Annotated in this window: 59 protein-coding genes and 1 pseudogene; 29 read left to right on the forward strand and 31 right to left on the reverse strand. The window is 57.3% G+C overall.

Features of this window, described 5'->3' with window-relative positions; all coding sequences use genetic code 11:
- Window positions 1–30: 30 nt before the first annotated feature.
- Both sucD and sucC read right to left on the reverse strand, forming a co-directional pair.
- The gene (gene sucD, locus DHN10_RS03115; protein WP_108813769.1) at window positions 31–912 is read right to left on the reverse strand and encodes a succinate--CoA ligase subunit alpha; all 882 of its coding nucleotides are present in this window, start codon (window positions 910–912) and stop codon (window positions 31–33) included.
- A 52-nt stretch (window positions 913–964) separates the two neighbouring features.
- A complete protein-coding gene (gene sucC / locus DHN10_RS03120) occupies window positions 965–2,158 on the reverse strand; it encodes an ADP-forming succinate--CoA ligase subunit beta (RefSeq protein WP_108813770.1) in 1,194 nt (397 codons plus the stop codon).
- A gap of 204 nt (window positions 2,159–2,362) precedes the next feature.
- Between sucC and DHN10_RS03125 the strand changes: the two genes are divergently transcribed.
- The gene (locus DHN10_RS03125; RefSeq protein ID WP_108813771.1) at window positions 2,363–3,370 is read left to right on the forward strand and encodes a glycosyltransferase family 2 protein; all 1,008 of its coding nucleotides are present in this window, start codon (window positions 2,363–2,365) and stop codon (window positions 3,368–3,370) included.
- Between the two features lie 57 nt (window positions 3,371–3,427).
- Here the strand turns inward: DHN10_RS03125 and mdh are convergent, their stop codons facing one another.
- Window positions 3,428–4,396: a malate dehydrogenase gene (mdh, locus tag DHN10_RS03130; RefSeq protein ID WP_108813772.1), complete on the reverse strand. Its 969-nt coding sequence runs from the start codon at window positions 4,394–4,396 to the stop codon at window positions 3,428–3,430.
- 159 nt (window positions 4,397–4,555) lie between these two features.
- Between mdh and DHN10_RS03135 the strand changes: the two genes are divergently transcribed.
- Window positions 4,556–5,311: a sulfite exporter TauE/SafE family protein gene (locus DHN10_RS03135; protein ID WP_108813773.1), complete on the forward strand. Its 756-nt coding sequence runs from the start codon at window positions 4,556–4,558 to the stop codon at window positions 5,309–5,311.
- A 2-nt stretch (window positions 5,312–5,313) separates the two neighbouring features.
- Here the strand turns inward: DHN10_RS03135 and DHN10_RS03140 are convergent, their stop codons facing one another.
- Window positions 5,314–5,628, reverse strand: a complete 315-nt coding sequence (locus DHN10_RS03140; protein WP_108813915.1) for a hypothetical protein — start codon at window positions 5,626–5,628, stop codon at window positions 5,314–5,316.
- A gap of 188 nt (window positions 5,629–5,816) precedes the next feature.
- On the opposite strand from DHN10_RS03140, the gene DHN10_RS03145 reads away from it, so the two are divergent.
- The 12 genes from DHN10_RS03145 (at window position 5,817) to DHN10_RS03200 (ending at window position 15,018) form a co-directional block, all read left to right on the forward strand.
- The gene (locus DHN10_RS03145; protein WP_108813916.1) at window positions 5,817–6,659 is read left to right on the forward strand and encodes an HpcH/HpaI aldolase/citrate lyase family protein; all 843 of its coding nucleotides are present in this window, start codon (window positions 5,817–5,819) and stop codon (window positions 6,657–6,659) included.
- Window positions 6,656–7,210 (forward strand): NnrU family protein, encoded by a 555-nt coding sequence (locus DHN10_RS03150; protein WP_108813774.1) that lies wholly within the window; start codon window positions 6,656–6,658, stop codon window positions 7,208–7,210. The genes DHN10_RS03145 and DHN10_RS03150 overlap by 4 nt, the downstream gene beginning before the upstream one ends.
- A 4-nt stretch (window positions 7,211–7,214) precedes the next feature.
- Entirely contained in the window at window positions 7,215–7,418 is a 204-nt protein-coding gene (locus DHN10_RS03155) for a DUF1737 domain-containing protein (protein WP_108813775.1), read from the forward strand.
- Window positions 7,415–8,440, forward strand: a complete 1,026-nt coding sequence (locus DHN10_RS03160; protein WP_108813776.1) for a MaoC family dehydratase — start codon at window positions 7,415–7,417, stop codon at window positions 8,438–8,440. The genes DHN10_RS03155 and DHN10_RS03160 overlap by 4 nt, the downstream gene beginning before the upstream one ends.
- 49 nt (window positions 8,441–8,489) lie before the next feature.
- A complete protein-coding gene (locus DHN10_RS03165) occupies window positions 8,490–9,155 on the forward strand; it encodes a DUF1194 domain-containing protein (RefSeq protein WP_108813777.1) in 666 nt (221 codons plus the stop codon).
- Window positions 9,156–9,333: 178 nt separating this feature from the next.
- A complete protein-coding gene (sdhC, locus tag DHN10_RS03170; RefSeq protein ID WP_108813778.1) occupies window positions 9,334–9,717 on the forward strand; it encodes a succinate dehydrogenase, cytochrome b556 subunit in 384 nt (127 codons plus the stop codon).
- A 12-nt stretch (window positions 9,718–9,729) separates the two neighbouring features.
- Complete coding sequence (gene sdhD, locus DHN10_RS03175) at window positions 9,730–10,101, forward strand: succinate dehydrogenase, hydrophobic membrane anchor protein (RefSeq protein ID WP_108813779.1); 372 nt, start codon at window positions 9,730–9,732, stop codon at window positions 10,099–10,101.
- 20 nt (window positions 10,102–10,121) lie between these two features.
- Window positions 10,122–11,927 (forward strand): succinate dehydrogenase flavoprotein subunit, encoded by a 1,806-nt coding sequence (gene sdhA / locus DHN10_RS03180; RefSeq protein WP_108813780.1) that lies wholly within the window; start codon window positions 10,122–10,124, stop codon window positions 11,925–11,927.
- 47 nt (window positions 11,928–11,974) lie between these two features.
- On the forward strand, window positions 11,975–12,256 hold the full coding sequence (locus DHN10_RS03185; RefSeq protein ID WP_234416965.1) for a succinate dehydrogenase: 282 nt from the start codon (window positions 11,975–11,977) through the stop codon (window positions 12,254–12,256).
- Window positions 12,253–12,546: a hypothetical protein gene (locus DHN10_RS03190; RefSeq protein ID WP_108813782.1), complete on the forward strand. Its 294-nt coding sequence runs from the start codon at window positions 12,253–12,255 to the stop codon at window positions 12,544–12,546. The genes DHN10_RS03185 and DHN10_RS03190 overlap by 4 nt, the downstream gene beginning before the upstream one ends.
- Window positions 12,547–12,602: 56 nt before the next feature.
- Window positions 12,603–14,225, forward strand: a complete 1,623-nt coding sequence (locus tag DHN10_RS03195) for a glycosyltransferase family protein (protein ID WP_159086898.1) — start codon at window positions 12,603–12,605, stop codon at window positions 14,223–14,225.
- Between the two features lie 13 nt (window positions 14,226–14,238).
- Entirely contained in the window at window positions 14,239–15,018 is a 780-nt protein-coding gene (locus DHN10_RS03200) for a succinate dehydrogenase iron-sulfur subunit (RefSeq protein WP_108813917.1), read from the forward strand.
- Window positions 15,019–15,067: 49 nt separating this feature from the next.
- Here DHN10_RS03200 and deoD read toward each other — a convergent pair whose 3' ends face one another.
- From deoD to DHN10_RS03215, 3 genes are all read right to left on the reverse strand, one after another.
- Window positions 15,068–15,781 carry a purine-nucleoside phosphorylase gene (gene deoD, locus DHN10_RS03205; protein WP_108813784.1) on the reverse strand — a complete coding sequence of 238 codons (714 nt, stop codon included), beginning with the start codon at window positions 15,779–15,781 and terminating at the stop codon, window positions 15,068–15,070.
- Window positions 15,782–15,839: 58 nt separating this feature from the next.
- On the reverse strand, window positions 15,840–16,178 hold the full coding sequence (locus DHN10_RS03210) for an H-NS histone family protein (RefSeq protein ID WP_108813785.1): 339 nt from the start codon (window positions 16,176–16,178) through the stop codon (window positions 15,840–15,842).
- A gap of 98 nt (window positions 16,179–16,276) precedes the next feature.
- Window positions 16,277–18,244, reverse strand: a complete 1,968-nt coding sequence (locus DHN10_RS03215) for a protein meaA (RefSeq protein ID WP_108813786.1) — start codon at window positions 18,242–18,244, stop codon at window positions 16,277–16,279.
- A gap of 137 nt (window positions 18,245–18,381) precedes the next feature.
- Here DHN10_RS03215 and DHN10_RS03220 point away from each other — a divergent pair, with 137 nt between their 5' ends.
- The 5 genes from DHN10_RS03220 (at window position 18,382) to DHN10_RS03240 (ending at window position 23,856) form a co-directional block, all read left to right on the forward strand.
- The gene (locus tag DHN10_RS03220; RefSeq protein ID WP_108813787.1) at window positions 18,382–19,779 is read left to right on the forward strand and encodes a 1-acyl-sn-glycerol-3-phosphate acyltransferase; all 1,398 of its coding nucleotides are present in this window, start codon (window positions 18,382–18,384) and stop codon (window positions 19,777–19,779) included.
- A gap of 118 nt (window positions 19,780–19,897) precedes the next feature.
- Window positions 19,898–21,190 (forward strand): crotonyl-CoA carboxylase/reductase, encoded by a 1,293-nt coding sequence (gene ccrA / locus DHN10_RS03225; RefSeq protein ID WP_108813918.1) that lies wholly within the window; start codon window positions 19,898–19,900, stop codon window positions 21,188–21,190.
- A 164-nt stretch (window positions 21,191–21,354) separates the two neighbouring features.
- Entirely contained in the window at window positions 21,355–21,561 is a 207-nt protein-coding gene (locus DHN10_RS03230; RefSeq protein WP_108813788.1) for a hypothetical protein, read from the forward strand.
- 61 nt (window positions 21,562–21,622) lie between these two features.
- Window positions 21,623–23,149 carry an ATP-dependent DNA helicase gene (locus DHN10_RS03235; RefSeq protein WP_108813789.1) on the forward strand — a complete coding sequence of 509 codons (1,527 nt, stop codon included), beginning with the start codon at window positions 21,623–21,625 and terminating at the stop codon, window positions 23,147–23,149.
- Window positions 23,146–23,856, forward strand: a complete 711-nt coding sequence (locus DHN10_RS03240) for an SDR family oxidoreductase (RefSeq protein WP_108813790.1) — start codon at window positions 23,146–23,148, stop codon at window positions 23,854–23,856. Before DHN10_RS03235 ends, DHN10_RS03240 begins: the two co-directional genes overlap by 4 nt.
- On the opposite strand, the gene DHN10_RS03245 is transcribed toward DHN10_RS03240, so the two are convergent.
- The 16 genes from DHN10_RS03245 to DHN10_RS03320 form a co-directional block, all read right to left on the reverse strand.
- Entirely contained in the window at window positions 23,853–24,602 is a 750-nt protein-coding gene (locus DHN10_RS03245) for a TIGR02186 family protein (RefSeq protein ID WP_108813791.1), read from the reverse strand. The genes DHN10_RS03240 and DHN10_RS03245 overlap by 4 nt on opposite strands.
- Window positions 24,599–25,522, reverse strand: a complete 924-nt coding sequence (locus DHN10_RS03250) for a sulfite exporter TauE/SafE family protein (protein ID WP_108813919.1) — start codon at window positions 25,520–25,522, stop codon at window positions 24,599–24,601. Before DHN10_RS03250 ends, DHN10_RS03245 begins: the two co-directional genes overlap by 4 nt.
- 139 nt (window positions 25,523–25,661) lie before the next feature.
- Window positions 25,662–26,465, reverse strand: coding sequence for a purine-nucleoside phosphorylase (locus tag DHN10_RS03255; protein ID WP_108813792.1), 804 nt, complete (start codon window positions 26,463–26,465; stop codon window positions 25,662–25,664).
- Window positions 26,449–27,417, reverse strand: coding sequence for an ABC transporter permease (locus DHN10_RS03260; protein WP_108813793.1), 969 nt, complete (start codon window positions 27,415–27,417; stop codon window positions 26,449–26,451). The genes DHN10_RS03255 and DHN10_RS03260 overlap by 17 nt, the downstream gene beginning before the upstream one ends.
- Window positions 27,418–27,837, reverse strand: coding sequence for a hypothetical protein (locus tag DHN10_RS03265; RefSeq protein ID WP_108813920.1), 420 nt, complete (start codon window positions 27,835–27,837; stop codon window positions 27,418–27,420).
- A complete protein-coding gene (locus tag DHN10_RS03270) occupies window positions 27,837–28,928 on the reverse strand; it encodes an ABC transporter permease (RefSeq protein ID WP_108813794.1) in 1,092 nt (363 codons plus the stop codon). The genes DHN10_RS03265 and DHN10_RS03270 overlap by 1 nt, the downstream gene beginning before the upstream one ends.
- Window positions 28,928–30,466 carry an ABC transporter ATP-binding protein gene (locus tag DHN10_RS03275; RefSeq protein WP_108813795.1) on the reverse strand — a complete coding sequence of 513 codons (1,539 nt, stop codon included), beginning with the start codon at window positions 30,464–30,466 and terminating at the stop codon, window positions 28,928–28,930. Before DHN10_RS03275 ends, DHN10_RS03270 begins: the two co-directional genes overlap by 1 nt.
- Entirely contained in the window at window positions 30,463–30,819 is a 357-nt protein-coding gene (locus DHN10_RS03280; RefSeq protein ID WP_108813921.1) for a molecular chaperone GroEL, read from the reverse strand. Before DHN10_RS03280 ends, DHN10_RS03275 begins: the two co-directional genes overlap by 4 nt.
- 75 nt (window positions 30,820–30,894) lie before the next feature.
- Window positions 30,895–31,890, reverse strand: a complete 996-nt coding sequence (locus DHN10_RS03285) for a BMP family lipoprotein (protein ID WP_108813796.1) — start codon at window positions 31,888–31,890, stop codon at window positions 30,895–30,897.
- A gap of 181 nt (window positions 31,891–32,071) precedes the next feature.
- A complete protein-coding gene (locus DHN10_RS03290) occupies window positions 32,072–32,491 on the reverse strand; it encodes a GNAT family N-acetyltransferase (protein WP_108813797.1) in 420 nt (139 codons plus the stop codon).
- The gene (gene tsaB, locus DHN10_RS03295; RefSeq protein ID WP_108813798.1) at window positions 32,488–33,066 is read right to left on the reverse strand and encodes a tRNA (adenosine(37)-N6)-threonylcarbamoyltransferase complex dimerization subunit type 1 TsaB; all 579 of its coding nucleotides are present in this window, start codon (window positions 33,064–33,066) and stop codon (window positions 32,488–32,490) included. Before tsaB ends, DHN10_RS03290 begins: the two co-directional genes overlap by 4 nt.
- Window positions 33,056–33,619, reverse strand: a complete 564-nt coding sequence (locus DHN10_RS03300) for a NifU family protein (protein WP_108813799.1) — start codon at window positions 33,617–33,619, stop codon at window positions 33,056–33,058. The genes tsaB and DHN10_RS03300 overlap by 11 nt, the downstream gene beginning before the upstream one ends.
- Before the next feature lie 91 nt (window positions 33,620–33,710).
- Complete coding sequence (locus DHN10_RS03305) at window positions 33,711–34,325, reverse strand: CPBP family glutamic-type intramembrane protease (RefSeq protein ID WP_108813800.1); 615 nt, start codon at window positions 34,323–34,325, stop codon at window positions 33,711–33,713.
- Entirely contained in the window at window positions 34,325–34,780 is a 456-nt protein-coding gene (locus tag DHN10_RS03310) for a universal stress protein (protein WP_108813801.1), read from the reverse strand. Before DHN10_RS03310 ends, DHN10_RS03305 begins: the two co-directional genes overlap by 1 nt.
- Before the next feature lie 60 nt (window positions 34,781–34,840).
- Complete coding sequence (locus DHN10_RS03315; protein WP_108813802.1) at window positions 34,841–35,704, reverse strand: branched-chain amino acid aminotransferase; 864 nt, start codon at window positions 35,702–35,704, stop codon at window positions 34,841–34,843.
- Window positions 35,705–35,890: 186 nt separating this feature from the next.
- Window positions 35,891–36,352 carry a VOC family protein gene (locus DHN10_RS03320; protein ID WP_373456660.1) on the reverse strand — a complete coding sequence of 154 codons (462 nt, stop codon included), beginning with the start codon at window positions 36,350–36,352 and terminating at the stop codon, window positions 35,891–35,893.
- Here DHN10_RS03320 and DHN10_RS20165 point away from each other — a divergent pair.
- Window positions 36,318–36,407 carry a preprotein translocase subunit SecE gene (locus DHN10_RS20165; protein ID WP_373456661.1) on the forward strand — a complete coding sequence of 30 codons (90 nt, stop codon included), beginning with the start codon at window positions 36,318–36,320 and terminating at the stop codon, window positions 36,405–36,407. The genes DHN10_RS03320 and DHN10_RS20165 overlap by 35 nt on opposite strands.
- Before the next feature lie 78 nt (window positions 36,408–36,485).
- On the opposite strand, the gene trpS is transcribed toward DHN10_RS20165, so the two are convergent.
- Window positions 36,486–37,502 carry a tryptophan--tRNA ligase gene (gene trpS / locus DHN10_RS03325; protein ID WP_108813804.1) on the reverse strand — a complete coding sequence of 339 codons (1,017 nt, stop codon included), beginning with the start codon at window positions 37,500–37,502 and terminating at the stop codon, window positions 36,486–36,488.
- A 90-nt stretch (window positions 37,503–37,592) separates the two neighbouring features.
- Between trpS and DHN10_RS03330 the strand changes: the two genes are divergently transcribed.
- Window positions 37,593–38,309, forward strand: coding sequence for a rhomboid family intramembrane serine protease (locus tag DHN10_RS03330; RefSeq protein WP_108813922.1), 717 nt, complete (start codon window positions 37,593–37,595; stop codon window positions 38,307–38,309).
- On the opposite strand, the gene murJ is transcribed toward DHN10_RS03330, so the two are convergent.
- The 3 genes from murJ to DHN10_RS03345 all read right to left on the reverse strand — a co-directional run bounded on the left by murJ (window position 38,306) and on the right by DHN10_RS03345 (window position 43,896).
- Window positions 38,306–39,868, reverse strand: coding sequence for a murein biosynthesis integral membrane protein MurJ (gene murJ / locus DHN10_RS03335; RefSeq protein WP_108813805.1), 1,563 nt, complete (start codon window positions 39,866–39,868; stop codon window positions 38,306–38,308). The two genes, DHN10_RS03330 and murJ, sit on opposite strands and share 4 nt — an antisense overlap.
- Before the next feature lie 67 nt (window positions 39,869–39,935).
- Complete coding sequence (locus DHN10_RS03340; protein WP_234416980.1) at window positions 39,936–42,728, reverse strand: [protein-PII] uridylyltransferase; 2,793 nt, start codon at window positions 42,726–42,728, stop codon at window positions 39,936–39,938.
- The gene (locus tag DHN10_RS03345; RefSeq protein ID WP_108813807.1) at window positions 42,712–43,896 is read right to left on the reverse strand and encodes a penicillin-binding protein activator; all 1,185 of its coding nucleotides are present in this window, start codon (window positions 43,894–43,896) and stop codon (window positions 42,712–42,714) included. The genes DHN10_RS03340 and DHN10_RS03345 overlap by 17 nt, the downstream gene beginning before the upstream one ends.
- Before the next feature lie 92 nt (window positions 43,897–43,988).
- Here DHN10_RS03345 and rsmI point away from each other — a divergent pair, with 92 nt between their 5' ends.
- From rsmI to gshB, 3 genes are all read left to right on the forward strand, one after another.
- Window positions 43,989–44,849, forward strand: a complete 861-nt coding sequence (gene rsmI / locus DHN10_RS03350; protein WP_108813808.1) for a 16S rRNA (cytidine(1402)-2'-O)-methyltransferase — start codon at window positions 43,989–43,991, stop codon at window positions 44,847–44,849.
- Window positions 44,846–45,202 carry a YraN family protein gene (locus tag DHN10_RS03355; protein ID WP_108813809.1) on the forward strand — a complete coding sequence of 119 codons (357 nt, stop codon included), beginning with the start codon at window positions 44,846–44,848 and terminating at the stop codon, window positions 45,200–45,202. The genes rsmI and DHN10_RS03355 overlap by 4 nt, the downstream gene beginning before the upstream one ends.
- Window positions 45,203–45,269: 67 nt before the next feature.
- Complete coding sequence (gene gshB, locus DHN10_RS03360) at window positions 45,270–46,208, forward strand: glutathione synthase (protein WP_108813810.1); 939 nt, start codon at window positions 45,270–45,272, stop codon at window positions 46,206–46,208.
- Here gshB and DHN10_RS03365 read toward each other — a convergent pair.
- The 4 genes and pseudogenes from DHN10_RS03365 to cobU all read right to left on the reverse strand — a co-directional run bounded on the left by DHN10_RS03365 (window position 46,205) and on the right by cobU (window position 49,605).
- Window positions 46,205–47,718: pseudogene (locus tag DHN10_RS03365) on the reverse strand (YifB family Mg chelatase-like AAA ATPase). The gene gshB and the pseudogene DHN10_RS03365 overlap by 4 nt on opposite strands.
- Window positions 47,719–47,768: 50 nt before the next feature.
- A complete protein-coding gene (locus DHN10_RS03370) occupies window positions 47,769–48,458 on the reverse strand; it encodes a glutathione S-transferase (protein WP_108813811.1) in 690 nt (229 codons plus the stop codon).
- Window positions 48,459–48,517: 59 nt separating this feature from the next.
- Window positions 48,518–49,084, reverse strand: coding sequence for a histidine phosphatase family protein (locus DHN10_RS03375; RefSeq protein WP_234416966.1), 567 nt, complete (start codon window positions 49,082–49,084; stop codon window positions 48,518–48,520).
- Window positions 49,081–49,605 carry a bifunctional adenosylcobinamide kinase/adenosylcobinamide-phosphate guanylyltransferase gene (gene cobU, locus DHN10_RS03380; protein WP_108813813.1) on the reverse strand — a complete coding sequence of 175 codons (525 nt, stop codon included), beginning with the start codon at window positions 49,603–49,605 and terminating at the stop codon, window positions 49,081–49,083. The genes DHN10_RS03375 and cobU overlap by 4 nt, the downstream gene beginning before the upstream one ends.
- A 94-nt stretch (window positions 49,606–49,699) precedes the next feature.
- Here cobU and DHN10_RS03385 point away from each other — a divergent pair, with 94 nt between their 5' ends.
- The 5 genes from DHN10_RS03385 to DHN10_RS03405 all read left to right on the forward strand — a co-directional run bounded on the left by DHN10_RS03385 (window position 49,700) and on the right by DHN10_RS03405 (window position 55,454).
- Entirely contained in the window at window positions 49,700–50,578 is an 879-nt protein-coding gene (locus tag DHN10_RS03385; RefSeq protein ID WP_108813814.1) for an RNA polymerase factor sigma-32, read from the forward strand.
- A gap of 78 nt (window positions 50,579–50,656) precedes the next feature.
- Window positions 50,657–51,850 (forward strand): bifunctional phosphopantothenoylcysteine decarboxylase/phosphopantothenate--cysteine ligase CoaBC, encoded by a 1,194-nt coding sequence (gene coaBC / locus DHN10_RS03390; protein WP_108813815.1) that lies wholly within the window; start codon window positions 50,657–50,659, stop codon window positions 51,848–51,850.
- Window positions 51,847–52,302 carry a dUTP diphosphatase gene (gene dut, locus DHN10_RS03395; protein WP_108813816.1) on the forward strand — a complete coding sequence of 152 codons (456 nt, stop codon included), beginning with the start codon at window positions 51,847–51,849 and terminating at the stop codon, window positions 52,300–52,302. Before coaBC ends, dut begins: the two co-directional genes overlap by 4 nt.
- Window positions 52,299–53,348 carry a HesA/MoeB/ThiF family protein gene (locus DHN10_RS03400; RefSeq protein WP_108813817.1) on the forward strand — a complete coding sequence of 350 codons (1,050 nt, stop codon included), beginning with the start codon at window positions 52,299–52,301 and terminating at the stop codon, window positions 53,346–53,348. Before dut ends, DHN10_RS03400 begins: the two co-directional genes overlap by 4 nt.
- A 78-nt stretch (window positions 53,349–53,426) precedes the next feature.
- Window positions 53,427–55,454 carry a M3 family metallopeptidase gene (locus tag DHN10_RS03405; RefSeq protein WP_108813818.1) on the forward strand — a complete coding sequence of 676 codons (2,028 nt, stop codon included), beginning with the start codon at window positions 53,427–53,429 and terminating at the stop codon, window positions 55,452–55,454.

Raw genomic sequence — 55,454 nt, forward strand, 5'->3', positions numbered from 1 at the left:
TGTTTGCGGCGTGTCGGGGTGAACCCCGATCTAACCAATCGCTTTCAGCACAGCCTCGCCAAGTGTCGCGGGGCTGTCGGCCACCACGATACCTGCGGATTTCATCGCTTCGATCTTGCTTTCCGCGTCGCCTTTGCCACCGGCCACAATCGCGCCTGCGTGGCCCATGCGGCGGCCCGGAGGCGCTGTACGTCCGGCGATGAAACCGGCTGTTGGCTTCCAACGGCCCTTCTTTTTCTGAGCGGTCAGGAATTCGGCGGCTTCTTCTTCGGCTGATCCGCCGATTTCGCCGATCATGATCATCGAATGGGTTTCGTCGTCATCAAGGAACATATCAAGCACGTCGATATGTTCAGTCCCTTTGATGGGGTCGCCGCCGATGCCCACGGCGGTGGATTGGCCCAAACCGCTGTCAGATGTCTGCTTGACCGCCTCGTACGTCAGCGTGCCAGATCGGGACACAACGCCGACCGACCCGCGTTTGTGGATGTGGCCGGGCATGATGCCGATTTTGCACGCATCCGGCGTGATAACACCGGGGCAGTTGGGACCGATCAGGCGAGAGGCGGACCCTTCCAGCGCCTTTTTCACGCGCATCATGTCGAGGACTGGAATGCCCTCGGTGATGCAGATGATCAGTTCCATTTCGGCGTCGATGGCCTCTAGGATACTGTCCGCCGCGAAGGGTGGGGGCACGTAGATGACAGAGGCGTTGGCCTCGGTCACGTGTTTCGCCTCGTGGACCGAGTTGAAGATCGGCAGGTCGAGATGGGTCTGCCCACCTTTGCCGGGGGTCACGCCGCCGACCATTTTGGTGCCATATGCAATCGCTTGTTCAGAGTGGAATGTGCCCTGCGACCCGGTAAGGCCTTGGCAGATGACACGTGTGTTTTCGTTTACGAGAATGGCCATTGGGGCCTCCTTAAAATCTTGTCTTCGCGTGGGTTGCACCCACCCTACGGGATCAACCTTTGACGGCCTTCACAATCTTCTGCGCGCCATCTTTGAGGTCGTCTGCAGCGATCACGTCGAGGCCGGAGTTGTTGATGATCTCTTTGCCTTTTTCCACATTCGTCCCCTCAAGGCGCACGACCAGTGGCACTTTCAGGCCGACTTCTTTCACCGCTGACACAACGCCCTCGGCGATGACGTCGCAGCGCATGATGCCGCCGAAGATATTCACGAGGATGCCTTTGACGTTTGGATCGGAGGTGATGATCTTGAACGCCTCGGTCACTTTTTCCTTGGTCGCGCCACCGCCTACGTCAAGGAAGTTGGCAGGTTCGGCACCATAGAGTTTGATGATATCCATCGTCGCCATGGCAAGGCCCGCGCCGTTGACCATGCAGCCGATTTCACCGTCGAGCGCGATATAGTTGAGGTCGAATTTGGACGCGGCGAGTTCTTTTGGGTCTTCTTCTGTCTCGTCCCGCAGGGCGGCGACATCGGCGTGGCGGTAGACCGCGTTGCCGTCGAATGCGACTTTGGCGTCGAGCACTTTGAGGTCGCCGCCGTCAGTGACGATCAGCGGGTTAATCTCAAGCATCTCCATGTCTTTTTCGACGAAGGCTTGGTAAAGTTGGCCCATCAGCTTCACGCATTGTTTGACTTGATTGCCGGTCAGGCCAAGTGCGAATGCGACGCGACGCCCGTGGAACGGTTGATAGCCGGTTGCCGGATCAACGGTGAAGTTGAGGATTTTTTCTGGCGTGTTGGCGGCGACTTCTTCAATGTCCATGCCACCTTCGGTCGAGACGACAAAGCCGATGCGGCTGGTTTGACGATCAACCAACAGGGCGAGGTACATTTCAGTTTCAATGCCGGAACCATCTTCAATGTAGATGCGATTGACGACTTTGCCCGCAGGGCCAGTCTGGTGCGTGACCAATGTGCGGCCCAGCATTTTTCTGGCTTCTTGGGCTGCTTCTTCTACCGATTTCGCCAAACGCACGCCGCCTGCTTCGCCGGCGTCTGCCTCTTTGAATTTGCCTTTGCCGCGGCCACCCGCGTGAATCTGTGCTTTGACAACCCAAAGAGGGCCGTCCATTTCGCCAGCGGCAGTTTTGGCATCTTCGGCGCGTGTGACAGGACGACCATCCGACACGGGGGCGCCGTAGCTGCGCAACAACGCTTTGGCCTGGTATTCGTGAATGTTCATAAGACAATTCCAATTTGGCTTCGGTTGTCCCACGTTAGAACACAACAAAAACCGGGTTTCTAAGTGAAAATTGCTAAATCGGGCGAGATTCGCACATTTGTGATCACAGTCGAAAAAAGTGTGATCACAAAATGGACCTACATCATGCATCCGGCGCATTTTATTCAGTTTTAAAGGATTCGCCGCAATGGTAGCCATGCTGCAATGAGTGAAGCTGAACCGACATGGGCCATTGTGGCCACGGTGGATGAGCCGCCAGCGGTGGTGCAGGCATTTGTGGCCTGGCATCTGCGGCTGGGGGCAGATGCGATCTATCTGTATTTTGATCGGCCAGATGATCCTGCTGCAGATTTGTTTGGGCATTTGGATCAGGTGCATGTGACCCGTTGCGATGCAGTCTATTGGGGGGCTACCGGGCATGATCGCCCGCGCCGCCATGAGATCCGGCAGGTCAGCAATGCGCGCGATGCCTATGCACGGGCAGCGGCAAAGTGGCTGCTGCACATCGATGCGGACGAGTTTGTCTGGTGTGACGGTGGGGTGGCGTTTTGCCTTGCCGAAATCTCGGATGGTATCGAAGCTGTGACTTTTCCTGCGGCCGAGCGGGTCCATACAGGGCCAGCCGCCTCAATCTTTGCAGGCAAGTTCCGCTTACCATTTGCCAAGCCCGCCGACGAGGGGCGCGCAATATTTGGGCCGCCTTACGATCTGACCTACCGTGGTTTGACGGGCCATGCGCAGGGCAAGGCCTTCAGCCGGGTGGGACGTGGCTTGCGCCTGTCGATCCACCGGCCGCGTCCGCAAGACCGAGGGGCCAAGCTGGCCATTCACCGCTGCCCGGCGGATCAGATGGTCTTGCTGCATTTCGAAGGGCTGACCCGCCAACAGTGGATTTTCAAACTGTTGCGGATGGCCCAAGCGTTAGAGCATGACGACGGCATGCCGCCGTCGGCACATCGGGCCGGGCAGGCAGCGGCTGTGCTGGAAGGCCCAGATGGGGCGGGGGCGTTGCATGATTTGCTCAAGACTGCGGATGCGGCCCAGCTGGGTGTATTGGCCAAGTATGGGCTGCTGTTGCCGCTGTCTTTCGATCCGCAGGATGCGATCACTCAGTTCTTTCCGGATGCAGATGTCGATCTGAGTCCGGACGCCATTGACCGCTGGCTGGCAACGCACAAAGCAAACACGCTGTCGTTTCTGAAGTGGCGGTAGGGCTGAACGAAAAAGGGCCGCCGATTGGCGGCCCTTTCCCAAAAAACATTTGGTTGTTTATGCGAGGCTGTCGTCAATGCCTTTGCAGGCCGCGACCAGACCTTTGACTGCGTCGACGGATTTGTCGAACATTGCCTGTTCGGTTTTGTTCATCTTGATCTCGACCACACGTTCGATCCCGCCCGCTCCAATCACGGTTGGCACACCAACATAGAACCCGTCGAGGCCATAAGCCCCGTCAACATGAGCCGCACATGGCAGCAGGCGCTTTTGGTCCTTGAGGTACGCTTCGGCCATCTCGATACCCGACGTTGCTGGCGCATAGAAGGCAGAGCCGGTTTTCAGCAGGCCAACGATTTCAGCGCCGCCATCGCGGGTGCGCTGCACAATCGCGTCGAGCTTGTCTTGCGTCGTCCAGCCCATTTCGACCAGATCAGGCAACGGGATACCTGCAACTGTGGAATAACGCGTCAGTGGGACCATCGTGTCGCCGTGGCCGCCCAGCACAAACGCTGTGACGTCGCGCATGGAAACTTCGAATTCTTCGGCAAGGAAGTGACGGAAGCGCGCAGAGTCCAGCACACCGGCCATGCCGCAAACCATGTTGTGGGGCAGGCCAGAGAATTCGCGCAACGCCCAGACCATCGCATCCAGCGGATTGGTGATGCAGATTACAAAGGCATTTGGCGCATGAGCGGCGATGCCTTCGCCGACTGACTTCATGACTTTGAGGTTGATGCCAAGCAGGTCATCGCGGGACATGCCAGGCTTGCGGGCGACACCGGCGGTGACAATGCAAACGTCTGCGCCGGCGATTTCGGCGTAATCATTCGTGCCCTTCAGAGCAACATCGATGCCTGAAACGGGGCCGCTTTCGGCGATGTCCAGTGCTTTGCCGCGCGCAATGTCGCCTTCTTCTGCGATATCAAACAATGTGATGTCGCCAAGTTCTTTGACAGCTGCGAGGTGGGCAAGCGTGCCGCCGATTTGTCCGGCGCCGATGAGGGCAATCTTGGGTCTGGCCATTGAAACAGGTCCTTTGGTGGTTTGGCTACGCCCGCGTGGGTAAGGGTTTGGCGCGCGGCGTGCAAGTGTGCTGCATCGCGGCATCACGCACCGTGTGGTGGTCAAGGTGCCGCGAACCCGCTAACGAAAGGTGAATGCAGCGGAAATTGGGATACACAAGTGATTGAATTCGGGTGGCAATTTTTTTTGGTCGGCATCCCGGCGATCATCTTTGGAGGCATCTCTAAGGGTGGATTCGGCTCTGGTGCTGCCTTTGTGGCTGGCGCGATTCTGGCCTTGGTCGTGCCACCCGGCGCTGCTTTGGGGATCGTCTTGCCGCTTTTCATGCTGGTCGATGCCGCCACGTTGAAACCTTATTGGGGCAAGTGGCATTGGCCCTCGGCCAAGGGGTTGATGATAGGGGCTGTGCCCGGCTGCATCGTCGCGGCGTTTCTTTATGCGATTGTGGATGCCGATGTCTTTCGGTTGCTGATTGGGTTGATTTGTCTGGCTTTTGTTGCGTTTCAGGTGAGCCGCGCGCTGGGCTGGTTGCAGGTCCGGCAGATGCCGTTTTCCGCGCCCGTCGCTTGGTTCGCAGGCACGGTCAGCGGGTTCACTAGTTTCGTTAGCCATGCCGGCGGCCCGCCATCTGCGGTGTTTCTTCTGTCCCAAGGGCTAAGCAAGACCGCCTATCAGGCGACTACCGTTGTGGTGTTTTGGGCGATCAACTGGATGAAGGCGGTGCCTTACGTTTTTCTGGGCATTTTCACTTGGGACACGATCATGGGCAGTTTGATGCTCGCCCCCTTTGCGTTGCTCGGTGCGTGGATCGGGGTCCGGGCGCATCATCTGGTCCCTGAGCGGCCGTTTTTTGCGCTCACCTACATTCTTCTTGTTCTCACAGGTATCCGGTTGATCTGGGTCGCGCTGACCTAAGTTCAGGTGTCGTTATCGAGATTGGCCAGCGGCTCGTTGAGGTATTGATAGGCTTGGCCTGCTGCCGCGAGGCAGGTTTGTCCGCCCGGCCGTGTGACTGTGATCGTCCAGGATCCTGTGTCCATTGAGGCAAACACCTCAACCACGGAATTGTCGCGGGCCAGATCAATGGTCTGCCTGATTTCGCCATAGCGTTCGGCCAATCGTTCAACCACCGTGGAGTGTTCAGCGCAACTGCTGCCTTGCGCATGAGATTGTTGCGCGGCCAGCATCATGGCCCCGATCCCGAAAGACATCAGAAAGAGTGTACGTCGCATGTTGGTCCCCTTAACAAAGCCGGCCACGCATTAGCGGCCCGGCACGTGGAGCAATTCTGAAGACCAAGATGCGCGAAAATGGTTAACACACCGTAACGGGGCGTTGTTGCTGCGCTGCGGCATTTATATCTTGATTGATCTGTCAAAATCTGGCGTTGTTCGCGCAACTTTGTTGCGAGGAAGATTCGATGCATGACCGCCCCTACCGCTCTGCGCTTTATATCCCTGGTTCGAAAGATCGCGCCCTTGATAAGGCGCGAGGCTTGCCAGTCGATGTGATCCTCTTTGATCTGGAGGATGCGGTTGCCCCTGATGCCAAGGTTTCTGCCCGCGATACGCTGCATGCGGCTTTGGCTGATGGCGGTTATGGCGCGCGGCTGAAAATCGTCCGCATCAACGGGCTGGATACAGAGTGGGGTGCGGCTGATGCTGCTGCTGTCGCAGCGATGGCATGTGATGCGATCCTTTTGCCCAAGGTGAACGGATCCGAGGACGTGGATGCATTGGCTGCTTTGGTTCCTGATCTGCCGATCTGGGCGATGATGGAAACACCACAAGGTATCCTCAACGCCCCCCAAATCGCAGCCCATCCACGGATTGCTGGTTTTGTGCTGGGCACGAATGATCTGGCCAAGGATCTCAACTCGCGTGGGCGCGCGGCATTGATGACGTCATTGCAGCTGTGCATGCTGGCCGCAAAAGCGGCGGGGATTGTTGCCCTTGATGGGGTCTATAACGCGTTCAAAGATGAGGACGGTTTGCGCGCGGAATGCACCGAAGGGCGCGACATGGGCTTTGATGGCAAAACCTTGATTCACCCCGCACAGGTGGCCATTGCGAATGCGGCCTTTGGCCCGACCGAAGATGAAATAGACTTGGCGCGTCGTCAGATTGCTGCCTTTGAAGAAGCGGAAAAAGAAGGGCAGGGCGTTGCCGTGGTCGATGGCCGCATCGTTGAGAACTTGCATATCGTGACTGCGCACGCGACTTTGGCCAAAGCGGAGGCTATCGCTGCATTGGAGACGGAATGACGTTATTGGTTCTTGGGGTTGCCCTTTGGTGGGCGGCACATTTGTTTAAACGGGTGGTGCCGGCCCGGCGGGCTGTGCTGGGGGCAAAGGGCTCTCCGATCGTGGCGCTTGCCATTCTGGTCAGTGTCGTTCTGATGGTTCTGGGCTATCGCATGGCTGAGGGCACGGTTTACTGGGGCCGCACCCCAATGTGGGTTGGCATCAATAACCTGCTGATGGTTGTCGCATTCTATTTCTATGCCGCCAGCGCCGCGCAAGGCCAGAAGATCTGGCTGGGCACCAAAGTGCGCCACCCGCAGCTGACCGGCTTTTCGATCTGGGCCATTGCGCATCTGCTGGTGAATGGCGACACGCCGTCGTTCATCTTGTTTGGTGGTTTGCTTGTCTGGGCCGCAGTCGAGGTCATTGTGATCAACGCACAAGAAGGCCCGTGGGACACGCCAGAGCGCGCACCCGCGGCCAAAGAGGTGGTATCGATCATCATCACGCTGGGCGTTGTCTGCGTTGTGATGTTTGTTCACTACCTGCTGGGCGTGACACCCTGGGGATGAGCCAATGAAAATTTACCGTTTGTTGACCGAGGATGACACATCCGCCTTTTGCCACAAAGTGTCCCAAGCACTGTCCAAGGGCTGGGAACTTCATGGCGACCCTACATATGCATATGACCACGCCAATGGCGTGATGCGCTGCGGGCAAGCCGTCACCAAGGACATCGATCAACCTTATTCCGCTGACATGAAACTGGGCCAACAATGAGCAAAACCAATCCGGGACGATTTTTTGAAGACTATAACGTGGGCGAGATCATCATCCATGCTGTCCCACGCACGATATCGGGTGGCGAGCGGGCCATGTATCACGCGCTTTACCCTGCGCGGTCCGCGCTTTTTTCATCTGACGAATTTGCGCGGGCTTGCGGTCTGCCAGCCTCACCGATGGATGATCTGGCGACGTTTCATACAGTCTTTGGAAAGACCGTTCCTGATGTGTCGCTGAATGCCGTGGCCAATCTCGGTTATGCAGAGGGGCGTTGGCACTTGCCTGTCTATCCTGGCGACACGCTGACTTCGGAATCCGAAGTGATTGGGGTCAAGCAGAACTCTAACGGAAAATCCGGTGTTGTCTGGGTGCGCACAACCGGGCGCAACCAGAGCGACGATGTTGTGCTGTCCTACGTGCGCTGGGTGATGGTGCGCAAACGCGGCGACGGTGCTGCACCAGAGCCGGTGATCCCTGAACTGGCCAAAGTCGTCTCGGCGGATCAGTTGATCGTCCCAGCAGGCCTTGATTTTTCCGGCTATGATTTCGCACTTGCAGGTGAGCCGCATCGCCTGAGCGACTATGCCATAGGCGAGGTCATCGACCATGTTGATGGTGTCACCGTCGAAGAGGCCGAGCACATGCTGGCCACCCGTTTGTGGCAGAACACGGCCAAGGTACATTTCGATGCGACCAACCGGCCCGATGGCAAGCGGTTGATCTATGGCGGTCATGTGATCAGTCTGGCGCGCGCGCTGTCCTTCAACGGGTTGGCCAATGCGCAGATGATTGTGGCGCTGAATGGTGGCGCCCATGCTAGCCCCTGTTTTGCCGGAGACACAGTGCGGGCGTGGTCCGAGGTGCTGGATATCGCCAAGACGGGCGCGCCCGGCGTTGGGGCGGTGCGTTTGCGTTTGGTGGCGACCAAGGGGGCGGCTGGTGTCCTGCGCGGTGAAGACGGCAAATACGATCCTGATGTGCTGCTTGATCTGGACTATTGGGCATTGATGCCCGTTTGACGACAAAAGCGTGATTTGCCAGACGGCGTGCAACGCGTAGTCTGCCGACATGCGCGCCGCTTTCCTAACCAGCCTGTTGTGCCTTGGTGCTCCTGCACAGGGGTGTGAAGTGGCGTTGATGCTGGCCGTTGATGTCTCTGGTTCGGTCAGCCCCAATGAATATCGCATTCAGATGGACGGGCTGGCTGCCGCGTTGGTGGATCGTGCGATTTCGGGTGCCTTGGTCGAAGGGCAAGCCAAGCTCGCATTGATGCAATGGACCGGCTCGGGCCGGCAACGGGTGGTGATCAACTGGACCGACATGACGGACCGCGACGCGGTTGTTGGATTTGCTGAACAAGTGACACTCGAGCCGCGCCTGTGGCGCAACTTCTCGACCGCGATTGGAGAGGCGATAGCCCTTTCGATAAGCTATTTTGCTCAGGTGCCTGAATGTGCGCGGCATGTCATTGATATCTCTGGCGATGGCCCCAACAACGAAGGGCGCCCACCCACGGCACTTTGGGACGCATTGGCCGAGGCGCAGATCACCGTGAACGCGCTAGTCATCGAGGACAGCGTGCAAGGTCTTACCGACTACTTCGAAGCAGAGGTGATTACAGGTGACGGCGCCTTTGCTGTCACGGCGAACCGGTTTTCGGACTATCCCGCGCAGATCGCAAAGAAACTTTATCGTGAATTGACCAAGGCCGTTGCGGTGTTGGAGCTCGAATAATCGCAATTTGTGATCACAGAAAATTTCGGTGTGATCACATATCGTGGCGAATCCAGTATAGTGTCACTTTTTCACAGTTTATCGCCCTGCCTTGGCGTGACTCTCTGCTTGGAATGGTGCAGAAAGACACCAAGGGCGTCGCCTTGCTAGGCGACATGGGCCAACGAAGGGAACTGATATGGCTGACGTGAACCGGGGCAACCGCCCGCTTTCACCGCATTTGACGATCTATCGTCCGCAATGGACCTCCATGACATCGATATTGGTACGGATCACAGGCAATGCCTTGATCGTGGCGGCATTGCTGATTGTCTGGTGGTTTGTGGCTGCGGCATCCGGGCCCGAAGCCTTTGCGACAGCCAACGGGTTCCTGACTAGCTGGTTTGGTGATCTGATCATGTTCCTATCGGTATTGGGCGTCTGGTATCACTTGCTGGGTGGTTTGCGCCATCTGGTCTGGGACAGTGGCCGCATGCTGGATGTGGACAAGTCGGAACTCGCCGGACAGATGATGATTGTCCTGGCCGTTCTGCTGACGATTTTCACCGTGGTTGTGGTGTAAGGGGGCAAGACAATGGCATTTCTAACTGATCGTAAACGCGCTGTTGGCATGGGCTCTGCCAAAACCGGGACCGAGCATCACTGGCAGATGATGGTGTCGTCGGTTGCCCTGTTGTTCCTGATCCCGCTTTTTATTTTCACCTTTGGTCCGATCCTCGGGTCACCTTATGAAGAGGTGATCGCCTATTACCAACGGCCATTCCCGGCTGTGGTTGCTGCGCTGACCATGCTGGTTGGATTTTACCATTTCCGTGGTGGCGTCCAAACTCTGATTGAGGATTATGTCCATGGCTTCGCCCGCAAAGCGGCCATCATTGGCATGATTTGTTTGTCTTACGCGGCGGCTGGATTTGCAATTTTTGCAGTCATCCGCATCGCACTTTAACTCCCCGGAGCATCGTCACTATGGCTGCATATGAATATGAAACCCACACCTATGACGCGATTGTAGTCGGTGCAGGTGGCGCTGGCCTGCGGGCCACATTGGGTCTGGCTGAACAGGGTTTGCGCACCGCCTGTATCACCAAGGTGTTTCCCACGCGCTCGCACACTGTGGCAGCGCAGGGCGGCATTGCGGCATCGCTGGGCAACATGGGTCCAGATAGCTGGCAGTGGCATATGTATGACACTGTCAAAGGCTCTGACTGGTTGGGTGACACCGACGCGATGGAGTATCTGGCGCGCGAGGCTCCCAAGGCAGTTTACGAGCTGGAGCACTATGGCGTGCCGTTTTCCCGGACCGAAGAGGGCAAGATTTATCAGCGCCCATTCGGTGGTCACACCACTGAGTTTGGTGAAGGCCCGCCCGTGCAGCGCACCTGTGCGGCGGCCGACCGAACCGGTCATGCGATTTTGCACACGCTTTATGGTCAGTCGCTGAAACAGCAGGCCGAATTCTACATTGAATACTTCGCGCTTGATCTGATTATGTCCGATGATGGCGTCTGTCAGGGTGTGATCGCGTGGAAGCTGGATGATGGCACGATGCATGTCTTCAATGCGAAGACGGTTGTGCTGGCGACAGGTGGATATGGACGCGCCTATTTCAGCGCCACATCTGCCCATACTTGCACCGGTGATGGTGGCGGTATGGTCGCCCGTCAGGGCCTGCCATTGCAGGATATGGAATTTGTTCAGTTCCACCCAACCGGCATTTACGGTGCGGGCTGCCTGATCACCGAAGGTGCGCGTGGCGAGGGTGGTTACTTGACCAACTCCGAAGGCGAGCGGTTCATGGAGCGTTATGCACCCAACTACAAAGACCTGGCCCCCCGTGACTATGTCAGCCGCTGCATGACAATGGAAATTCGTGAAGGCCGTGGCGTGGGTGCGGGTGGTGATCACATTCACCTCAACCTCAACCACCTACCTGCCGAGGCATTGGCCGAGCGTCTGCCCGGTATTTCGGAAAGCGCACGTATCTTTGCAGGCGTTGATGTGACGAAAGAAGCGATCCCTGTTTTGCCGACCGTACACTATAATATGGGCGGTATTCCGACGAACTATCATGGCGAAGTGCTAAACCCGACCAAGAAAGACCCGAACGCCGTTGTGCCCGGTCTGATGGCTGTAGGTGAGGCAGGTTGTGCGTCTGTTCACGGGGCGAACCGTCTGGGGTCAAACAGCCTGATCGACCTTGTGGTCTTTGGTCGGGCCGCCGCAATCCGTGCGGGTGAAGTCGTGGATCGTGAAGCCGCCAACCCAACACTAAACCAAGCGTCAGTGGACGCCTGTTTTGATCGTTTCGATGGGCTGCGCCATGCCAAGGGCACCGTTGGGACCGCCGAATTGCGTTTGGAAATGCAAAAGGCAATGCAGGCGGATGCAGCAGTCTTCCGTACCGACAAGACACTGGGTGAAGGCGTCAAGAAGATGACAGCGATTGCTGGTAAGATGGACGATCTGTCTGTCACCGATCGCAGCCTAGTGTGGAACAGCGATCTGATGGAAACGCTGGAGCTGACGAACCTGATGCCTAACGCTCTGGCCACTATTGTGGGCGCTGAGGCACGCAAGGAAAGCCGTGGCGCCCACGCGCACGAAGATTATGCGACGCGCGACGACAAGAAATGGCGGGTGCATACCCTGAGCCATATCAACGACGCGAAGGTCAAGCTAAGCTACCGCCCGGTGATCACCGAAGGTCTGACAACCGAAGCCGAAGGCGGAATATCCGAAGCCAAGATCGCACCAAAAGAGCGGACATTCTGATGCGGTTTGTGGGCCTTCTCTGCGCGGCAATGCTGGTATCGGCCTGCATGCAGGATCTTGGCGCCGCGGGTGATGTGCTGGCGCGAGATGCGGCCAAGGGTGTCGTTAACAATGTCGTGCAAACGCGGTTTCCCGGTGTGAATGCAGCCCCATATACAGATTGCATCATCGACAACGCGACAGGTTCCGAAATTGTCACAATCGCAGAGGCTGCTGTGCTGGGCGTGACATCGAACACGACAAATCTGGTGGTAGAGATCGCCGGGCGCCCGGACACGGTGCGCTGCGCGCTGAATAATTCACTTGGATTGGGGGGGCTGGGCCTTTGACCCGTGGTATTCTTCTTTTGCTCTGCCTTGGCCTTGCGGCATGCGATGTTCCGCCACCATCTCCTCAAGAGGCGGCGGACCGTTGCGAAGAGCGTGCGCGGGCAGCACAGGGCCCGAGCGTCGGGGTCACCGTGGGGGCCAATAGCAACACCGGTGGTTTTGGCAGCGCAAGCATTGGCGTATCCAGCGATTTCCTGCGGGGACTTGATCCGGTTGCGGTATACGAAAGCTGCGTGCTTCGTCTTACCGGCGAAACGCCGATCAGGCCGGCGCGGTTGCGTGTGATGTAAGTACGGATCGTGTGCGGAATTGATCAACATACGACAGTGTTTCGGGGATGGGTCTCTTGAAGGCTAATGAAACTCCTGCTGATACAGGTTTCACCTTTCCCAGAGCGAAGGGGCTGCAGTACCTCGCCTTTCTGGAAGAGATGCATCTGGCGCTCGAACCTGAATGGTACCTAGAGATTGGGACGCAGACAGGTGCGAGCCTTGCCAAGTCGCGCGCGCGCTCTGTTTCGGTCGATCCGCAATTCGTGCTGCGCCACGATGTCTGGAGCGGCGTGCCCGAATTGCATCTGTTTCAGCAAACCAGTGATGAGTTCTTTGCAGCCGGACATTTGCAACGATTAGGTGGAACGTTTGGATTGGCATTCCTTGACGGGATGCACCTATATGAATTCCTTTTGCGTGATCTTATCAACGCAGAGCGTCACATGACACCAGGCGGCCATATCGTGCTTCATGATTGCCTGCCGTGGTCAGAGAATATGGCGCTGCGCGACCGCACCGAGGTCAAAGGGCGGGCATGGACCGGTGATGTATGGAAGGTGGTGCCGATCCTGAAAACCTTCCGTCCGGATCTAAAGGTAGAGATTTTCGATGCCGCACCGACAGGGTTAGTTGTCGTGTCCAATCTTGATCCACAAAGCAAGGTTCTGGCCGATAGATATGACGAGATTGTCGCGAAATTCGATCAGAACGGAGATTTGATCGGGTATCTCGCTGACCTCAAAATCAATTCTACGGCAAACAGCCCTTGGCGCCGGCGCATCGAAGATCCCGAGGGACCACTGCATTTCGCAATCAAGACCAATGTGCCGCGTCCAGCGGTCCAGACCAACTGGGGTGATTATCATTTTGCGGTAGGGCTGCAAAAGGCACTGGAGCGTCAAGGTCATTCTGCGACGGTGCGTACCCGCAAGCACTGGAACCGGGTCGACAAGGACAACGAAATTGATCTTGTGATCAAAGGCCATACACCACATGAACCTCGGCCAGGGCACACAACACTTCAATGGCTGATTTCGTCCAATGTCGAAGACAAGGCTGATCACTCCTTTGTGGCCAGCGCCCCGCTTTTGTCAAAGATGCAGTCCGCCAAGGGCGAACGATCAACATCATTGCTTCCGCAGGCCTTTGATCCCGAGCGCATGCCGCTGCCAGATCCAGAAGAGCCACGAAGTGGTGTCTTATTCGTGGGGATTGCGCGTAGGGGCAAGCGGCCCATTGTTAATTTTGCGTTGCAGGCTGGCGCAGAGCTGGACGTATGGGGCCCCGGTTGGGAAGATACAGATGCGGCACCTTTCGTCAGGGGGCGCAATCTGGATAACTCTGCTTTGGGTCAATACTATGCCAAGGCTGAGGTTGTTCTGAACGATCATACGCGTGTAATGCGTCGCCAAGGGTTGGTGTCAAATCGCATATTTGATGCCTTGGCCTGCGGAACACCTGTCATATCGGATCCGGTTGCGTGGTTGCCCGATGATATGCGCCCATTTGTTGAATGTGTGCGCGATGGTGCTGAGTTTAGCGCGGCACTTGCACGCATCCGTGCTGAAACAAAGAAAAAACGCAAGGCAAGATTTGAATTTGCGGCTAGAATGCGGAGTGAGCATAGCTTCGATGCGCGCGCTGCTGAGATCGTTCGCGTTTTGAGAGCGCAAGCAGCTGATGCTGCCGAAAGGTGACAAGAGAGAAAACATGGTACAACTGACACTTCCCAAGAATTCCCGCATGAAGGTGGGCAAAACCTGGCCCAAGCCGGAAGGTGCCACCAATCTGCGCAAGGTCCAGATTTATCGCTGGAATCCCGACGATGGGAAGAACCCGCAGTTGGATACCTATTTTCTGGACATGGACAGCTGCGGGCCGATGGTTCTGGATGCCCTGATCAAGATCAAGAATGAGATTGATCCAACCCTGACCTTCCGCCGATCCTGCCGTGAAGGCATCTGCGGGTCTTGCGCAATGAATATCGACGGGATCAACACGCTGGCGTGCATCTATGGTATGGATGAGGTTAAGGGCGATGTGAAAATCTACCCGCTCCCCCATATGCCGGTGATCAAGGATTTGATCCCGGATCTGACCCATTTCTATGCCCAGCACGCAAGCATTATGCCTTGGCTGGAGACCAAGACAAACCGCCCGGCCAAAGAGTGGAAGCAGTCCATTGAAGATCGCAAAAAACTTGATGGTCTTTATGAATGTGTGATGTGTGCTTCATGTTCGACGTCGTGCCCGTCGTATTGGTGGAACGGTGATCGTTATCTTGGACCTGCGGCCTTGCTGCATGCCTACCGCTGGATCATCGACAGCCGGGATGAGGCTACAGGCGAAAGGTTGGACCAGCTTGAAGATCCCTTCAAATTGTATCGCTGCCACACGATCATGAACTGTGCCAAGACCTGCCCCAAGGGTCTGAACCCGGCCAAGGCCATTGCCCATATCAAGGGTATGATGGTTGAGCGGGTCGTCTGACACGACAAGCCGGCGGCGCGTGCACGTTGTTTGAGGGGGCCAGAGCCCCCTAGCTTGCTTCAGCGAATGCCGCCGTCAGTGCGATCTCGACCATATCACCAAAGGACCGTTCCCGGTCCTCGGCTGGCAATGCTTCATGCGTGATCAGGTGGTCGCTGACCGTAAGCACGGCCAATGCCCGGCGCCCATGACGGGCAGCGAGATTGTAGAGTTCTGCTGCCTCCATCTCGACCCCAAGGATGCCGTGCCGGATCATCTGTTCGTTCAGATCCGGGCGTTCGTCATAGAACACATCCGAAGAATAGATACCGCCCACATGGGTTGGCACGCCTTTCGCCTTGGCCGCGTCATGGGCCGCTGCCAGCAGGCCATAGTCGGCGCTGGGCGCGAAATTGAGTTCTTTGAAGATGCCCCTTGATGGGGTTGATAGTGTCGAAGCGGTCATCGCAAGGATCACGTCCCGGATACCAACGTGTTTCTGCATACCACCGCAGGACCCGATGCGGATCAGCGTTTGTACGTCATAATCTGAAATCAATTCATTGGCGTATATCGAAAGGGATGGCATGCCCATGCCGGACCCTTGGATCGTCACCGGGTGCCCGTTCCATGTGCCGGTGAAACCTAGCATGCCGCGCACTTCATTGATGCAGCGAGCATCTTGCAGGAACGTCTCTGCCGCCCATTTGGCGCGGTACGGATCACCGGGCATGAGGACGGTTGGGGCAATGTCGCCTTTTTCAGCGCCGATATGGATGGTCATTCTGGGCCTCCTTGGAATTTGAGGCCCAGCTTAGGAGGTTTGCTGTCAAAGGTGGAGGCTAGATTTCCATCGCGTCTGGCGACGTCCCTGATGTCACGGCGTCCTTGAACCAAGTGGGTTGGCGTCCTTTACCGGTCCAGGTTTGGTTTGGGTCAGCGGGGTTTTTGTATTTCGGCGCAGAGGCTGTTTTGGGGCTCTTCTTGGTTTTGCGAGCTTTTGGGGCTGTGACACCGCCTGTGATTTCTGACAGGGAAAAACCATGTGCTGCTGCTGCTTTCTCTGCCGCAGCCAGCGCGGCTTTCTTATCTCTAGCAGCCAATCTTTCGAGCGCCTTTTCGACGTTTGCCTTGAGCTTTTCCAACTCTTTGCGTGTCATTGATCTAAGATCGGGTTTCATATCTATCCACCTTTTTTGATTATTGGTTGATAGCATCAATTCAGAAACCGCCCATCCCAATTACGGATGGGCTGTACAAAAGAGTAAGAAATTGCCGTCTATTCGGCGGCGACGGAGCGCGGATCTACAATTGTGACGATGTCGCCCATGATTTTATTCAATTCAAAATCTTTTGGCGTATAGACTTTTGTTACACCCATCGCGCGCAATTCCCTTGCATCCTCGTCAGGAATAATGCCGCCCGCGATTACAGGGATATGTCCAAGCCCTGCCGCATTCAGCCGCGTCATGACATCGCGCACCAGCGGGATATGGGAACCGGACAAAATCGAAAGTCCGATTACATGTACCTCGCCATCGCGGGCCGCTGTCACAATTTCTTCGGGGGTCAGGCGAATACCCTCATAGTCGATATCCATTCCGCAATCGCGTGCGCGGGCCGCGATTTGCTCGGCGCCATTGGAATGGCCGTCCAAACCCGGCTTGCCCACGAGGAACTTCAGCCGGCGCCCCAGTGCGGCACTGACCAGATCGACCTGATCGCGAAGCTCATCCAGCCCCTCAGTCCGGTTGGACGGGTTGCTGCTGACGCCGGTTGGTGCACGATAAAGACCAAAGACACTGCGGATCACATCGGCCCACTCACCTGTTGTCACACCAGCGCGGGCGCAGGCGATGGAGGGGATCATGATGTTGCCACCGTCGCGGGCGGCATCGCGCAGATCAGCAAGCGCGTTTTTCACAACCTGCGGGTCTCGATCTGATTTCCATTGGGCAAGGCGGTGCAATTGATCGGCTTCCGCTTCGGGATCGGCGGCCATAATGGCGTCTTCGCCGGTGGTCAAAGGAGACGGTTCGCTGGACTGCCATTTGTTCACACCCACGACGGTCGTGTCGCCGCGTTCGATTCCTGAAATGCGCGCGGCATTACTTTCGACCAAACGGGCTTTCATATAGCCAATTGCGCCAACAGCCCCGCCCATCTGGTCAATTTGCGCCAATTCAGCGCGCGCCCCGTCTTTGAGTTCATTCACCTTGCGATCAATTGCAGGGTTGCCGTCGAATAGATCATCGAATTCCAGCAAATCGGTTTCATAGGCCAGAATTTGTTGCATCCGCAGTGACCATTGCTGGTCCCATGGCCGAGGCAAGCCAAGGGCTTCGTTCCATGCAGGCAATTGCACAGCACGAGCGCGCGCCTTTTTTGAAAGTGTCACGGCGAGCGTTTCCAGCAGAATACGTGCGACGTTATTCTCAGGCTGCTGTTCGGTGAGGCCCAGTGAATTGACCTGCACGCCATAGCGAAAACGACGGTACTTCGCTTCTTCGACACCATAGCGATCTATACAAATCTCGTCCCATAGTTCGATAAAGGCCCGCATTTTGCAAAGCTCTGTCACAAAGCGAATACCGGCGTTTACGAAAAACGAAATGCGCCCCACCATCGCGGGGAAATGCTCGGAGGGGACTTTGCCTTTGAGGTCGTCCAACACGGCGGTGGCGGTTGCCAGTGCAAAGGCCAGTTCTTCTTCCGGTGTCGCGCCCGCCTCTTGTAGATGGTAGGAACAGACGTTCATCGGGTTCCACTTGGGCAGGTGTTCGCGGGTATAGGCAGCCACATCTGTGATCATCCGCAAGGACGGTTCGGGCGGACAAATGTGGGTCCCGCGCGAGAGGTATTCTTTGATGATGTCGTTTTGGACCGTGCCTTGTAACGCGCTGATATCGGCACCCTGTTCCTCGGCGACAGCGATATAGAGTGCCAGCAGCCAAGGTGCTGTCGCGTTGATCGTCATCGAGGTGTTCATCTGATCCAGCGGGATATCATCAAACAACGCGCGCATATCGCCCATATGGCTTACCGGGACGCCGACTTTGCCCACTTCACCCTTTGCGAGCACATGGTCGCTGTCATAACCCGTCTGCGTGGGCAGATCGAATGCTACTGAAAGACCCGTTTGCCCCTTGGCAAGGTTGCCTCTGAAAAGCGCATTTGAGGCCGCAGCCGTCGAATGGCCTGCATAGGTGCGAAACAACCAAGGGCGGTCTTTCTGCGTCTGCGACATGAGGGGTTCTCCGGAATCAGTTTGCGCAATTAAATTACGTATGATGTTCTTTATCCGACATTTTGTGGCGCTGTCAATTCGCTGCATTGCGGCATGACGGGATTTACGTTGCGTCCGTTCCCTGTCACGGTCCCCCTATGACGCAAACCGTTTCCATGCCCGTTTGGGTCTTTGTTCTGATTGTTCTTTTTGCGGGCGTGACCTTTGCATCGCATTTCCTGTTTCCGTCCGTGCGCTGGTTTTTCCGCAAACGGGCCGAGCGGGTCATCGCACGTGTCAATGAACGCCTGCAGCGCCCGATTGAACCTTTCAAGCTCGCTCGTCGTTATGACATGATTCAGCGCCTGATCTACGACCCCCAGGTGACCGAGGCGATAGTCGAGCATGCCCGCAAGGAAAAGATCCCAGAAAACGTAGCCTTTGAGCAGGCGCGCCGCTACGCCCGCGAGATTGTACCATCATTTTCCGCCACGGCCTATTTTGGTGTGGGCATCCGATTGGCGCGCTGGTTGTCGAAATCGCTCTACCGGATCAAGTTAGGCACATTCGATCGCAAGCGGTTGTCGGAAATCGATCCCGATGCCACCGTGATCTTTGTAATCAACCACCGCAGCAATATGGACTATGTGCTGGTGACTTATCTGGCGGCCAATGCCGGTGCGCTGTCCTATGCTGTGGGTGAATGGGCGCGGGTTTGGCCGCTCTCTGCGATTATCCGGTCGATGGGTGCCTATTTTATCCGACGCAGGTCGCGTGGCGCGCTTTATCGCAAGGTTTTGGCCCGATACGTGCAAATGGCGACGCGCGGCGGCGTAAGTCAGGCCGTCTTTCCTGAGGGCGGTTTGAGCCTGAACGGCCTACTGGCACCGCCACGTATGGGGCTGCTGAATTATGTGGTTGAAGATTTTGACCCTGACGTGCGCGAGGTGATTTTTGTGCCTGTTGCCTTGAACTATGATCGGGTGCTTGAGGACAAGATCCTGATTACGGCAGACAAGGCTGGCAATCGCAAGTTCAGCCCTCCTTTGCTGCCGGTATTGGGCCGGGTTGCCTGTCATGTGTGGTTTCGCATCACCCGGAAATTCACCAAATTCGGTACCGCCTCGGTCAGCTTTGGAGAGCCGTTAGAGCTTTCGAAGTACCATGCTGCCGAAGACACTGACCTGACCAAGGCAATAGCGACAGAACTGATGGAGCGGATTGCACATGTGACCCCAGTTCTGGGCGTGCCATTGGTTGCGCGGCATTTGCAAGATGCCGGGGTGATGACTCAAGCGGCCTTGGTTAAGGCCGTGACGGCGTCAATTGCCGCGCTGAACGACAAGCAACTGCCCTTTCCACGGCGTAAACCGGACGAGTTGGTCGACGACGCTGTCAAGCACCTGATCGGGCGTGACGTGCTGGTGCAAACTGACGCCGGGATCACCGTGAGCGCCACAGGTGCAGACATTCTGGCCTTCTATGCCAATTCAATTGCCCACCATTTTACTGCAACTGCAGCCATGGAGGACGAACTTTCTGCAGTTGCAGAGTAATTAAATTACAAAATTGTACTATATTGGGTTGCAAAGTTACTTTATGATCCGATATCCAAATCTTAACACCACCGATTCTGCGGTGCAGCAACAACGGACCGATGTGATGGAGACTGAAATGGCCCTCGACCAATCCGCCCACGGGGCAAGTTATACCGCCCCACAAAAAGACTTGTACGATGTGGGTGAATTTCCACCTCTCGGCCACGTGCCAGCACAGATGCACGCTTGGGCGATCCGCCGCGAACGTCATGGAGAGCCTGATCAGGCATTTCAGCTCGAGGTTGTGGACTGCCCGCAGCCTGACAGCCACGAAGTTCTGGTGCTCGTGATGGCCGCCGGCGTGAACTACAACGGTGTCTGGGCGGGTCTTGGTATTCCGATCAGTCCCTTCGATGTTCACAAGGCTGACTATCACATTGCCGGTTCGGATGCCGCAGGCATTGTCTGGGCCGTAGGTGACAAGGTGAAGCGCTGGAAAGTGGGTGATGAAGTTGTCATCCATTGTAACCAGGATGATGGTGACGATGAGCACTGCAACGGTGGCGATCCGATGCATTCCGAAAGCCAGCGCATCTGGGGTTATGAGACCCCTGATGGATCATTCGCGCAATTCACTTGTGTGCAGCAACAGCAGTTGATGCCGCGCCCGCAGCACCTGACATGGGAAGAAAGCGCCTGTTACACGCTGACGCTGGCCACTGCCTATCGGATGCTGTTCGGCCATGAACCGCATGATCTTAAGCCGGGTCAGAACGTGCTGGTCTGGGGGGCGTCTGGTGGTCTGGGTTCCTATGCGATCCAGTTGATCAAAACTGCTGGTGCCAATGCGATTGGCGTGATCAGTGACGAAAGCAAGCGCGAGTTTGTGATGTCATTGGGCGCAAAAGGGGTGCTGAACCGCAATGATTTCGATTGCTGGGGTCAACTGCCGACCGTGAACACGCCTGAATACAACACTTGGCTAAAGGCGGCCCGCAAGTTCGGCAAAGCGATCTGGGAAATTACAGGCAAAGGTGTGAACGTCGATATGGTGTTTGAACACCCTGGTGAGGCGACGTTCCCTGTGTCCTCGCTGGTTTGCAAAAAGGGCGGTATGGTCGTGATCTGCGCGGGCACGACCGGGTTCAACTGTACCTTTGACGTCCGTTACATGTGGATGCACCAGAAACGCTTGCAGGGCAGCCATTTTGCCCACCTCAAGCAAGCAAGTGCAGCCAACCACTTGATGGTCGAAAAGCGTCTGGACCCTTGCATGTCGGAGTGCTTTGACTGGGCCGAAATTCCAGCTGCCCATACCAAAATGCGCCGCAATGAACATAAGCCCGGCAATATGTCGGTGTTGGTGCAGGCACCCAAGATGGGTTTGCGCACCTTTGGCGAGACGGTGGCCGCTTCTCAAGGCCGCTGATCATTGCAATGATTCCCAAGCTGGGGCGCTGTCAGACATGGCTGCGCCCCTTTTTTGTGTGCCATTGTGACAATTCATCCTCTCTCGGCATGTTATTTCATGGTCTCGGCTACTCACCTCTAGGTTGTTAAGTATTCATTAATCATTCCTCGCGAGGTTGCCATATGGGACAAGATTGGATTATCGACGTTCTGGCGGACCTGCGATCATTTGCACGACAAAATGACATGCCGCTGCTGAGCGAACAGTTGGAAGAAGCGGCTCTTGTGGCGTCTGTTGAAATTGCATCGCGTGTCGATGTGAAACAACACGCCATCGCCAGCGACTTGGGAAATGCACGGCATTTCCCATCCGAATCTGACGTCGGTTAATGTAGGTGTGTCGCACCCAATTGGGCTGGCAGCGCCGCTGACCACCAGATAGTGTTCAGCCATGAACGCACCTCTCATCACATTTTCCGAAGATCAGGCAGAGGCCTGGGATAATGTCGCTGTGGCATTGCGCCAGTCGGGTATCGATCTGGACGACAGCCTGCTGCAGCCGCCGCAGTCTGACACAACCTCTGTGCTGGCGGTTGTTGGCAAGGCCGGGTCGGGCAAGACGATGCTGCTGGCCAAGCTCTATCATGCGCTGGATGAGGCTGGCGTTGATGTGATTTCGGGCGATTGGGAAGGCCGCAAACGCAAGGACCGTCGTACCCTTGCGATCCTCGCCCCGACCAACAAGGCCGCCAGTGTGCTGCGCAATCATGGCGTGCCTGCGACAACGATCCACCGCATTCTGTATACGCCAGTCTATGACCCAGAATACGAAAAGATTGCCGAATGGCTGGCCGGACAGGGTGACAAGCCAGAGATTGAAGGGCTGACCGACGTTGCCCTAGATCGGGCATTTGCGTCTTATCAGGTGAATAAATCCGTGCCGGCCGCCCTGGCGGCGGCAGGTCTGCGTGGCAGTGATTTTATTACGGGCTGGAAGCGGCGCGAGGAGCCTTTGGATATCGGCTTTGTCGATGAAAGCTCCATGCTGGATGAAAAGCAGTTCGAGGACCTCAAAGAGATTTTCCCAACATTGCTGTTGTTTGGCGACCCGGCGCAATTGCCCCCGGTGCAGTCGTCAGGTGGCATGGTGTTCGAGACCTTGCCAGAGAAACGGGTCCTAACGCTCAACCGTATTCACAGGCAGGACGCGGGCAACCCGATCCTTGATCTGGCCCATGCATTGGCTGACCCCCAACTTGATTTTTACGGTTTTGAGCGGATGGTGGAAGAGGCTGCCAAAACCGATGAACGTGTGGTGATGGCCCAACGGGTTGAGGCCGACCTGATGGCCCGTTCCCCTTGTCTGGTCTGGCGCAATGCGACGCGTATCCGCTTGATCCATGCGTTTCGTGCAGCATTTGATGCGCCGGGGGATGAATTGCTTGCTGGTGAGCCGCTGATTTGTGATGGCATTGAACTGCCGCTGAAACATCGCAAAAAGCGGCTGGATCTAGAGGCGCGCGGCCTGATCAAAGGTGCCCAGGTCATTTATCTGGGGCCGGGGCGCAAACCCGGCTTCTCGCGTTTGCACGTGATGGGGGCCGAAGACCCGCAGGTGAGTGCTGCCAGCATCGTGAAAATCGAACAAGAGGCCGATGAAGAGCCGTTCATCCCCTTTGCGGCCCGGATGGGGGCGACCTTCCTGCATGGCGCTGCGGTGACGATCCACAAGGCGCAAGGGTCGCAATGGAAGACGGTGCAGGTCTTTGCCCCGGACATCTATGCCGCGTCCCGAATGGGTCGCGTTGAGGCGGGCCAGCCGTTGTGGAAACGTTTGGCTTATGTTGCGATCACGCGGGCTGAAACGCAGCTGCGCTGGGTCGTGCGCAACCGTCTTGCGCGCCCGCAGGGCATCTTACGCGTAGATGATTTGGAGGTTCCCGCAGCACCGTTGGAATTGAAGAGCGAAGAGATATGAAATCGATCATTGTCACCGGCGCCAGTAGCGGGATTGGTCGCGAGACAGCCGCGTATTTCCTTGCCCAAGGGTGGCGTGTCGGTCTGATAGCCCGCAGGGCCGACATGCTGGCCGAGATTGCGCATGCGGCAGCGGTACATCTGCCGTGTGACGTGACGGATGAGGCCGCGGTTGATGCCGCCTTTGCCAGCTTCGGTCACCTTGATGTGCTGTTCAACAATGCGGGAATGTTTGGTCCGCAAACTACGATTGACCAGATTGGGTTGAACGATTGGAAGCAGGTGCTGGATGTCAATCTGACAGGTATGTTCCTATGCGCCCGTGCAGCTTTTCGACAGATGCGGCATCAGACGCCGCAGGGTGGGCGCATCATCAACAACGGCTCAATCTCGGCTCATTCTCCGCGTGAAGGCTCCGTCTGTTATACCACGACGAAACACGGGGTGAGCGGGCTAACCAAGACGCTGACCGTGGATGGGCGCGCCTTTAATATCGCTTGCGGGCAGATTGATATTGGCAATGCGCGGACCGATTTGGTCACCAATCTGGAAAAGACCCGCGCGGCCCAAGGGTTGGAACCACTTCCGAGCATGGACGTCACTGATGTGGCGCGGTCAGTCTTTCATATGGCGTCACTGCCACCCGAGGCCAACGTGCAAACAATGATGGTGATGGCATCGAAGATGCCGCACATCGGGCGCGGTTAGCGCCGGAACAGTGTAAATACAGCCGATGCGCCCCAGCCAGCCGCGATGGCGATCGACAGTGACATCAAGCCGTACCAAAACGCGTGTTCATGTGCGAGGTTGTACAGCCAACGCTCTAGCCCCACCTTTTTGACCGGAATGGTTGTCGTATAGAAATCGACGATCTGTTTGTCGCGGGTCAAGTAAATCTCGGCCTTGTAGTCGCCCTCGGTCAGGTTTGCAGGCAGCGGGATCAGCGTGCGGAAAAGTGTCTCTTCCTCGACCCAAACGCCCTCGGGCAATGTCTGATAAAGGCCTTGCCCCGCACGGACGCGGATTAGCGCTTGGGTGAAACGTTCAGCCCCTTCGACGGTCGATCCGACAGAGCGGATCGCACGTTGGGTGCTGATGCGGGTATTGAGGTCTTCGGTGAAGGTCAGGATTTCTTCCAAGGGTCGGTTAGTCGCGACTGCATAGAATGTGGGTGCAACGTCGACATCCACGGATTCGGTATTCACCCAGATGCCGAAACGGCGGTCTTTCTTGCGCACGGTCACGGGGCGGTCGGGGCCTGCGACGGTAACAATAACGCCAAGATCGCCTTCGGCTTGTGGCCCACCTTCGCGTTTGATCGCGCCAAAGATCAAGATTTCGGATCCTTCGAAGGTTGCGGTTATCGCAACCTCATCCCGGCTGAGGCCAAGCACAATCTCTTCGGCCTTGGCAGGCAGCGCGAGGATTAAGAACAGAGCAATAAGACGGATCATGAGTGGCCTCCTGATCCGAGCGAATAAAGCTCGGAAGGCATGACCAGCAGGTCGAAGGCCAGCTTGCCGCAGACGGCGAGGACCATCAGCGCAAGCAGGATGCGTAGCTGTTCGGCCTTCATCTTGACGCCGATGCGGGTGCCAATCTGCGCGCCAATGACGCCGCCGACCAGCAGCAACACGGCCAACACAACATCGACCGTAAAGTTCGTTGTGGCGTGCAGCATTGTGGTAAAAGCGGTGACAAAGATAATCTGGAACAGCGAGGTGCCGACAACCACCTTGGTGGGCATGCCGAGCAGGTAAATCATCGCAGGCACCATGATGAAGCCACCACCCACACCCATGATCGCAGCAAGAACACCCACAGTGACACCAACCAGCAAGGGCGGGATCACCGAAATGTAGAGGCCGGAGACACGAAACTTCATCTTAAAGGGCAGGTTATGCACCCAGTTGTGTTTGCGCCGTGTCGGAACAGAAACGCCACCAGCCTTGCTCGCCCGCCGGATTGCCTTGAGGCTCTCGAAGAACATCAGCGTGCCGATCATCCCCAAGAAGACAACATAGCAAAGCTGCACCAGCAATTCGACCTGACCCAGAGATTTCAGGTAGTTAAAGACAACGACACCCAGCGCCGCACCAATCAGGCCCCCGATCAAAAGGACGGTGCCCATTCGGAGATCCACCGTCTTTCGTTTGAGGTGCGCGAGCACGCCGGAAAACGAGGACGCAACGATCTGGTTTGCTTCGGTTGCGACGGCGACCGCAGGGGGGATGCCGATAAAGAACAGCAGCGGCGTCATCAGAAAACCGCCCCCCACACCAAACATACCCGACAAAATGCCCACAATTCCGCCTAATCCAAGTAAAAGGAAGGCGTTCACCGAAACCTCGGCGATAGGAAGATAAATCTGCATGAACTGATCCGGGGCGCTTGTGCCGCTGAGACGCAACAGAAACCTTTCGTGCGCGTCTGTCAAATGCTGTCAGGCGATTCATGATGCAAATGCAGCATTTCCGCCACGTGGACTTATCAGTGACCGATTTTTGGACTTATCAGAACCCGCGAAGATATCCGCGCAGGACCTTCTCAAGTTTGGCAGCACCGATCGGCGCCATGGCTTTGGTATGCTCATGGCTGATTGCTTCGTCACTCATCCCGGCGGCCATATTGGTGATGGTCGAGATAGCAGCGGCCCGTATGCCAAGGAAACGCGCAAGGATCACCTCTGGCACGGTCGACATGCCAACCGCATCGGCGCCCAGCATCTTGATCGCGCGGATCTCGGCAGGTGTTTCAAACGATGGGCCAGAGTACCAAGCATAGACGCCATCGGCCATGTCGACCTCTGCCGCATCCGCCACCGCGTGCAGCGCTGTGCGGATGGCAGGATCATAGGCGTCTTTCATGGGAACAAACCGCGCGTCTGTGGGCTCTCCGATCAACGGGTTCAGGCCGGAAAAGTTGATATGGTCCGACAGGCACATGATGGACCCGGTGGGCATATTGGCCTGCATCGACCCTGCCGCATTGGTGGCAATCACCCTATCCGCGCCCAACTCTCTGAGCACTTCCAGTGGTAGCCGCATCGCGTCGCCGCGCCCGCTTTCGTAGTAATGCGCGCGGCCCCCAAAGACAGCAACGCGCACGCCTTCAAGATCGCCGATCACGAGCTTTGGGTTGTGGCCTGATACGCCCGCGTGTGGGAAGCCGGGCAGGTCACTGTAAGGGATGGCCACGCCGTCCACTTCATTGGCGATATGGCCAAGGCCGGAACCAAGGATAAAGCCGATTTGAACCGGGGCATCGCCCGCTTTTGCACGAATGTCTGCAGCGAGCGCTTTAGCGTTCTTTGACATAAGGCTCGCCCCCGGCACGCGGAGGGATCGCCTTGCCAACGAAGCCAGCGAGGATCACAACCGTCAGGATGTAGGGCAACACGTCAAGGAACTGGCCATTCACCTGGAAGCTCAGCACACGTTCGATGACGTCAGGGCGCAGCGACATGGCCTGAAGGAAACCAAAGAGCAGGCAAGCATAAAGCGCGTACCACGGCCGCCATTTGGCAAAAATGAGTGCGGCAAGGGCGATAAAGCCGCGACCAGCGCTCATGTCTTTGACGAAACCTGCCTGTAGGGCTGTGGCAAGATAGGCGCCAGCGATGCCGCAAAGGATGCCACAGATACCGACAGCGGCGAACCGTAGCCAGATGACGGATACGCCTGCGGTATCAACGGCGGCAGGGTTTTCACCCACGGCGCGCAAGCGCAGACCAAAGCGTGTGCGAAACAGGATCCACCATGTCAGCGGCACCATCAGGAGGGCGACATAGACAAGGATCGTGTGGCCGGAAATAAGTTCATAGTAGATCGGCCCAAGGACGGGGACGTTCTGCAGTGCCTCTGCAAAGGGCAGATCAATCGGGTTAAATCGTGCATCACCTGTCAATTGCGGCGTCCGCCCGCCTTGGGCGAACCAGCTTTGTGCAATGACAACGGTCAAACCCGCCGCCAAGAAGTTGATCGCCACCCCAGAAATCAACTGATTGCCCCGGAATGTGATCGAGGCCAGCCCGTGGATCACAGACAACAGCATAGATGCACCAATGCCCGCCAACAGCCCAAGCCAGACGTTTCCCGAAACAGCAGCAATCGCTGCCGAAAGAAAGGCGGCTGCCAGCATTTTACCCTCTAGCCCGATATCAAAGATACCGGCCCGCTCTGAATACAAACCGGCCAAACAGGCCAGAAGAAGCGGGGTTGCCAGACGCAAGGTTGCGTCCAGCATCTGCAAAAGGGTCGCAAAGTCCATTTAGGCAGCTTTCTCCATCAGGAATGGGAAGAGGGCGAAGAAACGGTCGGCCACTTCGGGGTTATTGCGCAATGCGGTTTCGGCCTGCGCCTGCGTGATATCAACCGCTTGGGTGCGGTCTTTGCGCAGGAAGAACTGCAAGCCCAGCATCGCGTCGAAACGGTCATCAGTGATGAACGGATCATGCGGGACGCGGGGCATCACGCTTTTTGCGGGCATCAGCACGCTTGTCGGTTTTTGTAGCGACAAAAGTGCGACCAGATGCGGGGGCACCTGAGATGCGGGTGTTTGATCGATTACGTGGTGAACCCACTGGTGGAGTTCTTCCATCGAAATCATGCCTAACGCCAAACAACTGAGCACAAAGCCCAAGTCAGCGCCGGTGTCGTCTTCGACACCTATTTTGAATGGTCCTGCCATCATGTTTTTGCTCTCCTCAATGATAGGAATAGCCGCTCGAGCGGCATGCGCACCATATTGTCCAGTGCGCCCGTGAAGAGGATTACCAATGCCTGTATTACGATAATCAGCTCACGGGGGATCGACGTCCATAGGGCGAGTTCTGCGCCGCCTTGATATAGAAAGCCGAAAAGAAGGGCCGCCAGCAATACCCCGAAAGGATGGCTGCGCCCCATCAGTGCGACGGCGATGCCGATAAAGCCCGCCCCCTCCACTGCGTTCAGGACCAGCCGTTCGGCCTCGCCCTGTACGTTGTTGATGGCCATCATGCCGGCAAGAGCGCCAGAGATAAGCATGGCAACCATGATAATTTTGGTCGGGCTGATGCCCGCATATTTGGCCGCGGATTCCGAGTACCCAAAGGACCGGATCTCATAGCCAAGCCGCGTTTTCCAGATGAGCGCCCAAAGGGCGACACATGCGGCCAGTGCGACAAAGAATGTAATGTTGGCGGGTGCGCCACGAAAGAACGTGGTTTCGCCGAAGTTGAACATGTCCTGGAACGAAGGCAGATGCGTCGCTTCGGGGAACTTAAGCGTGGCAGGCTCCATTCCTGGTGCCTTAAGCGCGCCGATAAGGAAGTAGTTCAACACAGCTGCAGCGATGAAGTTGAACATGATCGTGGTGATGACGATGTGACTACCGCGTTTGGCCTGCAAAAACGCGGGGATCGCGGCCCATGCGGCGCCAAAGACGGCCGCACCAATGGCAGCCCCCAGCAAAGCCAGTGACCAATGCGGCCAAGGAATAAAAAGGCAGATGATCGCAACACCCAAACCACCAATCAGTGCTTGGCCTTCACCACCGATGTTGAACATTCGCGCATGAAACGCGATGGACACAGCAAGACCGGTGAAAATGAAGTTGGTCGCGTAATAAAGCGTATAGCCCCAGCCATAGGTCGAACCTAAAGCCCCATCAACCATCAGCTTAAGCGCTTCCCAAGGGTTCTCACCAATGGCAAGGATTACGACTGCTGAAAGGATTGCGGCCAGCAGGATCGAGATCAAAGGGATCAGGATCACATCTGCCCATTTTGGCATGACGTCCATTACGCAGCTTCTCCGCTCATGCCTGCCATCAGCAGTCCGAGTTCTTTTTCGTCTGTTTTATCAGGCATCCGCTCGCCCATCATTTTTCCGTCGAACATAACGGCAATCCGGTCAGAGAGCGACAAAATCTCCTCCAACTCAACGGAAACAAGCAAAATTGCTTTGCCCTGATCCCTAAGTGCAACAATCTGCTGGTGGATGAATTCGATCGCTCCGATGTCCACGCCGCGCGTCGGCTGGCCGATCAGCAGCAGGTCCGGGTTCTGTTCAATCTCTCGTGCGAGCACGATTTTCTGCTGGTTTCCGCCCGAAAAGCTCTTGGCGGTGAGGCTTGGATCAGGGGGGCGAACGTCGAAGCGCGCCATCTTTTCTTCTGTGTCTTTGCGGATCGCCGCATTGTTCATAAACAGCTTGGAGCGTTGGTATTCAGCGTCGTGGTGATAGCCAAACGCAGTGTTCTCCCAAGCATGGAAATCCATGATCAGGCCTTCGCGCTGTCGGTCCTCAGGTACATGGCTAATCCCGCGCCCGCGCCTGCTTTGCCCGTCTGATTTCGCGCCGGTCAGGTCAATGGGTTCGCCATTGACCATGATCGTACCCGTTGCCTTTTCATAGCCGCCCAGCACCTCAAGCAGTTCCGATTGACCGTTCCCAGCCACACCAGCGATCCCAAGGATTTCGCCTGCGTGAACATCAAAACTGACACCTTTGACGCGATGCACACCCTTGTCGTCGGTGACGTTAAGATCTTTGACCTCAAGAATTTTGCGCCCGATCTGCGCGGGGGCTTTGTCCACGCGCAACAGCACTTTGCGGCCCACCATCAGTTCGGCCAGTTCCGGTGGGCTGGTCTCGGAGGTCTTGACGGTCGCTGTCATTTCGCCACGCCGCATGACGCTGACGGTGTCGGTGATATCCATGATCTCGCGCAGTTTGTGCGTGATTAGGATGATGGTCTTACCCTCGCGCTTGAGGTTTTCAAGAATGCGGAACAGGTGGTCGGCCTCTGCCGGGGTTAGCACGCCGGTGGGTTCATCAAGGATCAGAATGTCAGCCTTGCGGTAGAGCGCCTTGAGGATTTCCACCCGCTGCTGCATGCCGACGCCAACCTCTTCGATCAGCGCGTCTGGATCGACATTCAACTCGTATTCTTCGGCAAGGCTTTTTAGCTCGCGCCGCGCACGGGCGAGGGAAGGGCGCAACAGGCCGCTGTCTTCGGCGCCAAGAACGACATTCTCAAGCACCGTGAAATTCTCAACCAGTTTGAAATGCTGGAACACCATCCCGATGCCCGCGGCGATGGCGGCCTGACTATCAGGAATTGCAGTTTTTCGACCTGAGATGAAGATTTCACCGGCGTCAGCCTTATAAAACCCATATAAAATCGACATCAGTGTCGATTTGCCCGCACCGTTTTCCCCGATGATCCCGTGGATCGTGCCCGGCATCACCCGGATCGAGATATCCTTGTTCGCTTGAACGGGACCAAAGGCCTTTGAAATACCCTTAAGTTCAATGGCGGGGGCGTTGTCGCTCATTCTGGCGCTCCTGTTCCAACAAATCCAACCATGCGGCTGATTTGCCCATCTTGCCCCATTTCGACGAAGTATTGGCCCAATTGCTCCATCCCGTTAGGCATTTTGAACGCGATTGTTGCACGGGTGACTCCATCGCGGCTCTGCGTGGTGGCCACTTCGGCGACTGCACCGGGGGCTTGGGCCGAAAACATGCCGACGTATTCGGCAATCGCATCCGGCCCGGTCAATGGCGCATCTGTGCGCGGGTCGGCATAGGTGGCGCTTGGGGCGATTGATTTCTGAATGGCGGAATAGCGGGCATCGGTATCCGACATCCCCCATGCGTCAAAGAACGTGGTGATCGCGTCGGTCATGGCATGCTCCCTATCAGCAAAAAGGCCGCGCATATAAACAGCGCGGCCCTCGATTGTTTTGGCCTTTGGGTCGACTTAGAAGTCGAGCGCGGGGCAGCTTTCATCAGATGTGTAGTCGTGAACGGAAAGTTCACCTGATGCCATGTCGGCCGCTGCGCCATATGTGGCTTCCAGCATGTCGTAGGACACGACAGGTTCGTTGTTGGAGTCCATTGCGAACCCAACACCCCGGTTAGCAACGCTCATCACGTTGAAGCCCGTTTCGAGGTCCACACCTGCAGTCATCGCGTCATAGACAGCATTATCAACCCGCTTGAGCATGGAGGTCAGAACCTCACCTGGGTGCAGGTAGTTCTGGTTGGCGTCCACACCAATGGAGAAGATGTCTTCGTCTGCAGCGGTCTGCAGAACGCCGACGCCTGTGCCGCCAGCGGCAGCAAACACAACGTCAGAGCCCTGGCTGATCTGTGCCAGTGTCAACTCGGATCCCTTAACCGGATCGTTCCATGCGGCAGGTGTTGTGCCAGTCATGTTGGCGATCACTGTGATGTCTGGGTTCACGGCCATGGCACCCTGTGCGTAGCCACATGCGAACTTGCGGATCAGCGGGATGTCCATACCGCCCACAAAAGACACTGTGCCCGTCTCAGATGCCATCGCGGCCATCATGCCAACAAGGTAAGAGCCTTCATGCTCGTTGAACACAACAGAGCGGACGTTTGGAGCGTCAACGACCATATCGATGATTGCAAACTTGGTGTCGGGGTAGTCCGCGGCCACTTCGGCCAATGGTGTTGCCCAGGAAAAGCCAGCCATGACAATCGGGTTTGCACCGGATTCTGCGAAGCGGCGGATCGCCTGCTCGCGCTGGGCGTCGGATTGGATTTCAACCTCGGCATAGGAACCGCCGGTTTCGGCTGCCCAACGCTCGGCACCGTTAAAGGCACTTTCGTTGAAGGATTTGTCGAACTTGCCACCAAGATCGAAAAGGATGGCCGGATCAGCGGCGGCAGTGCCAGCTGTCAGCGCCAGCGCAGCAGAGGCGCCAAGAAATTTCTGCATAAGCGTCATTGGTTTTCTCCCAGGTCGTTGCGCGAGGTTTTTTGCGGGCGGATACGCGCCCCCTCTGTTGAAAGCCACGCCATTTTCCTGGCGGGTCATCACAAGATAAGGCCCCGCTTGGCCGAGAAGATCAACCGCTTTTTGCTTTTGAAACCTCAAGTTTACCGTCGAATCACGTGTTTACAGGGTGTTAGGAGGGTTTCAGCTCTTTGCGCAGCACAAGTGCCGCCACCGGTGTGCCACCCTGGGGAATGTAATATCCCGGCCTGCGTCCAACCTGCGCATAGCCCGATGTTTCATACAAAGTGCGCGCGGCTGCGTTGTCCTCTGCCACTTCGAGGAAAACCGTCTTTGCTCCGCGATCCATTGCTAAGGCTTCGCCAGAAACAAGTGTGGCGCGCGCCAATCCTTGGCGGCGCTTGGCGGGGTCTGTTGCCAGTGTCAGCACTTCGGCCTCATCAGCCACAACCCGCAACAGCGCAAAGCTCGCATCATTGCTTGCGAGGATAGCCCCCGGATGGTTCAGAAGGCTCTCAAATTCCTGCGCGGACCATGCCCGTGTAGCGCTGAACGCCAAAGCGTGCAGGTCGGCAAGCGCTTGCGGTGTCATGGCAAGATCGTCGGGGCCGGATCACGGGGGGGGGCGGCATCGGCGCTGCGGACGTAGAGCGGGGCAGGACGCGGGGCGTCGACGCCAAGGCGCGCGGCGGCGATGTGTGCGACGGCGGCAATCAGGGTTTCTGCTGGTTTTTGCGCCGCTGCTTCGGTGTCAGTTTGCGCTGGGGCGGAAATGCTGCCGTTTGCCTCGAATGTTTGAACATAGCTTTGCCCACGTGGTGCGGGGATCGTCGCCTGATAGGGTCGGTCTTCGCCGTGCGCGCGGGCCTCGAAGCCATTCACGCCGATGGCAGGCTTGCCAAGCCCAAGGGCTAGCCCGCGTGCCGCGGAAACAGAAATACGAATTCCGGTGAAGTTTCCCGGGCCAACGCCGACACCGACACCGTCGAGGTCTTGCCATGCGAGGCCCTCGGCGTGCAGCATCTCTTCCATCATCGGCATCAAGTGTTCGGCTTGCCCTTTGGCCATTTCATCGACGCGTGTGACGATCCGACCATCCAACAGCAAAGCGGCGGCGCAATGCGCCGCCGAAGTATCAAATGCGATCAGCTTGATCTTAGGCTGCAACAGGCCGCACCTCGACCACCTCGGGGATGTAGTGGCGCAGCAGGTTCTCGATCCCCATTTTCAGGGTCAGGGTGGAAGACGGGCAACCCGCACAAGCGCCCTGCATATGCAGATAGACGATACCGCGTTCAAACCCGTGGAAGGTGATATCGCCACCATCTTGGGCCACGGCTGGTCGCACGCGCGTGTCGAGCAGCTCTTTGATCTGGCTTACGATCTCGCCATCTTCGCCGGTATGCTCTGCATGGCCGCTGGCAGGCTTGTGGTCGTCGTCCATCACGGATTGGCCGGACTGGTAGTGTTCCATGATCGCGCCGAGGATGCCGGGCTTGATATGGTCCCATTCCACATCGTCCGCCTTTGTGACGGTCACAAAGTCGATCCCGAAGAAAACACCCGTCACACCACCCGCGCCAAAAATGCGCTTGGCCAAGGGCGAGGATTGTGCGGCCTCAGCGCTTGGGAAATCGGCGGTGCCGACCTCAAGAACATTCTGTCCGGGCAGAAACTTGAGCGTGGCAGGATTTGGAGTTGATTCAGTCTGGATGAACATGGGGCCAACCTTTTTTGTCAGGCTTTAGATATGCGCATCACAGGCGGCAGTGTCAAGGTTTGGAACGATTCTAAACTGGTGGATCTTGGGTCTAGACGACATTCTGCGTGGCAAGTTCGGTAAAGGCAAAGACGTTCAGTGCGACGTGGCACAGAATGCCAAATCCAATCGCACCGGTCTGCATGCGGGCCAGCGTCCATAAGATGCCAAAGAAGGCAGCGCCCGCAAGCAACGCCAAACCACCACCCGTGACGACAACACCCCCCGCAAAGAGCAAGGCAATGTGCCAACCGCTGAACAAAACGATTTGTCCGATCTGTTCGTTGGCTGTGGCATCATCCAGCAACAACGTGCCGCGCCAGAACACTTCTTCCAAAGTGCCATTGGTGAGGGCAGCGAGGGCCACAGCAATAAGAACGTAGGCTGGCAAGATGTTTTGCGACAGCGCGTAGGCTGCAACACATGCCACAACGATAATTGGCCCGATGTTCAGCAGCGTCAGGACGGTCGATGGCCGCGTGACCGCAAACCGTGCTCTGGCAAAGCCGCCACGCCACAGGATCAAAGGTAAAAGAACGCAGATCCAATAGAAAGCGAGGGCTGCACCATAACCCCAAAACGGTGGCAGCAGCCGTGTGAAAGCATAGAAAACCAGCGCCAGAATGGGGACGGCCGCCAGAATTGCGACAGCCGCGGGACGGTCCACTAGGTAATCGCCTCCAGCCGCTCCTTAGAGATATCACCCGGCACGATCGTGAAGGGGATTGGCAGACTGCCTGCCTGCCGGCTCATGTGGGTAACAAGCGGGCCGGGGCCTTTGTTGTCTGTTCCCGCACCAAGAACGAGGACACCAATCTCGGGGTCTTCGTTGATCTGCGCCATAATCTCGACCAGCGGTTCGCCCTCGCGGATGACCAGTTCGGGATGCACGTTTTGTTTGTCGCGCATCCATTTGGCGAAAACTTCATAGTGAACTTCAATCCGCTCACGGGCTTCGGCCCGCATAATCTCGCCCACGCCGATCCAGTGGTTAAACTCATCCGGTGGGATGATGGACAAAATAGCGACGCCGCCGCCCGTATGGGCCGCCCGCATCGCAGCAAAGCGCATGGCATTCAGGCATTCGCGACTATCATCCAGCACTACCAAGAATTTACGCATTGTGAACTCCCTCTTCCTGCGCAACTGTGGCGTATCAATGCAGGCGTGGCAACGGCACTTTTACGCGGTGCTTGCCGCCCAGTCCCAATACATATCGCGGGTTTTGCGCGTGACCGGCCCAACCTGATATTGGCGATCCTCAAACGCGGTGACCGGCGTGACCTTGGACATATTGCCGGATAGGAACACCTCGTCCGCGCCGCGAAAATCGTCAAAGCTCAGAACCGTTTCATGGACCTGCACCCCGTCTGCGCGCAAGTTCGACATATGCCGGGCGCGGGTAATCCCGGCAAGGAACGTGCCATTTGCAATCGGCGTAAAAACCTCGCCATCCTTGACCATAAAGATGTTGGCAGTCGCCGTTTCTGCCACATTCCCCATGGCATCCGCCACCAGCGCATTGCCAAAGCCGCGCGCGCGCACCTCGGCCAGCATGCGCGCGTTGTTGGGATAAAGACAGCCCGCCTTGGCATTGACCACTGCGCTATCAATCACCGGTCTGCGAAACCGCGTCAGGCCCAGCGTGGTTGAGGTTGAAGGGTCTGCAAAAGGGATTTCTTCAAGGCAAATAGCAAAGCCGGTGTCCTCCGCACTGGGCACAATTGCGGTCGGATCGCCGTGGATGCCCCAATACATCGGACGAATATAGACAGCGGCCCCGGGGGCGTATTTGGAAAGCCCTTCCTTCGCGATCGCAATCATATCCTCGGTATTTACGGTCGGTTTCAGCATCAGGGCCTTGGCTGAGTGATTGGCGCGCGCGCAATGCAGGTCCAGATCAGGCATCAACCCATTCACAAACCGTGCCCCGTCAAAGACTGTCGTGCCCAACCAAGAACCGTGATCGGCGGCCCGCATTACAGGCACGTCGCCATCGTGCCATGCGCCGTTGAAATATGTCCGGATATTTTGTCCAACCGCCATGCAGGTGCCTCCTCTTCGGCCAAACCCTAGGCGGCGGCGCGGCTGAGGTAAAGTGGCGGGCGGCGTCCGATGCCGGGGAACATCGGACGCCTATGTTGGCCAGTGCGCGGGTGGGCGGGTAACACTAAGCCAAAGCGGGCAGAGCATATCGATGCCACGCTGGGGAGAGTATCGCGTTGCCATGATTCAGTTTTGTGACGGTGTGTCTGCCAATGCCAGAATGCTGTCCAGATCAAGGCGGGCGTTGACCATTCGCAAGTTGTCATCTGCATTGCGCGGCCAGTCTGACGTTGGTTTGTCTATGTAAATCTCGACCCCGTTCTCATCCGGGTCACGCAGGTAGATCGCCTCACTTACCCCGTGGTCTGCTGCACCATCAATGGGAATGCCTGCGGCGACGACGCGGGCAAACACATCTGCCAGTGCCTTGCGGTCCGGGTAGAGAAAGGCGGAGTGGTAAAGCCCAGTATGGCCCGCTGGCGGTGGGGCAGCACCAAGGCTTTCCCAAGTGTTCAGACCGATGTGGTGGTGGTAATCCCCGGCGGCAAGGAACGCAGCCCCGGATCCCGCGCGTTGGGTCACGGTGAACCCCAGAATACCCTCATAAAATGCGATGGCACGGTCGAGGTCCGAGACGCGCAGATGCACGTGGCCCACGCGAGGAGAATGTTTTGCAGACATGATCACAGTCCTTTGCGCTTGATACCGACAATCTAGGTGCCCGCATCACATCACAAAATGCCCATACTTGCATGGGGTCTGTGCATCAGCTCACATTGGGTTAGCTGCGCAGCAGGCCCACAATATCATAGGTATCGCGCAGAATTGGGTCAGCAATGGCCCGCGCCTTGGCAGCGCCGTCACCCAGAATGCGGTCAATCTCTGCGGGGTCATCCATGAAGCGGGCCATTTCGGTTGAAATGGGCGCGAGCTTTTCAACAGCCAAGTCGGCCAATGCCGGTTTGAACTTGCCCCAGCCGGCACCTGGATATTCATTGATGACCGCTTCAGGTGTCATATCGTTGAGGGCAGCATAGATATCGACCAAGTTGCGCGCCTCGGGCCGGTCTTTGAGGCCGTCCACGGTTTCAGGCAGCGGTTCTGGGTCTGTCTTGGCCTTCTTGAACTTTTTGGCGATCTTATCGGCATCATCGGTCATATTGATGCGTTCCATGTCACTTTCGCCTGACTTGGACATCTTCTTGGTCCCGTCACGCAGGTTCATGATGCGCATGGCAGGGCCTTCGATGACCGGTTCGGTCAGCGGAAAGAAATCGCGGCCAAAGTCGTGGTTGAATTTGGCGGCGATATCGCGCGTCAGTTCCACATGCTGTTTCTGGTCGTCACCCACGGGCACATGCGTGGCGTGGTAAAGCAGAATGTCAGCGGCCATCAGTGCAGGATAGGCATAAAGGCCCAGCGATTGCTTTTCTGCATTGCTGCCTGCCTTGTCCTTGAACTGCGTCATACGGTTCATCCAGCCGACACGGGCCACACAGTTGAAGATCCAGCCCAATTCAGCGTGGGCCGAGACCTGACTTTGGTTGAAGAGGATCGAGCGTGTCGGGTCGAGCCCAGCCGCCAAATAGCCCGCCGCAACCTCGCGCGTCATATTGGCGAGTTCCTTGGGGTCCTGCCAGACCGTGATCGCATGCAGATCGACAACGCAATAGATTGTCTCCATCTGTCCCTGCATGCCCACAAAGCGTTTGATCGCACCTAGGTAATTGCCGAGCGTCAACCCGCCGGAGGGTTTGACCCCTGAAAAAACACGCGGTGTAAAATTGGCGTTGGTCATGATGCAAATGTCCGGGCTGGATTTCGGGGCAGGCGTCGCATACCCATGCCAGAGCGACCCGTCAACTTCAACCGATCAGGACCCTTGCCCATGGAGCCACAGAGCGACACCAAGCTGGAAAGCCCGTTTCATACGATTCCACCGCTGATCATTGCCCTGACCTTGCTGATCGTAGGGATCGAGGCGGCGTTTCAACTGGCCGAAAACGGGATGCTTGGTGGGCCCGAAGGCGTGGGCTGGCGGTTGGCTGCGATTGATCAATATGGAGTGTCGCCCACTGTGCTCGACCGTATTCTGGTCGCTGGTGACTATTCCTTTGACATGTTGGTTCGCTTTGTCGCCTATCCGTTCATCAATGTGCATCTGACTCAGGTTGCCTTTTGTGCGGCGTTGACGTTGGCCTTGGGGAAATTCACGGCCGAGTATTATGGCAGCATCAAGGTTGCCGTGCTGTATCTGCTGACCAGCATTGTTGGCGCGCTTGTCTATTGTCTGCTTTTTGATGGCGGTTATCCGCTTTTGGGGGGCTTCACGCCGGTTTACGGCCTGATCGGTGCCTACACCTATGCGCTTTGGCTGCGTCTGGGGCAGGCCGGCGAAAACCAATTGCTGGCGTTTCGGTTGATAGGGTTCCTGCTTTTGATCCAACTGATTTTTGGGGTGATGTCGGGGTTCCTTTATCAGATACCGCCACCGCCCACATGGATCGCAGAACTAAGCGGGTTTATTGCTGGCTTTGCGATGTCGGTTCTGTTGGCCCCCGGTGGGTGGACCACATTTGTTGCCCGGATGCGCGACCGGTCCTAGCGGCGCAGGTTGCGGCGGAACTCCGAGAGCTGAAACGCGCCCAGCAGTTGGCCCAGACCAAAATAGCTGACGATCCCAATGACCACGAGCAGCAGCAGCGCGCCATAGCGCAGCGTTGGTACGCCAAAGAACGGGCTTAAGGTGGCCGCCGCGAGGAACAAGATCACTCCCATACCGATGGCCGCTAGAATAATCCGCCAAAGCCGCCGCTTTAGCCGCGCATCCAAACGCGCCGCTCCATCCATTGTGCGGGTCCCAAGAACAAGCATCACGACCATCGCCCAACCCGTGAGCGTTGTACCCACTGCCGCCGCAGCAAATCCGATCACCGGTGAGAGGCCGATGGCCAGCCCTGCGTTCAATACCATCGCAGCCAGCGCATAATAGAAGGGTCGTTTGGTGTCTTCGCGCGCAAAGAACAGCGGTTGCAGCGTTTTTTGCAGAACAAAGGCAGGCAGGCCAAGGCCATAGATCGCAACCGCAATTGCCGTGGCGGCGCTGTCATCACTGGTAAACGCCCCGCGCTCAAACAATACGCTGACCAGCGGCAAGGGGATGACCATCAGCGCGACCGCTGCAGGAATGGTCAGGGCCAGACTGATTTCGGAGGCGCGATTGAACGCGTCGCGTCCACCTTGCGCATCGCCTGCGCGCAGGCGACGCGACAGGTCCGGCAAAAGCACAACCCCGACAGCAATACCGACGACTCCAAGCGGCAGCTGATAAAGCCTGTCGGCATAGTTCAGCCAGGCCACAGCGCCATCAAAATAGCTGGCGACCTGCCGTCCAACGAGCAGGTTGATCTGAACCACACCACCTGCAAGCGCTGCAGGGGCGGCGATCACGCCAAGGCGCTTGAGTTCCGGCGTGATCTTTGGCCATCCGATATGCAGGGCATAGCCCGCCTTCTTGGCCGCAAACCAAACCAGCGCAAGCTGGGCTGAGCCAGCGACGGGCACAGCATAGGCCAGCGCCGAACCAAGATAGCTTTGGCCCGCGATCCCGGCGCATTCGCAACCCCTGCCTGCAATCAAGAGCGCGACGACAAAGACCACGTTCAGCAATACTGGCGCAGCGGCAGCAGCCGTAAAGCGACCTGTGGCATTCAGCACGCCCGACAGCAGTGCTGACAGTGAGATAAACAGAATATAGGGAAACGCGATCCGTCCATAATAAACCGCCAGATCAAACCGTTCGGAGCCCAGAAACCCACTGGCCATCAATGTCACCAGCGCTGGCATGAAAATCACGCCAATCACGGTAAAGATCGTCAGAATGCCGCCCAGCCCAACAAAGGCATCCTGCGCAAACCGATGCGGGTCCTCGCCGCCTTCCAGTTTTTTCGAGAACATCGGCACGAAGGCCATGTTGAAGGCCCCTTCCGCAAAGAAGCGCCGAAAGAGATTGGGAAGTGAAAACGCAACCAGAAACGCCTCTGCCACAGGGCCGGTGCCAAGATATGCGGCAATCATGATATCGCGCACAAACCCCATGACCCGGCTCAGCAGGGTCCAGATACCAACCGTAAAGAACCCGGCCATAAGGCGGATCGGTTTCATGAGAGGCGCTCCAGAATTCTCGAAAATTCTGGTCGAAATTCTTGAAAGAATTTGCGGCGCAGCACCCTCACGCCTTTGCCGCCCGTTCAACGCCTGCTGCAATGGCCGCCAACAGTTTACGCTCAAGCGAGGCCCGCCGCGCTTCGGAGTGCAATTTTAGCCCCACAATGTCCTTTGCATAAAATGTATCCACGACTTGCTCTCCATAAGTGGCAATCACCGCCGAAGAGATTGAGACATGGTTATCGGTCAATGTTCGTGTCAAATCGTGCAGAAGCCCCGGACGGTCACGTGTGTCGACCTCAATGATTGTATAGATCTCGGACCCTTCGTTATCAAAACTGATGGTTGTGGGCACCCGGAAAGCGCGTTCGCGCTTCTTGATCTTGTCTTTGCTGCGCAATTCTTCCTTGGCCACCAACTCGCCCCGCAGCGTGCGGTCAATCATCCGACGCAACCGTGGCAAACGATCGGCCTCATAGGGGTTGCCATCGTTATCCTGCATCCAGAACACACAAGTGTAGTAGCCGTCCTTGGTTGTCAGGCTGCGCGCATCGACGACATTGGCCCCCACAAGGGCCAAAGCCCCGGTGATCCGGCTGAACAGCCCGGCGTGATCGACCATCGCGAAACAGGCGCGCGTGGCGTCCCGTTCGTCGTCGGGCATTAGATCCACCTTGAAGTCGCCCTCATCAATATCCTTGAGCATCTCAGCAAAGACCAGTTGCGCAGACAGCGGCACACCTTGCCAATAGGGCCCATAGTGGCGCCCGATCTCGGCTTTGATGTCTTTGCTGTCCCATCCAGTTAACTCTGCCCGCAGGGCGCGCTTGGCTTCGGCCTCGCGGGTTTCGCGGTTAAGGTCCTCCAGCCCGGTTTCAAGTGCTGCCTTGGTTGCACGGTAAAGGTTGCGGATCAGTACCGCTTTCCAGTTGTTCCAGGTACCCGGCCCGACCCCACGAATATCGCACACCGTCAGGACGGTCAGCAGATCAAGTCGCTCGACGGACTTAACCGCATTTGCAAAACCTCTCACGGTGCGCGGTTCCGAGATATCGCGCTTTTGCGCGACGTCGGACATGAGTAAGTGATAGCGGATCAGCCATTCGACGGTTTCGCAGTCCTTTTTGCTGAGCCCCAGTCGCGGGCAAATCTTACGGGCGATCTGCGCACCGAGGATCGAGTGATCCTCATCCCGGCCTTTGCCGATATCGTGCAGCAAAAGCGCGATATAGATGACCTTGCGAGCGACACCGCGCTCTAGAATACCCGAAACAACGGGCAGCTCTTCGATCAATTCTTTGCGCTCAATCTGGGCAAGGTTGCTGATGCATTGGATGGTGTGTTCGTCCACGGTGTAGTGGTGATACATATTGAACTGCATCATTGCCACAATGGGTGCAAATTCGGGGATGAAGGCCCCCAACACACCCAATTCGTTCATTCTGCGCAAGGCCCGTTCAGGGTTGCCGTGCTTGAGCAGCAAATCAACAAAAATGCGCCGCGCTTCTTTGTTTTCGCGCAGATCAGCGTCGATCAAATCAAGATTGGCCGCAATCAGCCGCATGGCGTCCGGATGCAGAAGCGTTCCGGTGCGCAGGCCCTCTTCAAAGATCCGCAGCATGTTAAGGTTGTTGGCAAAGAAAGCCGTTTCATCGGCGATGGTCAGGCGGTTCTGCTTGATCGTATAGGGCGCTTTGGCCCGTTTGCGCCGCCCCAGCAGGCGCAGCAGCATCGGTTCAGACTTCACATGGTTGGCTTCAAGCGCCGTTAGAAAGACGCGCGTCAGTTCGCCCACATGGGTGGCCTGACGGAAATAGGCCTGCATAAAGTGTTCCACCCCGCGCCGTCCGCCGTGATCGGTATAGCCCATGGCCGCGGCCACCTCGACTTGCAGGTCAAAGGTCAACTGATCCATGGCCCGCCCGGCGATCAGATGCAGGTGGCACCGCACAGCCCAAAGGAAATCCTCTGCGGTCACGAAGGTTTCGAATTCTTCCGATGTAAAGACTTTGAGTGAGACCAGGTCGGCGGCATCTTTGACGCCGTTGATATATTTGTTGATCCAGAACAGCGATTGCAGGTCGCGCAACCCGCCTTTGCCTTCTTTGACATTGGGTTCTACCACATAGCGCTGCCCGCCTTGCTTGCGGTGCCGCTCGGCACGTTCCTCGAGTTTCGCTTCGATGAAATCGCTTGCGGTGGATTGAAACAGATCGGTCCAGAGCCTTTCGCCCAATTCATCAGCCAAGGCCGCATCACCCGCCAAATAGCGGTATTCAACAAGCGAGGTGCGGATTGTGTAGTCATCCTTTGCCAACCTGAGGCAATCTTTGACAGTACGGGTGGCGTGGCCGACCTTCAGCTTCAGATCCCACAGCATATAGAGCATCGATTCAACGACGCTCTCTGCCCAAGGGGTGATTTTATAGGGTGTCAGAAACAACAGGTCGACGTCTGAAAACGGGGCCATTTCACCGCGTCCGTAGCCGCCAACGGCAATCAGGGACAGGCGCTCTGCCTCGGTCGGGTTCGGCAGAGGATGGAGGTTGTTTTGGGCAACTTGCAGGATGATGGCGATGATCTGATCGGTCAGCCAACTGTAGGATGCTGTGACTTGGCGGGCCGCAAAGGGTTGTGCTGCAAAGGCCGCCGCGATTGTAGCCATGCCGGCCTTGCGCGCATCGCTCAGCACCCCAACGGTTGCCGCCCGGATATCCTTTTCTGATGTCGCATGTGTGATCTTTTCGGCAACCTCAGCAGTGATTGCTGTGCTGTCAAAAATAGCGGACGCCGGGCAGATTAACCTGTCCGGCGTGTCCTCTTGCGACGGCTGAACGGGCTTAGAAACCCGCGCCACCAAAGCTTCTTGGCGCTTGTTCAAGGATAACGACCTGATTGTTTTGGATGGTTGCGACGGCCAGCCCACGCTGGTTAAGGCCGTTTGGCAGCAGGCGGAAGACACCAGCGGTGCCGCGGAAACCCTGTGGCTGAGTGAGGGCCGTTTTGGTGAGCGCATCGGTGTTTCCGGCGGCAGCCAGCGCGCCAATAGCGGCAATGCCGTCATAGGCCAGCCCCGCAAGCGGGTGCGGCGCGTCGCCATAGGTGGCCGAATACCGGTTCGCAAAAAGCTCCGATGGGCCCGCATCGGGAAGGGCAAACAAGCCGCCTTCAAGACCGGGCAAGGCGACAAGCTGTGGCAGCGTATCCCAACGGGTCAGCCCAACGAACGGGCTGCGCTGCGTATCCATACCCGCATCAGGCAAGGCAGTTGCGATAATGGGCAGGTCTGCGTTCGCACTGGCCGTAGCAAAGACAGCCTGCGCGCCTGATCCACTGACGTTTGACACTATGCGCCGCGTTGAGGTGAAGATGCCTTGCTGTGACAGCGGATAGCTTTCGACGCCGACAACTTCGGCACCGTTGGTTTGGACCGCAGAGGTGATCGCGTCGCGGCCGACGCGGCCCTGCAGGTCATCGCCATGCAGCACCATGTAGCGGCTGATCCCCAACCGCTGCCCAAAGTTGACCAGCCTTGAGGCGGTGTTGTCAAAAGTCGCACCAAGGATAAACACGTTGCCGCCTGCAAAGGCTGTATTGTTGGAGAAAGCCAGCACATTCACATCGCGGCCAGCGATGGCAACACCCGCGGCATTTGCGGCCTCTCCATAAAGTGGTCCAAGGATGATCTTGGCTCCGTCATTGACGGCCTGTGTGGCTGAAGCGGCCGCCTGTTCCGGATTGCCGCCTGCCGTGTTGTAGACACGCAGATTTATCGTGGCGCCCTCAAGGTCGGCGATGGCCAGCCGGGCTGCATTTTCAAAGTTTTGGGCAAGCTGGTTGTCTGTTTCCTGTGTGGACGCGCCGGGCACAAGCAGGGCCACCTGAATTGGTTCGCTTAGATCGATCGCCTGACCGACATTTGCGTCCGGGGCGAGGGTGACATCACAGGCAGCCAGCCACAGCAGCGACGTGACTGCAAAAAACTGAGCGATGCGCTTGCGGGCGGTGCTGAAACGAGCAAACATGGCGGTTATTCCTCCTGAAACGTGCGACAGGCTGGTGCATCACTCGCCGCGAATTGGGGCCATCATAAAGCAGGGGGCAGTCGGGTCCAGAGATGAATTTTGAACACAAGCCACTCTCTGCCGGGTTGTATTTCGTGGCGACACCCATCGGGGCTGCGCGTGATATTACTTTGCGCAGTCTGGACATTCTGGCGTCAGCCGATCTGATTGCAGCAGAGGATACCCGCACAGCCCGAAAACTAATGGAAATTCATGGTGTTGGATTGAACGGGCGCAAGGTTGTCGCGTTTCATGATCATAGCGGTGACGGGGCCGTTGCCCGGTTGGTTCGGGACATTCAGGGTGGGAAATCCGTGGCCTATGTGTCGGAGGCAGGCACGCCGCTTGTCGCTGATCCGGGGTTTGAACTGGGGCGGGCGGTGATTGCAGAAGGTCTGACGGTGACCTCTGCACCGGGGGCATCGGCGGTGCTGGCGGCGTTAACAGTGTCGGGGCTGCCAACCGACAGGTTTGCGTTTGTCGGGTTTCTGCCCGCGTCAAAGCAACAGCGCGAAACCGAGATCGCAGGGCTGCGGGATGTGCCATTTACGCTGGTGTTTTATGAAAGCCCGAAACGTGTTGGCGAAATGTTAGGTAATTTGCGGGATGTTCTGGGAGGGGATCGAGAGGCGGTGGTCTGTCGGGAACTGACAAAGAAATTTGAAGAGGTGGTGCGCGGCGATCTGGCAGCACTCGCTGATCAGTTTGCAGATCGGCAGGTCAAAGGTGAAGTGGTTGTTTTGGTCGGGCGCGCGGGCGCCCGCGCGGTGGACGATCAGGACGTCAGCGTTGCGCTGCGCGAGGCGATGAAGACGATGCGTGTGAAGGATGCGGCAACAGTTGTTGCAGGGGCGCTGGGCTTGCCCCGGCGGCAGGTCTACCAGATTGCGCTGACATTGGGAGATGAGGAATGACAGGGTCAGTGGGATATCATGCCGGAAGAGTAGCCGAAGACGTTGTTGCCGATGATTATGCGCGTCGCAACCACGAGATTGCCGCGCATCGCTGGCGCGGTCAGGCCGGTGAGATTGATCTGATCGCACGAGATGGCGACACAGTTGTCTTTATCGAGGTCAAGAAAAGCCGTAGTTTTGCACAGGCTGCGACGCGTCTTGCCCGACGTCAAATGGACCGAATTTGTGCCGCGGCTTCTGAATTTCTGATGCATGAACCGCGGGGGCAGTTGACGGATGTACGGTTTGATCTGGCGCTTGTGAATGGCACTGGCGCTGTGCAGGTGATCGAAAACGCCTTCATGGAAGCTTGACGCCCCATTGCACATCACGCAGCCCTGCGCCATCTAAAGGCCAACACGCACTGTAGAGGTTGGCCCGATGACATTGAAGATCGCATTCCAGATGGACCCGATTGGGCCAATTGATATTGATGCCGACAGCACATTTCGCATCGCTGAAGAAGCACAGGCGCGGGGTCATAGCCTTTTCTACTATACCCCTGACAAGATTGCCTATGATACTGGCCGGGTGACAGCCAAGGGCTGGCCATTGACGGTGCAGCGGGTGAAGGGCGATCATTTCGCCCTTGGCGCTGAACAAACCGTTGATCTGGCCGAAATGGATGTTGTGTGGCTGCGCCAGGATCCCCCATTTGACATGGGCTATATTACGACAACCCATCTTCTTGATATGGTTCACCCCGACACGTTGGTCGTGAACGATCCGTTTTGGGTGCGCAACTATCCCGAAAAACTCCTTGTGTTGGGCTTCCCTGACCTGACACCGCCAACGATGATTGCTCGGGACCTTGAAACGCTAAAGGAATTTCGCACGCGCCATGGCGATGTGATTCTCAAACCGCTTTACGGCAATGGGGGTGCGGGTGTGTTCAAACTGATGGCCGATGACCGCAATCTAGCCTCGCTGCACGAGCTTTTTGCAGGCATCAATCGCGAACCCCTGATTATGCAGCAGTTCCTGCCCGCGGTGGCCAAGGGCGACAAGCGGGTGATCCTCGTTGATGGTGAGCCCGTCGGCGCCATCAACCGTGTGCCCGCCGCTGGCGAAACGCGGTCGAACATGCATGTAGGCGGGCGCCCAGAAAAGGTTGCCTTGACCGACCGTGATCGCGAGATTTGCGCCCGCATTGGGCCGCTTTTGCGTGAAAAAGGGCAGGTATTTGTGGGGATCGATGTGATCGGCGATTGGCTGACCGAGATCAATGTGACCTCGCCCACCGGCATTCAAGAGCTTGAGCGGTTTGACGGTGTCAATATTGCTGAAAAAATCTGGCAGGCGATTGAGGCGAAACGCTAGTTTTCTGCCAAAGTGGATACCCTGAAACTCACGGCCTCGGCGACGTGGCTGCGTTGGACGGCGCCCACACCTTCAAGATCGGCAATCGTGCGCGCAACCCTTAGCACGCGGTGATAGCCCCGTGCGGACAGGCCAAATCGTTCGGCGACCTTCACCAGCAATGCGCGCCCTTCATCGTCCGGTGTTGCGATCTCATCAAGCAGATGCCCTTCGGCATCCGCATTGACACGCGCTGTTGCGTGCCCGGCAAACCGCTCCAACTGTTTGGCGCGCGCGCCAGCGACCCGAGATGCGACCTGCGCAGAAGTCTCGCCACCTTCGGGCAGATCGAGGTCTGTGAAGGCCACGGGCGGGACTTCGACGCGCAGATCAAACCTGTCCATCAAAGGTCCCGAGATGCGACCCAGGTAATCCTCGCCACATAGCGGAACGCGTGCGCAGGCCCGTGCCGGGTCCGCGAGGTAGCCGCATTTGCAAGGGTTTGCGGCCGCCACGAGCATGAAGCGGCAAGGGTAGCGCACATGGGCATTGGCCCGCGCCACCACGACTTCGCCGGTTTCGATGGGTTGGCGGAGCGTTTCCAGCACTGTGCGCGAAAACTCAGGGAATTCATCCATGAAAAGCACGCCGTTGTGGGCAAGGCTGATTTCGCCGGGTTTTGCGCCGCGCCCGCCACCCACGATGGCTGCCATGGAGGCTGTGTGATGTGGTTCCCGGAAAGGACGTTCGCGGTTGATGCCCCCTTCATCAAGTAAGCCAGACAACGAATGGATCATTGAGGTCTCCAGCGCCTCTTCGGGACTAAGCGGGGGGAGTATCCCCGGAATGCGCGCAGCCAGCATCGATTTGCCAGATCCCGGTGAGCCGATAAGCAGCAGGTGATGCCGCCCGGCGGCGGCGATTTCAAGCGCGCGTTTGGCCCGTTCTTGTCCTTTGACTTCGGATAGGTCTTGCAATCCGGTTTGCCCGCTGACTTCGCCTGGTTCCGAGGGGGCAGGATCGCTTGCCCGCTGAAATGCCTGACCACATCGGACAGGCTGCGTGGCGCAATCACCTTGGCTGCGCCCACCCATGCCGCCTCTGATCCGCAGGCTTGCGGGCATAGTAGCGTGCGGTCGTCCGCTGCTGCTGCCATTGCAGCCGGAAGCGCGCCGACAACGGGCACCAAGGTGCCGTTCAACGACAATTCACCCAAGGCCACGGTTTGTGCGGCGTCATCCAAGGGCACGATCTCCAATGCGGCCAGCAGGGCCAGCGCGATGGGCAGATCAAAGTGCGAGCCTTCCTTGGGCAGGTCTGCAGGTGACAAGTTCACCGTGATCCGCTTTGACGGTAGCGCGATTGCCATTGATGTCAGAGCAGCGCGCACCCGTTCACGGGCCTCTGACACGGCCTTGTCCGGCAATCCAACGATTGAAAACGCAGGGATGCCCGGTGTGATAGCGCATTGCACCTCAACAAGCCGCGCCTCAATCCCTTCAAATGCCACAGTATAGGCCAGTGCGACCATCGCGCCCTCCGTTCTTGGTTAACGGTTAGGGAGGCGAGGTTTAGGAAAGGTTAATGCGCATCACCGGGCCAGAGTTTGCGCGGCAGATCTTGCGGGTAAGGCCAAGGTTCATAGCTGTCTTTCACAGCCTCGGCCCGCCATCCCCGGATTGCCGGATCTTCAAGATGCGCTTGCACATAACGTTCTGCATCTTCGCCCAGCGATAGATCATAGGCCGTAATACGCATAGCAACAGGAGCGTAGAAGACATCAGCCAGCGAGTAATCCCCAAAGAGCCAGCGCCCGCCGGCCCCATGCCGCTTGCGCGCCAAAGACCAAAGCTGTTCGATTCGTGAAAGGTCTGCTTTGACAGCGTCGGACGCGGGGAACCCATCCCAACAGAACGCCAACATCATCGGGCAAGCATCCCGCAGGGCTCCAAATCCGCTGTGCATCTCAGCCGTGATCGAACGCGCGAGGGCCCGCGCTGCCGGATTAGCCGGGTAGAGGTTGATATCGGGGTGATTTTCCACAAGCGTTTCTGCCATCGCAAGGCTGTCTGTCACCACATGCCCTGCGGGCGTTTGCATTGCGGGCACCATGCGGGCCGGGGCGATATGCGCCAGATCTGCCCGCATGGTGCCAGCGTAAAGCCCCGCCATATGAGTGTTGAAATCCAGTCCGAATTTTTCGAACATCAGCCAGCCACGCAAAGACCAGCTACTGAAGGTGCGATCACCGATATAGAGTTCGTATGTCATGGCGGCAGTCTAGTGCCACATCGCAGAGACTGGCGAGTGATCTTGTGTGAAGCCCTGCATCACAGATTGTGATTGATCTGGCCAACGCGCCAGCCATTATCCCACTCAAGCTGAGTTACAGAGAGATTGTCGATCCGGTGGCTGAAGGCCTCATAGGCACCAATACCAAGTGCGCGCTGCACTTGTGTCAGAATTGCGCCGAAATGGGCCACGATGATCAGGTCTTCATGCGCCTGCTGTAGATAGCGGTCCACGGCTTTGTCCACACGCGCGCGCACAGCGTTCCAGCTTTCCCCGTCGGGAGGGGCCACATGGCCCGGCGTTTCCCAATAGGCGCGGATCGTGGTGGGGTCTTCGGCTTCGACCTCAGCAAATGTGCGCAATTCCCATTGGCCAAAGTTGATCTCTCGCAGGTCGGAATCATGCGGCAAGCGGGTCTGCGGTGTCAGCGCATCTGCGGTTGCTGTGGCCCGGCTCAGATCAGATGACACAACTGGCGCGTCGGGCAGATGCGCGCGCAATCGGGCAACGGCTGCGGTGTCTGACAAATCGGCGGGCAGGTCTGACCAGCCCACCATGGTTTTGGCATGGGTCGGCCCGTGGCGCACCATCCACAGCCGTGTCACGGCAGTGTACCTTTCAGCACCATCGGAAGCCCGGCCATCACCGCAACGACAAGATCTGCGCGCGCGGCGATTTGCTGATTCAACCGCCCCTGCGCATTGCGAAACCTGCGCGAGAGTGCGTTGTCGGGCACGATGCCCTGACCAACTTCGTTCGAGACAACAACGACAGGTCCCGCACAATCCTGTACAGCGGCAAGGAAGCCTGTGGTCGCGGTGTCGAGGTTATGTTCACTCAGGATCACATTGGTCAGCCACAGCGTCGCGCAATCGATCAGAACAGGTTGCCCTGATTTCACGCCTGAAAGTGCGCCCGCGACGTCCAACGGTTCTTCTATTGTGGTCCAGCGATCCCCGCGCATTTCGCGATGGCGCAGGATTTTTTCTGCCATTTCATCATCAAATACCTGCGCGGTCGCTACATAGACCGGATCAGAATTGCTTTGCAGCACAAGGCTTTCCGAAAAGGCAGATTTGCCGGAGGCAGCGCCACCTAGAACAAGAGAGAGGTTGGGCAATGGCATGGGCGTCACTATATATGATCCATAGACTTCACTCCTGCGTATCTAATTCACCAAACAAAGTTAATGCACAGCACGGCTATCTGGGAGAATAAACATGGGCGTTTCCGGTTTTTCTGATCAAACACTGTCACGCACGGCGATGAAAGCAGAACTGCTTGACGCTGAGACAGAGCTGGCATTGGCCTATGCTTGGCGGGATGATCGTGATGAGAAGGCTTTGCACCGCCTGATTACGGCCTATATGCGCCTCGCGATTTCTATGGCGTCAAAGTTCAAGCGATATGGCGCGCCGATGAATGATCTTATTCAGGAGGCATCTGTTGGTCTGATGAAGGCGGCTGACAAGTTTGACCCGGATCGTGGCGTGCGCTTTTCGACCTACGCTGTCTGGTGGATCAAAGCATCAATCCAGGATTACGTGATGCGCAACTGGTCGATGGTCCGCACCGGCTCCACATCCTCTCAGAAATCCTTGTTCTTCAACATGCGCCGCGTGCAGGCCCGGTTGGAGCGTGAAGCAGCCGCCGAAGGCCGCGTGATGGATAAGCAGCAAATGCGCGAATTGATCGCGATTGAGGTCGGCGTCCCATTGCATGATGTTGAGATGATGGAAGGCCGTTTGTCCGGTTCTGATTTCTCTCTCAACGCCACTCAATCAGCCGAGGACGAAGGCCGCGAGTGGATTGATGCGCTTGAAGATAACGGTCCGCAAGCTGAAGAGACCGTGGCAAATGACCACGACAACGACACGTTGCGCCAGTGGCTGCTGACCGCTTTGTCCGGCCTGAATGATCGCGAGCAGTTCATCGTGTGCGAGCGCAAGCTGCGTGAAGAACCACGCACGCTGGAAAGCCTTGGCACAGAACTGGGCCTCTCTAAAGAACGGGTGCGTCAGTTGGAAGCGGCGGCCTTTGGCAAGATGCGCAAGAGCCTGGAATCCCAAAGCACTGAAGTGCATGCGTTCTTTGCATAGGCGCTAACCTTGCGCCAATCATTGTGTTTCCGGTCCGATCTGACCTAGTGTCAGCCCAACACCGGTTGGAGACACCACATGCTGGCAAATAAGCATATTTTGTTGATCGTTGGGGGTGGCATTGCCGCGTTCAAATCACTTGATTTGGTGCGCCGTCTGCGCGAGCAGGGCGCGCGGGTGACGCCAGTGTTGACGACCGCCGGTGCGGAGTTTGTGACACCCCTTAGCCTGTCGGCGCTTTCTGCGTCCAAAATATATCAGGATTTGTTCGATCTGACGGACGAGGCCGAGATGGGCCATATCGAACTATCCCGTGCCGCCGATCTGATTGTAGTCGCGCCGGCAACGGCTGATCTGATGGCTAAGATGGCGGGCGGTTTGGCCAATGATCTTGCATCAACACTTCTTTTGGCCACCGACAAGCGCGTTTTGATCGCCCCATCCATGAATGTGCGCATGTGGCAGCATCCCGCAACGCAGCGCAATCTGGCGACATTGCAAGGCGATGGTGTGCTTGTTGTGGGCCCGAATGAGGGCGACATGGCCTGCGGCGAATACGGCCCCGGTCGCATGGCCGAAGTTCCCGAGATTATCGCAGCGGTTGATGCAGCCCTTACCGATGGCCCATTGCAGGGCAAACACGTGATTGTGACCTCTGGCCCGACGCATGAACCGATTGACCCGGTGCGTTACATCGCAAACCGATCCTCTGGTGCGCAAGGCACGGCGATTGCTGCGGCGCTCGCGGCGTTAGGCGCGCGTGTGACATTTGTGACTGGCCCTGCGGATGTCGCCCCTCCGATGGATGTCGACACCGTGCAGGTGCAGACCGCAGCGCAGATGTTGGACGCCGTGACCGTCGCCGGAGCCGCTGATGCGGCCGTTTTTGCGGCCGCTGTCGCCGATTGGCATGTGGCCAACGCCGGTGCGTCCAAGATCAAGAAAGATGGCTCTGGTTTGCCTAAACTGGAATTCGCCGAGAACCCCGACATTCTGGCCACTGTCGCACAGATGAAGACAGGTCGCCCTAAACTGGTTGTCGGATTTGCCGCTGAAACTGATGATGTCATTGCAAATGCCACCGCCAAACGAGCGCGCAAACAATGTGACTGGATTGTCGCCAATGATGTCTCGCCCGAGACGGGGATCATGGGTGGTGCAGAAAACGACGTGACATTGATCACGCAGGATGGTGCAGAGGATTGGCCGCGGATGACCAAGCCCGAAGTCGCACGGGCCCTTGCCGCAAGAATTGCCGAGGCGCTAGCGTGAGTGTGACAGTCCAGTTCCAGTGGGATGCAGGCGCAGATACCACGCTTGGCCTGCCGCACTACGAAACAGTAGGTGCCGCAGGTGCAGACCTACGCGCCAATCTGCCCAAGAAAGCTGCGATCATGCTGCCGCCCGGAGGACGCGCGCTGGTGCCGACGGGCTTACGCATGGCGATCCCCACAGGCTTTGAGGTGCAAATCAGGCCGCGCTCTGGTCTGGCGCTCAAGCATGGCGTCACGCTGGCAAATACGCCGGGCACCATCGACAGCGACTACCGGGGGCCTTTGGGCGTGATCATGATCAACCTTGGCGCGGATACGTTTGAGATTACCCACGGGATGCGCATCGCACAAATGGTCGTCGCACCCGTTGTGCAGGCGGAATTCACGGTGGTTGATACGCTGGACGACACCCTGCGCGGTTCCGGTGGGTTTGGGTCAACTGGCCTATGATCATGGTCGGCGCAATGGCTGCGGTGCTTTGGATCATCGGGGTGGTGATGAAGGTGCCTAATGCGGTGCGCTGGAACATGATGGTGATCTTGCTGGTCGGCGTCATGTTGCTGCATGTGATCCTGCCTGACGGACATCCGCTGCGTATGGCGACGGGCGGTGATGCGCGGCTCTGGGCGATTTTGTTTGGCTTTGGGTTTTTGATCTGGGGCTACCGCAAGATCCTGTTGCAGCTGAAGGTGCGGGCGGCAGAAGCGCAGGCCTTGCCGACCAAGACCGACAGTTTTTCCGAAACCGAGCTTGAGCGTTATGCCCGGCACATCATCCTGCGCGAGGTTGGTGGAATGGGCCAAAAGGCACTGCGCGATGCGCGCGTGCTGGTTGTCGGAGCAGGGGGTTTGGGTGCTCCGGCCTTGCAGTATCTGGCAGCGGCGGGTGTTGGCACGATTGGTGTGATTGATGATGATGCGGTCGAAAATGCCAATCTGCAACGGCAGGTGATCCATCTGGATCGCAACATTGGCATGCCCAAAGTGCAGTCAGCGGCTGAGGCGATGAAGGCGCAAAACCCCTTTGTGACCGTCCGCCCCTATCATCGTAGATTGACGGCAGACATCGCCGCAGATCTGTTCGCAGATTACGATCTGGTGCTGGATGGTACGGATAACTTTGATACCCGTTATCTGGTAAATGAAACGGCCGTTCAGTCTCAGACCCCGCTGATCGCTGCGGCATTGACCCAATGGGAAGGGCAGATCAGCCTTTATGACCCTTCGGCGGGTACGCCTTGTTATGCCTGCGTTTTTCCAACTGCGCCCGATCCATCCTTGGTGCCAAGCTGCGCTGAGGCTGGCGTTATCGGCCCTTTGCCGGGTGTCATTGGGGCGATGATGGCGGTCGAAGCCATCAAGCGGATTACGGGCGCTGGCGAAGGCTTGGGCGGGCGCTTGCTGCTCTATGATGCCCTTTACGCACAGACCCGGTCCATTGCCGTCAAGCCGCGCAGTGATTGCACTGTTTGTCAGGGGCGCGGAGCAAAAAGTTAGGGCTTTTTGCCTTTTTATAAGTCCTTCGCTGGCATGTGTTCATGACCAGCCCTACCTGATGATCAAAGGAGATTTCCCATGACAAACCCCCTGCTCGCCGATTGGTCTACACCCTTTGGACTGCCGCCCTTTGATCAGATTGCGGATGATGATTTCATGCCTGCGGTTGATGCGGCTTTGACCACCGCGCGTGCGAATATCGCAGCCATCGCGGGCAACCCTGATGCACCTGATTTTGACAATACCATTGCCGCGATGGAAATGGCGGATGACACGCTTAACCGGGTGCTCAGCGCGTTCTATAGTCTTGCGGGTGCCGATAGTAACCCTGCCCGCGAAGCATTGCAGCGTGACTTTGCCCCGCTGCTGAGTGCTTACAGTTCCGAGATTTCCGAGAACACGGCGCTTTTTGCGCGGGTCGAGGCGGTCTGGGCGCAGCGCGACACGCTGGACCTGACCGATGAACAACAGCGCGTCCTGATGCTGACGCGCCGCGGTTTTGTCCGCGCAGGGGCGCAATTGGAAGGTCAAGCCGCCGAGGAATTGCGCGACGTGAAATCCCGTCTGTCGGTTTTGGACACGCAGTTTGTCCAAAACCTGCTGGCCGACGAACGCGAATGGTTCATGTCGCTAGGGCCAGATGACCTGTCTGGCTTGCCTGACTTTGTGATCGCGACGGCGAAAGCTGCAGGAGAGGAAAAAGACGCGGGCGGCCCTGTTGTGACACTGTCGCGATCCTTGATCGTGCCGTTCCTGCAATTCTCTGACCAGCGTGAGCTGCGCCAGAAGGCCTATGAGGCCTGGGGCGCAAGAGGTGCCAATGGTGGCAAGACCGACAACCGCGGCATCGCGGCAGAAACGCTGAAACTGCGTGAAACGCGCGCAAAGCTGCTGGGCTATAAGACATTCGCGGATTTCAAGTTGGAAACAGAGATGGCGGGCACGCCGGGTGCTGTGCGCGATTTGCTGATGCAGGTTTGGCAACCGGCCAAGGCTGCGGCAGAGACTGACGCCGCTGCATTGGAACGCATGCTGCATGCCGATGGGTTTGATGGCCCGTTGGAGCCTTGGGACTGGCGCTACTATGCTGAAAAGCGCCGCAAGGAACTGCATGATCTGGATGAGGCAGAGCTGAAACCCTACCTTCAGTTGGATCGCATGATCGAAGCCGCCTTTTCCTGCGCGAACCGCCTGTTTGGGTTGGAATTCGCGCCTATTGATGGCCCTGTCTACCACCCCGATGTGCGCCTGTGGGAGGTCACCCGCAATGGCGCGCATGTTGCGGTCTTTATTGGTGACTATTTCGCGCGCGGCTCAAAACGGTCGGGTGCGTGGTGTTCGGCGATGCGGTCCCAGCAACGACTGTCAGGTGACGTCCGCCCGCATGTGGTGAACGTCTGCAACTTTGCCAAGCCGGAGGCGGGGAAACCTGCGTTGCTGTCGTATGATGATGCCCGCACGCTGTTTCATGAATTTGGCCATGCGCTGCACCAAATGCTGTCGGATGTGACCTATGAGAGCATTTCGGGCACCTCTGTCGCACGCGATTTCGTGGAACTTCCCAGCCAGCTTTATGAACATTGGCTCGAAGTGCCAGAGGTGTTGGCCGAATTTGCGACCCATGCTGAAACCGGTGAAGCGATGCCAGCGGATCTGCTTAAGCGGATGCTGGGCGCTGCGACCTACGACATGGGGTTCCAGACGGTGGAATATGTGGCCTCGGCCCTTGTGGACCTTGGCTTTCACGATGGTCCCGCCCCTGCGGATCCGATGCAACGGCAGGCTGAGATTCTTGAAGAAATTGGGATGCCACATGCCATTCGTATGCGTCACGCAACGCCCCATTTCGCCCATGTGTTTGCAGGCGACGGATACTCCAGTGGTTATTACAGCTACATGTGGTCAGAAGTGATGGACGCCGATGCCTTTGCCGCCTTCGAAGAGGCCGGTGGCCCGTTCGATCCTGAAACCGCCAGACGATTGGAAGAAACTGTGCTGTCTTCGGGCGGTTCTGTGGATGCGGCTGATCTCTACATCACGTTCCGAGGGCGCTTGCCCGGTGTTGAGGCGCTTTTAAAGGGGCGTGGGTTGGACAGGGCAGCCTGA

Source organism: Loktanella sp. Alg231-35 (genome assembly GCF_900143545.1).
In the GTDB taxonomy this organism is placed as follows: domain Bacteria; phylum Pseudomonadota; class Alphaproteobacteria; order Rhodobacterales; family Rhodobacteraceae; genus Yoonia.

What these genes read in the sequence shown, in the direction of transcription:
- trpS (WP_108813804.1), bottom strand. Translation starts at nt 37,502, where the DNA reads ATGACCAACGCCAATTTTACACCGCGTGTTTTTTCAGGGGTCAAACCC.
- sdhC (WP_108813778.1), top strand. Translation starts at nt 9,334, where the DNA reads ATGGCTGACGTGAACCGGGGCAACCGCCCGCTTTCACCGCATTTGACG.
- DHN10_RS03240 (WP_108813790.1), top strand. Translation starts at nt 23,146, where the DNA reads ATGAAATCGATCATTGTCACCGGCGCCAGTAGCGGGATTGGTCGCGAG.
- sdhD (WP_108813779.1), top strand. Translation starts at nt 9,730, where the DNA reads ATGGCATTTCTAACTGATCGTAAACGCGCTGTTGGCATGGGCTCTGCC.
- DHN10_RS03300 (WP_108813799.1), bottom strand. Translation starts at nt 33,619, where the DNA reads ATGTTCATCCAGACTGAATCAACTCCAAATCCTGCCACGCTCAAGTTT.
- DHN10_RS03215 (WP_108813786.1), bottom strand. Translation starts at nt 18,244, where the DNA reads ATGTCGCAGACGCAGAAAGACCGCCCTTGGTTGTTTCGCACCTATGCA.
- DHN10_RS03155 (WP_108813775.1), top strand. Translation starts at nt 7,215, where the DNA reads ATGAAAATTTACCGTTTGTTGACCGAGGATGACACATCCGCCTTTTGC.
- DHN10_RS03210 (WP_108813785.1), bottom strand. Translation starts at nt 16,178, where the DNA reads ATGAAACCCGATCTTAGATCAATGACACGCAAAGAGTTGGAAAAGCTC.
- DHN10_RS03150 (WP_108813774.1), top strand. Translation starts at nt 6,656, where the DNA reads ATGACGTTATTGGTTCTTGGGGTTGCCCTTTGGTGGGCGGCACATTTG.
- DHN10_RS03315 (WP_108813802.1), bottom strand. Translation starts at nt 35,704, where the DNA reads ATGGCGGTTGGACAAAATATCCGGACATATTTCAACGGCGCATGGCAC.
- DHN10_RS03290 (WP_108813797.1), bottom strand. Translation starts at nt 32,491, where the DNA reads ATGACACCGCAAGCGCTTGCCGACCTGCACGCTTTGGCGTTCAGCGCT.
- DHN10_RS03245 (WP_108813791.1), bottom strand. Translation starts at nt 24,602, where the DNA reads ATGATCCGTCTTATTGCTCTGTTCTTAATCCTCGCGCTGCCTGCCAAG.
- ccrA (WP_108813918.1), top strand. Translation starts at nt 19,898, where the DNA reads ATGGCCCTCGACCAATCCGCCCACGGGGCAAGTTATACCGCCCCACAA.
- DHN10_RS03405 (WP_108813818.1), top strand. Translation starts at nt 53,427, where the DNA reads ATGACAAACCCCCTGCTCGCCGATTGGTCTACACCCTTTGGACTGCCG.
- DHN10_RS03125 (WP_108813771.1), top strand. Translation starts at nt 2,363, where the DNA reads ATGAGTGAAGCTGAACCGACATGGGCCATTGTGGCCACGGTGGATGAG.
- DHN10_RS03265 (WP_108813920.1), bottom strand. Translation starts at nt 27,837, where the DNA reads ATGGCAGGACCATTCAAAATAGGTGTCGAAGACGACACCGGCGCTGAC.
- DHN10_RS03200 (WP_108813917.1), top strand. Translation starts at nt 14,239, where the DNA reads ATGGTACAACTGACACTTCCCAAGAATTCCCGCATGAAGGTGGGCAAA.
- DHN10_RS03355 (WP_108813809.1), top strand. Translation starts at nt 44,846, where the DNA reads ATGACAGGGTCAGTGGGATATCATGCCGGAAGAGTAGCCGAAGACGTT.
- mdh (WP_108813772.1), bottom strand. Translation starts at nt 4,396, where the DNA reads ATGGCCAGACCCAAGATTGCCCTCATCGGCGCCGGACAAATCGGCGGC.
- cobU (WP_108813813.1), bottom strand. Translation starts at nt 49,605, where the DNA reads ATGCCATTGCCCAACCTCTCTCTTGTTCTAGGTGGCGCTGCCTCCGGC.
- DHN10_RS03275 (WP_108813795.1), bottom strand. Translation starts at nt 30,466, where the DNA reads ATGAGCGACAACGCCCCCGCCATTGAACTTAAGGGTATTTCAAAGGCC.
- DHN10_RS03260 (WP_108813793.1), bottom strand. Translation starts at nt 27,417, where the DNA reads ATGGACTTTGCGACCCTTTTGCAGATGCTGGACGCAACCTTGCGTCTG.
- DHN10_RS03270 (WP_108813794.1), bottom strand. Translation starts at nt 28,928, where the DNA reads ATGGACGTCATGCCAAAATGGGCAGATGTGATCCTGATCCCTTTGATC.
- DHN10_RS03310 (WP_108813801.1), bottom strand. Translation starts at nt 34,780, where the DNA reads ATGCGTAAATTCTTGGTAGTGCTGGATGATAGTCGCGAATGCCTGAAT.
- sucD (WP_108813769.1), bottom strand. Translation starts at nt 912, where the DNA reads ATGGCCATTCTCGTAAACGAAAACACACGTGTCATCTGCCAAGGCCTT.
- DHN10_RS03285 (WP_108813796.1), bottom strand. Translation starts at nt 31,890, where the DNA reads ATGACGCTTATGCAGAAATTTCTTGGCGCCTCTGCTGCGCTGGCGCTG.
- DHN10_RS03250 (WP_108813919.1), bottom strand. Translation starts at nt 25,522, where the DNA reads ATGCAGATTTATCTTCCTATCGCCGAGGTTTCGGTGAACGCCTTCCTT.
- DHN10_RS03220 (WP_108813787.1), top strand. Translation starts at nt 18,382, where the DNA reads ATGACGCAAACCGTTTCCATGCCCGTTTGGGTCTTTGTTCTGATTGTT.
- deoD (WP_108813784.1), bottom strand. Translation starts at nt 15,781, where the DNA reads ATGACCATCCATATCGGCGCTGAAAAAGGCGACATTGCCCCAACCGTC.
- DHN10_RS03345 (WP_108813807.1), bottom strand. Translation starts at nt 43,896, where the DNA reads ATGTTTGCTCGTTTCAGCACCGCCCGCAAGCGCATCGCTCAGTTTTTT.
- DHN10_RS03230 (WP_108813788.1), top strand. Translation starts at nt 21,355, where the DNA reads ATGGGACAAGATTGGATTATCGACGTTCTGGCGGACCTGCGATCATTT.
- sdhA (WP_108813780.1), top strand. Translation starts at nt 10,122, where the DNA reads ATGGCTGCATATGAATATGAAACCCACACCTATGACGCGATTGTAGTC.
- DHN10_RS03140 (WP_108813915.1), bottom strand. Translation starts at nt 5,628, where the DNA reads ATGCGACGTACACTCTTTCTGATGTCTTTCGGGATCGGGGCCATGATG.
- rsmI (WP_108813808.1), top strand. Translation starts at nt 43,989, where the DNA reads ATGAATTTTGAACACAAGCCACTCTCTGCCGGGTTGTATTTCGTGGCG.
- DHN10_RS03160 (WP_108813776.1), top strand. Translation starts at nt 7,415, where the DNA reads ATGAGCAAAACCAATCCGGGACGATTTTTTGAAGACTATAACGTGGGC.
- coaBC (WP_108813815.1), top strand. Translation starts at nt 50,657, where the DNA reads ATGCTGGCAAATAAGCATATTTTGTTGATCGTTGGGGGTGGCATTGCC.
- murJ (WP_108813805.1), bottom strand. Translation starts at nt 39,868, where the DNA reads ATGAAACCGATCCGCCTTATGGCCGGGTTCTTTACGGTTGGTATCTGG.
- DHN10_RS03385 (WP_108813814.1), top strand. Translation starts at nt 49,700, where the DNA reads ATGGGCGTTTCCGGTTTTTCTGATCAAACACTGTCACGCACGGCGATG.
- DHN10_RS03330 (WP_108813922.1), top strand. Translation starts at nt 37,593, where the DNA reads ATGGAGCCACAGAGCGACACCAAGCTGGAAAGCCCGTTTCATACGATT.
- DHN10_RS03370 (WP_108813811.1), bottom strand. Translation starts at nt 48,458, where the DNA reads ATGACATACGAACTCTATATCGGTGATCGCACCTTCAGTAGCTGGTCT.
- DHN10_RS03280 (WP_108813921.1), bottom strand. Translation starts at nt 30,819, where the DNA reads ATGACCGACGCGATCACCACGTTCTTTGACGCATGGGGGATGTCGGAT.
- sucC (WP_108813770.1), bottom strand. Translation starts at nt 2,158, where the DNA reads ATGAACATTCACGAATACCAGGCCAAAGCGTTGTTGCGCAGCTACGGC.
- DHN10_RS03255 (WP_108813792.1), bottom strand. Translation starts at nt 26,465, where the DNA reads ATGTCAAAGAACGCTAAAGCGCTCGCTGCAGACATTCGTGCAAAAGCG.
- gshB (WP_108813810.1), top strand. Translation starts at nt 45,270, where the DNA reads ATGACATTGAAGATCGCATTCCAGATGGACCCGATTGGGCCAATTGAT.
- DHN10_RS03400 (WP_108813817.1), top strand. Translation starts at nt 52,299, where the DNA reads ATGATCATGGTCGGCGCAATGGCTGCGGTGCTTTGGATCATCGGGGTG.
- DHN10_RS03145 (WP_108813916.1), top strand. Translation starts at nt 5,817, where the DNA reads ATGCATGACCGCCCCTACCGCTCTGCGCTTTATATCCCTGGTTCGAAA.
- DHN10_RS03185 (WP_234416965.1), top strand. Translation starts at nt 11,975, where the DNA reads ATGCAGGATCTTGGCGCCGCGGGTGATGTGCTGGCGCGAGATGCGGCC.
- DHN10_RS03235 (WP_108813789.1), top strand. Translation starts at nt 21,623, where the DNA reads ATGAACGCACCTCTCATCACATTTTCCGAAGATCAGGCAGAGGCCTGG.
- DHN10_RS03165 (WP_108813777.1), top strand. Translation starts at nt 8,490, where the DNA reads ATGCGCGCCGCTTTCCTAACCAGCCTGTTGTGCCTTGGTGCTCCTGCA.
- DHN10_RS20165 (WP_373456661.1), top strand. Translation starts at nt 36,318, where the DNA reads ATGGCACGGTCGAGGTCCGAGACGCGCAGATGCACGTGGCCCACGCGA.